This window comes from Pseudomonas sp. MF08817 (assembly GCF_059862705.1).
The window spans coordinates 1-57,671 of record NZ_JCBCUY010000027.1 but is presented as its reverse complement, the minus strand read 5'-3'; the positions used below and the strand labels follow the sequence as shown (position 1 = coordinate 57,671).

Annotated in this window: 50 protein-coding genes and 1 pseudogene (1 of these 51 running past the window's edge); 17 read left to right on the top strand and 34 right to left on the bottom strand. The window is 58.4% G+C overall.

Annotation, left to right across the window (positions count from 1 at the left end):
* The 5 genes in view from AC19YR_RS17460 to AC19YR_RS17440 are tightly spaced (at most 9 nt apart) and all read left to right on the top strand, a layout consistent with a single transcriptional unit that may run on beyond the window.
* Positions 1-140, top strand: partial view of a bifunctional alpha/beta hydrolase/class I SAM-dependent methyltransferase gene (locus tag AC19YR_RS17460; protein ID WP_500599425.1) — the 3' end only. 1,618 nt of this gene lie to the left of the window's left edge; only the last 140 of its 1,758 coding nucleotides appear in the window; its start codon lies beyond the left edge, outside the window; it ends in the stop codon at positions 138-140.
* Entirely contained in the window at positions 137-1,474 is a 1,338-nt protein-coding gene (locus AC19YR_RS17455) for a phosphatase PAP2/dual specificity phosphatase family protein (protein WP_500599424.1), read from the top strand. The genes AC19YR_RS17460 and AC19YR_RS17455 overlap by 4 nt, the downstream gene beginning before the upstream one ends.
* Positions 1,464-1,904: a hypothetical protein gene (locus AC19YR_RS17450; protein ID WP_500599422.1), complete on the top strand. Its 441-nt coding sequence runs from the start codon at positions 1,464-1,466 to the stop codon at positions 1,902-1,904. Before AC19YR_RS17455 ends, AC19YR_RS17450 begins: the two co-directional genes overlap by 11 nt.
* 9 nt (positions 1,905-1,913) lie before the next feature.
* A complete protein-coding gene (locus AC19YR_RS17445) occupies positions 1,914-2,534 on the top strand; it encodes a lysophospholipid acyltransferase family protein (RefSeq protein ID WP_095110119.1) in 621 nt (206 codons plus the stop codon).
* Entirely contained in the window at positions 2,535-3,467 is a 933-nt protein-coding gene (locus AC19YR_RS17440; protein ID WP_095110121.1) for a phosphatidate cytidylyltransferase, read from the top strand.
* Positions 3,468-3,543: 76 nt separating this feature from the next.
* On the opposite strand, the gene AC19YR_RS17435 is transcribed toward AC19YR_RS17440, so the two are convergent.
* From AC19YR_RS17435 to AC19YR_RS17410, 6 genes and pseudogenes are all read right to left on the bottom strand, one after another.
* Positions 3,544-5,679: a hypothetical protein gene (locus AC19YR_RS17435; protein WP_500599421.1), complete on the bottom strand. Its 2,136-nt coding sequence runs from the start codon at positions 5,677-5,679 to the stop codon at positions 3,544-3,546.
* A complete protein-coding gene (locus AC19YR_RS17430) occupies positions 5,666-6,868 on the bottom strand; it encodes a DUF3142 domain-containing protein (protein WP_500599420.1) in 1,203 nt (400 codons plus the stop codon). Before AC19YR_RS17430 ends, AC19YR_RS17435 begins: the two co-directional genes overlap by 14 nt.
* Positions 6,869-7,007: 139 nt before the next feature.
* A complete protein-coding gene (locus AC19YR_RS17425; RefSeq protein ID WP_500599418.1) occupies positions 7,008-8,174 on the bottom strand; it encodes an acyltransferase family protein in 1,167 nt (388 codons plus the stop codon).
* Positions 8,171-8,974, bottom strand: coding sequence for a class I SAM-dependent methyltransferase (locus tag AC19YR_RS17420; protein ID WP_095110361.1), 804 nt, complete (start codon positions 8,972-8,974; stop codon positions 8,171-8,173). The genes AC19YR_RS17425 and AC19YR_RS17420 overlap by 4 nt, the downstream gene beginning before the upstream one ends.
* Before the next feature lie 78 nt (positions 8,975-9,052).
* Positions 9,053-10,318 (bottom strand): annotated as a pseudogene (locus AC19YR_RS17415) (glycosyltransferase); the annotation flags it as partial.
* A complete protein-coding gene (locus AC19YR_RS17410) occupies positions 10,318-11,895 on the bottom strand; it encodes a glycosyltransferase family 1 protein (RefSeq protein ID WP_500599416.1) in 1,578 nt (525 codons plus the stop codon). The gene AC19YR_RS17410 and the pseudogene AC19YR_RS17415, both read right to left, overlap by 1 nt.
* 429 nt (positions 11,896-12,324) lie before the next feature.
* Between AC19YR_RS17410 and AC19YR_RS17405 the strand changes: the two genes are divergently transcribed.
* The 8 genes from AC19YR_RS17405 to AC19YR_RS17370 are packed head-to-tail and all read left to right on the top strand — an operon-like array spanning position 12,325 to position 21,335.
* Positions 12,325-13,239 carry a GDP-mannose 4,6-dehydratase gene (locus AC19YR_RS17405; RefSeq protein WP_500599413.1) on the top strand — a complete coding sequence of 305 codons (915 nt, stop codon included), beginning with the start codon at positions 12,325-12,327 and terminating at the stop codon, positions 13,237-13,239.
* Positions 13,236-14,207: a GDP-mannose 4,6-dehydratase gene (gene gmd / locus AC19YR_RS17400; RefSeq protein ID WP_500599412.1), complete on the top strand. Its 972-nt coding sequence runs from the start codon at positions 13,236-13,238 to the stop codon at positions 14,205-14,207. The genes AC19YR_RS17405 and gmd overlap by 4 nt, the downstream gene beginning before the upstream one ends.
* Positions 14,208-14,210: 3 nt before the next feature.
* Complete coding sequence (locus AC19YR_RS17395) at positions 14,211-15,653, top strand: mannose-1-phosphate guanylyltransferase/mannose-6-phosphate isomerase (protein ID WP_500599410.1); 1,443 nt, start codon at positions 14,211-14,213, stop codon at positions 15,651-15,653.
* Positions 15,654-16,451, top strand: a complete 798-nt coding sequence (locus AC19YR_RS17390; protein WP_095110131.1) for an ABC transporter permease — start codon at positions 15,654-15,656, stop codon at positions 16,449-16,451.
* Positions 16,451-17,722: an ABC transporter ATP-binding protein gene (locus AC19YR_RS17385; RefSeq protein WP_095110133.1), complete on the top strand. Its 1,272-nt coding sequence runs from the start codon at positions 16,451-16,453 to the stop codon at positions 17,720-17,722. Before AC19YR_RS17390 ends, AC19YR_RS17385 begins: the two co-directional genes overlap by 1 nt.
* Positions 17,719-19,092 (top strand): glycosyltransferase family 4 protein, encoded by a 1,374-nt coding sequence (locus AC19YR_RS17380; RefSeq protein ID WP_500599409.1) that lies wholly within the window; start codon positions 17,719-17,721, stop codon positions 19,090-19,092. The genes AC19YR_RS17385 and AC19YR_RS17380 overlap by 4 nt, the downstream gene beginning before the upstream one ends.
* Positions 19,076-20,203: a glycosyltransferase family 4 protein gene (locus AC19YR_RS17375; RefSeq protein WP_500599408.1), complete on the top strand. Its 1,128-nt coding sequence runs from the start codon at positions 19,076-19,078 to the stop codon at positions 20,201-20,203. Before AC19YR_RS17380 ends, AC19YR_RS17375 begins: the two co-directional genes overlap by 17 nt.
* 1 nt (position 20,204) lies before the next feature.
* Positions 20,205-21,335: a glycosyltransferase family 4 protein gene (locus AC19YR_RS17370; RefSeq protein ID WP_095110138.1), complete on the top strand. Its 1,131-nt coding sequence runs from the start codon at positions 20,205-20,207 to the stop codon at positions 21,333-21,335.
* A 52-nt stretch (positions 21,336-21,387) separates the two neighbouring features.
* On the opposite strand, the gene glmS is transcribed toward AC19YR_RS17370, so the two are convergent.
* The 21 genes from glmS to rpmH form a co-directional block, all read right to left on the bottom strand.
* Positions 21,388-23,220, bottom strand: coding sequence for a glutamine--fructose-6-phosphate transaminase (isomerizing) (gene glmS / locus AC19YR_RS17365; protein WP_095110140.1), 1,833 nt, complete (start codon positions 23,218-23,220; stop codon positions 21,388-21,390).
* A 1-nt stretch (position 23,221) separates the two neighbouring features.
* Positions 23,222-23,998 carry a DeoR/GlpR family DNA-binding transcription regulator gene (locus AC19YR_RS17360; RefSeq protein ID WP_500599406.1) on the bottom strand — a complete coding sequence of 259 codons (777 nt, stop codon included), beginning with the start codon at positions 23,996-23,998 and terminating at the stop codon, positions 23,222-23,224.
* A gap of 163 nt (positions 23,999-24,161) precedes the next feature.
* Positions 24,162-25,529 (bottom strand): bifunctional UDP-N-acetylglucosamine diphosphorylase/glucosamine-1-phosphate N-acetyltransferase GlmU, encoded by a 1,368-nt coding sequence (gene glmU / locus AC19YR_RS17355; protein WP_500599404.1) that lies wholly within the window; start codon positions 25,527-25,529, stop codon positions 24,162-24,164.
* A gap of 115 nt (positions 25,530-25,644) precedes the next feature.
* A complete protein-coding gene (locus tag AC19YR_RS17350; RefSeq protein ID WP_048381559.1) occupies positions 25,645-26,070 on the bottom strand; it encodes a F0F1 ATP synthase subunit epsilon in 426 nt (141 codons plus the stop codon).
* Positions 26,071-26,114: 44 nt separating this feature from the next.
* Complete coding sequence (gene atpD / locus AC19YR_RS17345; RefSeq protein WP_095110147.1) at positions 26,115-27,491, bottom strand: F0F1 ATP synthase subunit beta; 1,377 nt, start codon at positions 27,489-27,491, stop codon at positions 26,115-26,117.
* A gap of 27 nt (positions 27,492-27,518) precedes the next feature.
* Positions 27,519-28,379, bottom strand: a complete 861-nt coding sequence (atpG, locus tag AC19YR_RS17340; protein WP_095110149.1) for a F0F1 ATP synthase subunit gamma — start codon at positions 28,377-28,379, stop codon at positions 27,519-27,521.
* 50 nt (positions 28,380-28,429) lie between these two features.
* Positions 28,430-29,974 carry a F0F1 ATP synthase subunit alpha gene (gene atpA, locus AC19YR_RS17335; RefSeq protein ID WP_095110151.1) on the bottom strand — a complete coding sequence of 515 codons (1,545 nt, stop codon included), beginning with the start codon at positions 29,972-29,974 and terminating at the stop codon, positions 28,430-28,432.
* A 21-nt stretch (positions 29,975-29,995) separates the two neighbouring features.
* Positions 29,996-30,532 carry a F0F1 ATP synthase subunit delta gene (locus AC19YR_RS17330; protein ID WP_095110152.1) on the bottom strand — a complete coding sequence of 179 codons (537 nt, stop codon included), beginning with the start codon at positions 30,530-30,532 and terminating at the stop codon, positions 29,996-29,998.
* Positions 30,533-30,544: 12 nt separating this feature from the next.
* Entirely contained in the window at positions 30,545-31,015 is a 471-nt protein-coding gene (locus AC19YR_RS17325) for a F0F1 ATP synthase subunit B (RefSeq protein WP_095110154.1), read from the bottom strand.
* A gap of 57 nt (positions 31,016-31,072) precedes the next feature.
* A complete protein-coding gene (gene atpE, locus AC19YR_RS17320) occupies positions 31,073-31,330 on the bottom strand; it encodes a F0F1 ATP synthase subunit C (RefSeq protein WP_002555987.1) in 258 nt (85 codons plus the stop codon).
* Positions 31,331-31,463: 133 nt separating this feature from the next.
* The gene (gene atpB / locus AC19YR_RS17315; RefSeq protein ID WP_095110156.1) at positions 31,464-32,333 is read right to left on the bottom strand and encodes a F0F1 ATP synthase subunit A; all 870 of its coding nucleotides are present in this window, start codon (positions 32,331-32,333) and stop codon (positions 31,464-31,466) included.
* A 16-nt stretch (positions 32,334-32,349) separates the two neighbouring features.
* A complete protein-coding gene (locus AC19YR_RS17310; RefSeq protein WP_095110158.1) occupies positions 32,350-32,757 on the bottom strand; it encodes a F0F1 ATP synthase subunit I in 408 nt (135 codons plus the stop codon).
* A gap of 148 nt (positions 32,758-32,905) precedes the next feature.
* A complete protein-coding gene (locus AC19YR_RS17305; RefSeq protein ID WP_500599402.1) occupies positions 32,906-33,778 on the bottom strand; it encodes a ParB/RepB/Spo0J family partition protein in 873 nt (290 codons plus the stop codon).
* Between the two features lie 9 nt (positions 33,779-33,787).
* Entirely contained in the window at positions 33,788-34,585 is a 798-nt protein-coding gene (locus tag AC19YR_RS17300) for a ParA family protein (RefSeq protein WP_095110161.1), read from the bottom strand.
* 18 nt (positions 34,586-34,603) lie between these two features.
* Positions 34,604-35,248, bottom strand: a complete 645-nt coding sequence (gene rsmG, locus AC19YR_RS17295) for a 16S rRNA (guanine(527)-N(7))-methyltransferase RsmG (protein WP_095110163.1) — start codon at positions 35,246-35,248, stop codon at positions 34,604-34,606.
* Positions 35,245-37,143 (bottom strand): tRNA uridine-5-carboxymethylaminomethyl(34) synthesis enzyme MnmG, encoded by a 1,899-nt coding sequence (mnmG, locus tag AC19YR_RS17290; protein WP_500599400.1) that lies wholly within the window; start codon positions 37,141-37,143, stop codon positions 35,245-35,247. Before mnmG ends, rsmG begins: the two co-directional genes overlap by 4 nt.
* A 574-nt stretch (positions 37,144-37,717) precedes the next feature.
* The gene (gene mnmE / locus AC19YR_RS17285; RefSeq protein ID WP_500599398.1) at positions 37,718-39,088 is read right to left on the bottom strand and encodes a tRNA uridine-5-carboxymethylaminomethyl(34) synthesis GTPase MnmE; all 1,371 of its coding nucleotides are present in this window, start codon (positions 39,086-39,088) and stop codon (positions 37,718-37,720) included.
* A gap of 79 nt (positions 39,089-39,167) precedes the next feature.
* The gene (gene yidC, locus AC19YR_RS17280; protein WP_095110166.1) at positions 39,168-40,850 is read right to left on the bottom strand and encodes a membrane protein insertase YidC; all 1,683 of its coding nucleotides are present in this window, start codon (positions 40,848-40,850) and stop codon (positions 39,168-39,170) included.
* Positions 40,851-40,852: 2 nt separating this feature from the next.
* Positions 40,853-41,098: a membrane protein insertion efficiency factor YidD gene (gene yidD, locus AC19YR_RS17275; RefSeq protein WP_095110167.1), complete on the bottom strand. Its 246-nt coding sequence runs from the start codon at positions 41,096-41,098 to the stop codon at positions 40,853-40,855.
* Positions 41,091-41,492, bottom strand: a complete 402-nt coding sequence (rnpA, locus tag AC19YR_RS17270; protein ID WP_218192064.1) for a ribonuclease P protein component — start codon at positions 41,490-41,492, stop codon at positions 41,091-41,093. Before rnpA ends, yidD begins: the two co-directional genes overlap by 8 nt.
* Positions 41,493-41,508: 16 nt before the next feature.
* Positions 41,509-41,643: a 50S ribosomal protein L34 gene (gene rpmH / locus AC19YR_RS17265; RefSeq protein WP_003213577.1), complete on the bottom strand. Its 135-nt coding sequence runs from the start codon at positions 41,641-41,643 to the stop codon at positions 41,509-41,511.
* 564 nt (positions 41,644-42,207) lie between these two features.
* On the opposite strand from rpmH, the gene dnaA reads away from it, so the two are divergent.
* The 4 genes from dnaA to gyrB are packed head-to-tail and all read left to right on the top strand — an operon-like array spanning position 42,208 to position 48,413.
* Positions 42,208-43,725, top strand: coding sequence for a chromosomal replication initiator protein DnaA (gene dnaA / locus AC19YR_RS17260; protein ID WP_095110170.1), 1,518 nt, complete (start codon positions 42,208-42,210; stop codon positions 43,723-43,725).
* 38 nt (positions 43,726-43,763) lie between these two features.
* Positions 43,764-44,867, top strand: coding sequence for a DNA polymerase III subunit beta (dnaN, locus tag AC19YR_RS17255; RefSeq protein ID WP_500599395.1), 1,104 nt, complete (start codon positions 43,764-43,766; stop codon positions 44,865-44,867).
* 20 nt (positions 44,868-44,887) lie between these two features.
* The gene (recF, locus tag AC19YR_RS17250; RefSeq protein WP_095110173.1) at positions 44,888-45,991 is read left to right on the top strand and encodes a DNA replication/repair protein RecF; all 1,104 of its coding nucleotides are present in this window, start codon (positions 44,888-44,890) and stop codon (positions 45,989-45,991) included.
* A gap of 4 nt (positions 45,992-45,995) precedes the next feature.
* Positions 45,996-48,413 (top strand): DNA topoisomerase (ATP-hydrolyzing) subunit B, encoded by a 2,418-nt coding sequence (gene gyrB / locus AC19YR_RS17245; protein ID WP_095110174.1) that lies wholly within the window; start codon positions 45,996-45,998, stop codon positions 48,411-48,413.
* A gap of 629 nt (positions 48,414-49,042) precedes the next feature.
* Here the strand turns inward: gyrB and AC19YR_RS17240 are convergent.
* The 7 genes from AC19YR_RS17240 to AC19YR_RS17210 all read right to left on the bottom strand — a co-directional run bounded on the left by AC19YR_RS17240 (position 49,043) and on the right by AC19YR_RS17210 (position 57,523).
* Positions 49,043-50,497, bottom strand: a complete 1,455-nt coding sequence (locus tag AC19YR_RS17240; protein WP_095110175.1) for a flippase — start codon at positions 50,495-50,497, stop codon at positions 49,043-49,045.
* Positions 50,494-52,074, bottom strand: coding sequence for a hypothetical protein (locus tag AC19YR_RS17235; protein WP_500599392.1), 1,581 nt, complete (start codon positions 52,072-52,074; stop codon positions 50,494-50,496). The genes AC19YR_RS17240 and AC19YR_RS17235 overlap by 4 nt, the downstream gene beginning before the upstream one ends.
* A gap of 64 nt (positions 52,075-52,138) precedes the next feature.
* Positions 52,139-55,027: a hypothetical protein gene (locus AC19YR_RS17230; protein ID WP_500599390.1), complete on the bottom strand. Its 2,889-nt coding sequence runs from the start codon at positions 55,025-55,027 to the stop codon at positions 52,139-52,141.
* A gap of 75 nt (positions 55,028-55,102) precedes the next feature.
* On the bottom strand, positions 55,103-55,912 hold the full coding sequence (locus AC19YR_RS17225; protein ID WP_095110176.1) for a glycosyltransferase family 2 protein: 810 nt from the start codon (positions 55,910-55,912) through the stop codon (positions 55,103-55,105).
* Positions 55,913-55,923: 11 nt separating this feature from the next.
* Entirely contained in the window at positions 55,924-56,280 is a 357-nt protein-coding gene (locus AC19YR_RS17220) for a DMT family transporter (protein ID WP_095110178.1), read from the bottom strand.
* On the bottom strand, positions 56,277-57,113 hold the full coding sequence (locus AC19YR_RS17215) for a sugar phosphate isomerase/epimerase family protein (protein ID WP_500599389.1): 837 nt from the start codon (positions 57,111-57,113) through the stop codon (positions 56,277-56,279). Before AC19YR_RS17215 ends, AC19YR_RS17220 begins: the two co-directional genes overlap by 4 nt.
* Positions 57,110-57,523 (bottom strand): hypothetical protein, encoded by a 414-nt coding sequence (locus AC19YR_RS17210; protein WP_500599388.1) that lies wholly within the window; start codon positions 57,521-57,523, stop codon positions 57,110-57,112. Before AC19YR_RS17210 ends, AC19YR_RS17215 begins: the two co-directional genes overlap by 4 nt.
* Positions 57,524-57,671: the final 148 nt, after the last annotated feature.

Below are 57,671 nucleotides of genomic sequence, written 5' to 3'. Positions count from 1 at the left end.
AGGGCCAGGCCTGGGTAATGCGCCGCCGCAGCCAGGCGGAAATGGACCAATTGGTCGAAGCCGCAGGCTTTCGCAAACTCACCATGCGCGTCGATGAATGGGGGATTTTCAGCGTGTCCCTGGCACAGCGGGTGCAATGATGGGCGCCACTGCCCGCGAACCCGGGCTGTTCAAACCGGCGCTGCTGTGGCTGCTGCTGTTGGCGCCGCTGTTCTTCACCACCTACGGTTTCGCCACGTGGGTCACCGCCCAGCGCAGCGATGTGCCGAGCCTGGTGTTCGCCTGGGAAAGCCATATGCCGTTCTGGGCCTGGACCATCGTGCCCTACTGGTCCATCGACCTGCTTTACGGCTTTTCCCTGCTGCTGCCCAACAGCCGCGCCGAACTCAAGCGCCACGCCTTGCGCCTGCTCAGCGCGCAAGCCATCGCGGTGAGTTGCTTTTTGCTCTGGCCGCTGCGCTTCACCTTCCAGCGCCCGGAACTGGACGGCGTGTTCGGTTGGTTGTTCGACGTGCTCACGGGGTTCGACAAGCCGTTCAACCAGGCACCGTCCCTGCACATCGCCCTGCTGGTGGTGCTGTGGGTGTGCTTTGCGCGCCACACCCAAGGGCTGTGGCGGTGGCTGGTGCATGGCTGGTTCGCATTGATCGGCGTCTCGGTGCTGACCACTTACCAACACCACTTCGTCGACGTGCCCACCGGCGCCCTCGCCGGTTGGCTGTGCGTGTGGCTGTGGCCGCTGGACCGGCCCAGCCCACTGGCGCGCCTGCGCCTGAGCGCAGCCCCGCAGCGGCGCCGGTTGGCCGTGCGCTATGCCCTGGGCGCGGCGCTGTTCGGCGCGCTGGCGGGGTTGCTCGGCGGCTGGGGCCTGTGGCTGATCTGGCCCGCCGTGGCCTTGCTGCTGGTGGCGCTGAACTACGCCGCGCTCGGCGCCGAAGGCTTTCAGAAAGGCGCCGATGGCAACTTGAGCGCCGCCGTGCGCTGGCTGCTGGCGCCGTACCTGGCCGCGGTGTGGATCAATTCGCGGCTATGGACCCGCGCCCATCCGCAACCCGATGAAGTGGTCGATGGCGTGTGGCTGGGGCGCATTCCCACCCCAGCAGAGCTGGAGGCCAGCCCCTTCAGCGCGGTGCTGGACCTGTGCGCCGAGGCCTCGCTGCCGGCCCGTGGCGTAGCTTATTGCAGCGTGCCGGTGCTGGACCTGACGCCGCCCAGCGTCGAGCAGTGCCTGAGCGCCGCGCAAGCCATCGACCGCTTGCGCCAACAGGGCCCGCTGTTGGTGTGCTGCGCCCTGGGCTACTCGCGCAGTGCCACCGCGGTGGCGGCTTGGCTGCTATTCAGTGGCCGTGCCGTCAGCGTCGAAGCGGCGCTGATCCAGTTGCAACGCGCCCGCCCGCAGGTGGTGCTGCACGCCGCCCATCGCCAGGTGCTTGCGCAGTTTGCCGCGCAGTTGGAGAAACCCCATGGCCACTGACATGACCCTGTTCAGCGTCGCCGCCCTGCTGCGCCGAGGCCAAGCCCTGGATCGCCTGGCCACCGCGCTGACGGTACTGGCCGTGGCCGGCGCGTTGGCCCAGGCCTGGCTCGCGCCGCCCAACCCTTGGCTGCTGGCCTGGAGCGCGGCGCTGCTGGTGCTGGGCTTGCTGGAGAAGTACTGGGCCCTGCGCGTGGCCTTCGACGCCGAGTTGTTCCAGCGCCTGGCGGACGACCCGCAAGCGCTGGCGGAAAAAACCCGCGACCTCGATCAAGCCTTGGTCAGCCTCGGCCTGCTCGCCCCCACCCGCACCGCGCGGCCGTGGCCCGAACGCACGCGGGGCGCTCTGGCGCTGCTGCGGCGCCAGGCCCTGGCGGTCGGTGCGCAAGCCCTGCTCACACTGGGTTTGCTTGTGTCTTTTGCCGGATAAGGAATGCCCATGCTCGAACCTCTGGTCGCTACCCTCATCACCTCCGCTGCACGCACCGTCACGGGGGCGCGCAGCCTGTGGCTCGGTTGCGCGCCGACGCCGGTGCAACGCATCTACTTCGCCAACCACAGCAGCCACGGCGATTTCGTCCTGCTCTGGGCCTCGCTGCCGCCGGCCCTGCGCCGCGCCACGCGGCCAGTGGCAGGCAGCGATTACTGGCTCAAGAGCCCGTTGCGCCGCTACATCATCAACCGGGTGTTCCACGGTGTGCTGGTGGACCGCGACCGCAAGGACGCCACCAGCAGCCCGCTACAACCCATGCTCGATGCCCTGGAAAACGGCGATTCGCTGATTATCTTCCCCGAGGGCACCCGCAACCTGGAGGACGGCTTGCTGCCGTTCAAGAGTGGCCTCTACCACCTCACCCAGGCCTATCCCCAGGCCGAACTGGTGCCGGTGTGGATCGCCAACCTCAACCGCGTCATGCCCAAGGGCCGCGTGCTGCCCCTGCCACTGCTGTGCACCCTGAGTTTTGGCGCGCCGCTGGCCCTGGGCGAAGACGAAAGCAAAGAGCAGTTTCTGGCCCGCAGCCGCGATGCGCTGCTAGCCCTGGCCCCGGAGCAGGCGTAAATGGATAAGCAAACCCAACTGTTGTTCGCCGGCATCGGCGTGATTCTGCTGCTGGCCTCGTTGATCGGCGGCCTGCTGAAACTGCGCAACCGTGGCACGCCCAACCCGGTGATCGACAACCTCAACGCCCGCATCAACGCCTGGTGGGTGATGGTGCTGGTGATCGGCATCGCCTTCTGGCTGGGCACCAGTGCGGTGATCCTGTTGTTCTACGCGGTGTCGTTCTACGCCCTGCGCGAATTCATGACCCTCACCCCCACCCGGCGCAGCGATTACCCGGCGCTGGTGGCCGCGTTCTACCTCGCCCTACCGCTGCAATACCTGCTGATCTACTTCGACTGGTACGGCTTGTTTTCGATCTTCATTCCGGTCTACGTGTTCCTGCTACTGCCGATCCTCGCGTCCCTGGGCGGTGACAGCACGCACTTTCTGGAACGCGCGTCGAAGGTGCAGTGGGGGCTGATGATCGCCGTGTTCTGCGTGTCATTCGTGCCCGCGCTGTTGACCCTGGACATCGCCGGGTACGAGGGCCGCAACCTGCTGCTGATCGCCTACCTGGTGATCGTTGTGCAGCTCTCGGATGTGCTCCAGTACGTGTGCGGCAAACTGTTTGGCAAACGCAAGATCGCCCCGCGGTTGTCGCCGTCGAAAACCGTCGAAGGCTTTGTCGGCGGCGTGCTGCTGGCGTCGCTGATCGGCGCGGCGTTGTGGTGGATCACCCCGTTCAACCCGTGGCAATCGTTCCTCATCGCCCTGCTTATCAACCTGCTGGGGTTCGCCGGGGGCATTGTGATGTCCGCGATCAAACGCGACCGCGGGGTGAAGGACTGGGGCCACATGATCGAGGGCCACGGCGGTATGCTCGACCGCCTCGACTCGGTGTGCTTCGCCGCACCGATCTTCTTTCATCTGGTGCGCTATTGGTGGACTTGAGGGCGCTATCGCGAGCGGGCTCGCTCCCACAGCGGCCATACAACCCTGTGGGAGCGAGCCCGCTCGCGATGGGGCCTCAAGCCTTGCGCCGCCGGCTGATTAGCCACAGCCCCGCCGCGACGAACACCCCTACACCACCGTAGGTCACCCAGGTTTTGTACGGCCGCAGTTGCGCGCGCACCTCGCCGACGGCCTGGGTCACGTAGCGCTGGTTGATCCCGCTGAAATCCGGGGCCTGGCATTGGGAGCCGAAGTTCTCCGCCCACCACACGTAAGGCCCTTGGGCCACGTAGCGGCGGTAGTAGGTTTTCTCCTGTTCGCTGCCGCGGGTCCAGGTGGCTGCGTGGCATAGCACGGCGGCAAAGGCCTGGCTGGTGTGGGGCAGGAAGTCGGCGGCGCGGTTGGCCAGGTCGGCGGCGACCCAGCGGTAGTGGTAGCGCTCGTCCGGTTGGGCGGCGCTGGCCTGATGGCGCTGTACTTCGCCGGCACTGACAAAATCCCCGGCCACGAGCGCGTCGCCGCCCAGGCTGAAGCCGCCATCGAGCGAGGCGAAGTCCGGGGCCATTTCATAGCCCAAAAACTCCATCCCGTGGTCCCGCGCCAAAGTGCCCGCCCAGTAGTACGCCGGGGCGCGGCTGCCAGGCAGCCAACTGGACTCGGCCTCGCGCCGCAACTCGCCATAACCTTGGGCCGCACCGCGCACCTCAGGGTCGGCGAAGTAGGCCAGTGCCTCGTCGAAGCGCCCTTCGCGCATCATCCGCCGCCCCAATAAGTTACGCAGGCGCGCCGCCACCGGCAGCGGCACGTAGTTGGCGCGGTCCTCGTCACTCAATTGCGGCGGCGCCGGCACCTGGGCATCGACGTACTGCTTGAGTTCATCGAGGGTCAGCACCCGCTCGGCCACGGTGGCGGCGTCGAACCAATAGACATCCTGGCTGCGATAGAGCTGCTCGAAGGCTTGCAGGTAATCGCCGCGCTCCAGGGCCAGGATCGCGCTCTCGCCTTCCACCCGGCAGCGCGGTTGCAGCGATTCCAGGTCGCCATCCGGCCCGCGTTGCAGGCCCCACGACTCTTCCTGGGGGAAGGCCTTGGCCGCTTGCGCATAGGCGCTGGCGGCGGCGCTTTTATCGCCGGCGCGCAACGCCAGTTTGGCCCGCAGCCACCAGGCCAGGCCGCTGTCGCCAGCGTGTTCGAGGAAGGCCTGGGTTTGGGCGTAGTCGCCCTGCTGGTAGTTCAACGCCGCGAGGCGATCGGCGTTTTCCAGGCTGCCCTGGGTGCTGTTTTGCAGCAGCTTGATGAGGTTTTTTTCGCCGCTGGGTTGGTCGCCGAACGACCAGCCCAAGCGGCTGATAAGGGATGCCGTGAGCAGGGTCTGCACCGGTTTGCCCTGGAGTTGCTGGGCCAATTGCTCGGAGGGCAAGGCACGCAGTTCGCTCGCCACTTGCTTGAGGGAGCTGTAGCCCACCGCTGAGCCGTGCAGGTTTTGCGCGGCGTACAGGCCGATGGCGCCGTTCCAGTCGCCACTGGCCTTGGCCACGCGGGCCTGTTCACCGAGGCTGGCCACGCCCAGCTCCAGCGGGTCGCTCAGGCCTTCGATGCTCATCTGCCGGGCCTGTTCGAACGCCTGGATGGCTTGGCTGCGCAACTGGGCGCGGTGCAGGGGTTCGCTGTCATCGAGGCTCAAGGCATACAGCGCGCGGCCCAGGGAATAAGCGGCCCAGGTGCTGCGCAGCGGGCGCAACTCGCTGGGCAGCGCCAGCACTTTGCGCAGGTAGGTGGCGGCCAGTTCATGGTCGCCGGCGGCGAACGCCACGGCGCCGGCGGTGTAGAAGCTCAATTCATAGGGCAGGCCCGCGCCTTGCGCCTCGACTTCACGGGCATCGCTCAATTGCCGCAAGCGGCCCACCAATGCCTGCTGCGGCGGGGTCAGGCCCAATTGCTCGGCCTTGTCCCGCGCAGCCTGGTCGGTGGGCGCGGCGTAGTAGCTTTCGTCGGGGTTGTAGGTCAGGGCACTGGCGTCCTTCAACCCGGGGATGCGTTGGCCCAAACGGGTGATTTCATTGCCGAACTCGGTTTCGGGCAATTGCCCCAGCGTCGCGCCGCGGTTGTCCAGCAGGCGCATGGGGAAGTCCGGCCCGCAGGCCAGCGCCGTGCCCAGCGGTAGGCTGAGGCTCAGGCACAGCAGGTGACGCGGCCATTTAGAGACGAACATGTGAAGCTCCTTGATCGATTTTTGTACAGCGGGCCCAGCCGATAGCGCGCAAGGCGCCTGCTGGCAAACGGCCTTGTTGCAGACGGGTAAAGACAAGTTGTCCGGGGTTTCGTTGCACGGCGTAGCCGGCCAGGGCATCCACCGCCTCGCATTCGCCGACCGCCAGTTCCAGGCGTTCGGGCAAGGGGCTGTCGAGGTTGCCGTCGTTGCCCAGGCGAATGTCATAGAGCCCGGCGCGCTCGCTCAGGTGCAGTTGCAGCGGGCTGTGCAAGGCATCGCCCCGCGCCACGGCGCGCAGGGTCGCCAGGCTCCAGGCGCGGCGATCCCCGGCCAGCGGCAGGCGGAACCAGATCAGCCCCGCCAGATGAGCCGGCGGTGCCTGGCGCAGTTGCGCGGCGAGGGCGGCCAGTTGCACGGGGTCGGCCATTAATTCGCGGCGCTGGCCAGGACGCTCCAGAGGCACTTCGCTTTCCACCAGCGGGGCGCCGCTGCCGCTGGTCAGCAGGCCCACACCGTAGGCGGGCAAGGCCAGGTAGAAGGGTTTATCGGTCACGCGGCTCCAGCTTGCGGCCCAGGTTTTCGCCTGGGCCGGGTCGAACAGCCCCAGCTCTGGGCGGCTCACGGCGTGCACTTGCAGCACGCTGCTGTCCACGCTGTGCAGCAACGCCGGCAGGTCGGGGCTGGCCAGCCACGCGGGCAGCGCGGTGATGCTCAGCTTCAACCTGGGCGGCAGGCTGGCGCGCAGGCCCTGGAGAAACGCCCCGTAGCCCGCCAGCCGCGCATTGCCGGCGTCGTGGTCGATTTCCACGCCCGTCACGTTCAGGCCCAAGGCTTGCCAGTCGGCCAGCAGTTGCTGGATGTGCGCGGTGATGTCCTGAGAATCAAGCGCCGGCAACTGGCCGTCGAGGCGGATCACCGCAATCAGCGGGCGGCCATCGCGCTTGAGCAGCGCACCCTCGACCCGCGCCCGCCGCCAGCCGTCCCCGGGGAAGGCTTGCAGCGCCAGCACGCGCAGGGTGGAAAAGTCATCACGGGTGTGGGCCAGCGCCTCGTCGTGGGCAGCGGTCCATTGCCGTTGCCAGACGTAGAGCTGTTGGTCCAGGGGCGGTGCGTCTACAGGGCTGCACGCCCCGAGCAAGGCAAACAGCGCCGCCAGGGCGGGGCCGCGAAGGAAAAGGGAGGTGAACATAGGGGCCTTGAGCGAAAAGAAAAACACCCTCAGGGAGCGAGCCTGCTCGCGACAGCGATGCTCCAGTCACATCAGCATCAATGCACCGGGGCCATCGCGAGCAGGCTCGCTCCCACAACTGCTGGCGAGGCCCGCCAGCCTACTCAGGCATAGGCTGGCGAGCAATGGCGGCGGCGTTTTCTTCGCCCTGGCGGCGGCTTTCGAGGCGTTTGACCAACCGCGAGCCACGGTTGCGCATGGGCAGTTCGACGAGGCGGTAGCTCAGTTCGCTGAGCACCACGATCAACCCCAGCGCCAGGCCCAGCAGCAGCCACGGGTAGGCGTAAGGGTTGGGCCCGCCCGCCTCTTGCAGGCGAAAGCACACTTCGCGCAGGAAGAAGTACACCGGCACGTGGATCAGGTAGATGCCATAGGAGCGGCTGCCGACCCAGGTCAGCAGGTCTTTGAGTTTGCCCCGTGGGAACAGGTAGTCGCGGTTGTAGGACGCCACCCACACCAGCACCCCACAGATCACTGCAATCGCGCCAATCCGGTATTCCGGCAGCAAGCGCTTGGCCGCCAACAGGCCCAGCACGCCGCTGGCCAGCACCAGCAGCGCAAGCCCCAGCCAACCGCGGCGCAGGAAGGTCGGCTCCAGGCGTTGGTAACTCGGCTTGGCGCTCCAGATCGCCAGCAGCACGCCCAACGCCAAGGCATCGGTGCGCACGGCCATCAGCAGTGAGCCCCGTTCGATGAACAATTGCGCTAGCACCAAAACCGCCAAGGCCCAGGCCAGGCGCTGGCGAAACAGCAGGATCAGCAGCGGGAACAGCAGGTAGAACTGTTCCTCCAGCGCCAGGCTCCAGTAGACGAAACTGGCGCCGTACTCGTAATTGAGCTGCGCATCGGCAAAACGGAAGTTGGCGTAGTGCAGCAGCCCCGCCAGGGTCGCCTGCACGTTGGCATGCAGCGAGCCGAATGCGCCGGAGCGGTTGAACAGCAGCGCCGCCAGCAAGATAACCGCCAGCCACAGCCACGCCGCCGGCAGCAGGCGGAACACCCGGCGAATCCAGAAGCTGCGCGCCTGCTGCCAGAACGCCTGGCGCGTGGTGCAGCCCTGCAAGGTGGGGATCAGGCTGCGGGCGATGACGAACCCGGAGATGGCGAAAAACAGGTCCACGCCCCACCAGAATTGCGCGCGCGGATCGAGGGCTTCGAGCCAGGACGCGGTACCGAGGAACAGGTTGTCGCGCATGTGGTGCAGCACCACGCCCAGCACCGCGATGCCTCGCAGCACCTCGATGTCCATGATCCGCTTGAGGCTCATGACGCGGCCTCGGGCTTGCGGGCAATGATGACCTGGCTCTTGGGCATGAAGTCATCGAGCAACTGCTTGACCGCCAAGCCGTTGGGCTGGTCGAGCAAACCCTGCCAGGCCTGCGCCCAGCCTTCCATCAGCGGCGGGTAGGGCGCGTGGATGCGGTCGCGCACCGCGCCGCTCAAGTCCTTGCCGGCGGCCCGTTCGCTGGCCCAGAAGAAGATCATCCCCATGACCCAGAAGAACCCGCAGGATTGGCGATGTTCGATCACCAACCCGGCATCTTCGATCAACGCCGCAAAGCGCTCGCGGGAGAAGATCTGGATATGGTTCGGCGACTGGTAATAGCCCGGCGGCGCGATGCCTTTTTGCAGGTGCTCGCCCACCGGGTCCGGGACGCTGATTAAAAACTGCGCACCCGGGCGGCCCATGCGCACCAGTTCGGCCATAAAGGCTTCTGGCTCGTCGACATGCTCCAGCACCTCGGTGCACACCACTTTGCTCGCGCAGCCGTCGCTCAGGGGCAACGGCAAGCTGTTGCTGACCAGGCCCAGGCATGGCGCCCGGGCTTCGCTGGCCACCCGTTGCGCCAGCTCATGGACCTTGTCGAATTCGCTGTCGGTGAAAATCACCGACGCGCCCTGGCGCACCGCGAACAGCACCGAGCCGCCCTCCCCGCAGCCGACGTCGAGCAGGGTGTCGTCCGGGGTGATGGCAAAGCCCTTGAGCAACTCGCCAGTGTCGTTCTGATACCAGCCGTCGAGCACCGCGTCTTGCAGGCCCACGTCACGCGGCGAAGGGTCGTCCATGACGATCGGCCCGCCGCTGGCAAGGCGCAGGCGCTCGGCGGCGACCAGGTCAGGCGGGTGGCCGTGGGTCTTGTGGCGATCCAGCAACTGGGCGAAAAACGGCTCCAGCCGTTCGGCGGCGGTGGCCTGGCTACAAAAATGTTCGAGGCTGCGCACCGCGTGCTCGGACATCTGCCCATAGCGTTCGCCGTCGCCCGTGGCCACTTGGTAGCTGACACGAAACGCCCGGCAGATCGACTCCCAATTGGCGGTGTAGCGCAAGGTGCGATAGGCCGAGCGGGGGTCGTGGGGCCACGCGGTGAGTTCTTCGGTGGAGTCGATGATGAAAGCGTTGTCGGGGTCGATGTAGTCGATCATCGCCGTGTTACGCGGCGCCACGGCCGGTTTACCGCACGACATGAACTCCATCAGCGGCAGGCACTGGCCTTCGCCGTAGGAGGTGTTCACCACGTAGCTGGTGGCTTGTACCAGGCGCTCGTAGTCCGCGTCGGCGAGGTAGCCGTAGATCAGCACGATGCGGCAGCGGTACGGCTGGTTCCGGTAGAGGTGATGGAGGATGCCGGTCAGCGCCTGCTCGGCGTCGTGGTGGGTGAGCTTGAGCACCAGGGTGGCGTCTTCCACGTCTCGAAAACTGGTGCAGAAGGCGCTGAGCATGTCTTCCCAGTTTTTGCGCCCGTCGCAGGGGTTGAACACCGAGGTGTAGACCACGCCATCCAGCACCAACTCGCGCGTTTGCGCAGGTGCCGTGAAGTCGATGCCGGGGCCGCTGCGAATCGCGGCCGGGGCGAAGGCTTGCAGGTCGAGCTGGCGGCTGTCCACCAGCAGGCCCTTGAGGGTCAGGCGCACCTGGCGGGCCTGGGGCTGGCAGACGAGTTGCCGGCCACGGGCGGCGAAACGGTCCCAGACCGGCGCCGGGATCGCGCAGATCGGGTAGTCGGCGCCCATGGCGTCGCGCACAGCCTTGACCGTGTAGGTGGAGTGGGTGATCGCCGCGCCGGTGGAGCGCAGCACGATGCGCCAGTCATTGCGCGGGTCGGCGTACCAGCTCTCGTTGGGAATGGTGCTGAATTCCCAGGCGAACACCGGCAGGGTCGGGCACGCGTAGTGGGTCATGGTGCGGTGCGGCGGCGAAAACGACAGGAACACGCAGTCCTCGCCCCGGGCCTGGCACTCGGCGTAGAGGCGGTCGACTTCTTCGTCCGGGTCGGTGACTTCCACCACTGTGCCCAAGCGTTCGAGCACCGGGCGGTACTCCTTGAGCACGAAGTAGTAGCTGTATTCCGAACGCCCCAGGTTCTGGGCGATGGTGCGTTGGTTGGTTTCCGAATAAATGAGGATCAGCATCAGGCTTGCTCCGCCGCGTGGCGGGCCGCAGCCGTCGCCGGTTCGTCCGCCAGGGGCAGGTTGAAGAAGATCGCCGCGCGCTGCTGCAACACCGTCACCGCGCAGTACGCCTGCATCCGCGCCTGGGCGGCGGCGGCCATTTGCGCGTAGGCATCAGGCTGGGTACGGGCCAGGCGATAGCTGGCCTGGAAGGCGTTTTTCAGTGCGCCCCAGTCCGGGCGGTGGCGGCGTGTGCGGTTGAGCTGGCGGGTGTCGTGGGGCCACAACGCCGGCTCTTCGCTCGAGGGCACCACAAAGGCCACGCTGTCGTCGATGTAATCGCCCAAAGCGCTGTGGGCCGGCGCAATGGCCGGCACGCCGCCAGCCATAAACGCCATCAACGGTAGGCACACCGCCTCGGCGCGTGAGGCGTTCACGTAGAAACTGGCGGCGTTTTGAAGCTGGGCCTGTTGCGCCGCGTCCAGTTCGCCGTACATGACCATGACCCGGCAGGAAAATGGCGACAGCTGCGTCAGCACGGTGAGCAGCGGCGTGTAGCACGCCGCCAGCGGGCAGCCTTCGATACGCAGGATCAGCGTTGCATCCGCCGTATCGCGAAAAGCCCAGCAAAACGCGCTGATAAGTTGCGGCCAGTTGTTCTGGCCTTCCTGCGGGTTGAACGTGCTGACGTAGACCACGCCGCTGACGTCGGTTTGCACCCAGTGCTGGGTGTCGGGCAAATCCAGCACCGGCACTTGCGGCTCAGGCACCGGCAGCGGTGCGGCGACGCTGGGCAGGTGTTTTGCCAGGGCTTGGTGCAGGGTATCGGGCAGCAGGTCGCGCACGCCTTCCCAGTACCAGTGGCCCAGGTAACGGCGGTCGTCGCTGGGGCTCGGCGCCACCTCGCGGCCCAAGCGGTGCAACAGCCATAGGCGCAGGTAATGGCGGGCAATGACCACGCGCCGGCGCGGGGTCAGCGGCGGCGGCAGCAAGGCATCCAGGCGCGCCTGCTCTTGGGCGGTAATCTCCACCGGCAACTCGGGCAACAGGGAATCAACCGACAGCCCCAGCGTACGGGTGTCCAACAGGCAACCTTGGAGCTGGATCGGCGAATCGGTTTTGACCGGCGCGGGCAACGGTTGATCGGCCAGTTGCGGCCACTGCATGGCGGGCAGCACCAGGATCGGGAAGTCCTCGCCCATGGCCTTGCGCACGGTGCCGGCGGTGTGTTCCGACAGAGTGATGGCACGGCCATGACGGCCCAGGAGCTGCCGCCAGTCGTGGGCGGGGTCGTCGTCCCATGGCTCGTCAGGGATCGAATCGAACTCCCAGGCGACGACGCACAGCGTCGGGCAACGCAGGTCGGCGGCGGTTTCGTGCACGGGGGCGAAGGACAGGAACAGGCCATCCTGGCCTTGCTCCTGCAACTGCCGGTACAGCGGATCGACCTCGGCCGTCGACTGCACCACATGCACCCGCCCCAGGCGTTCGAGCACAGGTTGGCAAGCCTTGAGGACGAGGTCGTAAGGGTATTGCGTGTGGCCGGCAACCGATGGGTTGGCGCCGATCTGTGTGTGCGAGAAAAGAATGAAATTCATGGCATCCCACGATGAAACCGCGATCCGGCGGTTTCACTCAATGAGGGTAGAACCCACGAGCCGGCCCTGATGCTTCAATGCCCGGTCCGAAGTTTTTCTACCCGTCTACGTTCTTGTTTTATTGGTCAGCTTTCCGTTGCCGGAGGGCAGCCACGCCGATCGCTGGATAATGGCGATGAGGCGCATTCTAAACACATCCGTTCGGGGTACGCGAACCGCCACAGGGCATTTAGCGAACGACTCTGGGGAGAACCCGACGGTCACAAAGGGACTTGTTGAAATTGCTGGCCAATTGGCACAGATTGACGGGAAAACAAATACAACAATAACCTCACCTGCCGTATTTTCTGGGCAAAACCTCAGAATTTCGCGGTTTTTCCCAGCAAAGACTGGGTAAGGTCGAAGTTTGCTAATGGAGGGGATTGCCGTTTGAAAAAGCGTCTGTTCGTTACGGGTCTTAGCGGATTCGTAGGACGTCACATCCAATCTCGTCTGATTCGTCCTGATTCAGTGTGGGATCTTTTACCCGCCCCTTCTGACTATGATATTTCCGACGAAAGGACCCTGGAAAACCTGTGGCCGCACATGCCGGACGCCGTCATTCACCTGGCCGGCCAGACCTTCGTGCCCGAGGCCTTTCGTGACCCGGCCGCGACCCTCAAGGTCAACCTGCTCGGCACCCTGAACCTGCTACAAGCCCTCAAGGCCCGAGGCTTTACCGGCACCTTCCTGTACGTCAGTTCGGGCGATGTCTACGGCCAGGTCAGCGAAACCGCCCTGCCCATCGACGAACAGCAGCCGCCCTGCCCGCGCAACCCCTACGCGGTGAGCAAAGTGGCCGCCGAGTTCCTCTGCCTGCAATGGGGCATCAGCGAAGGCTGGCCAATGCTGGTGGCGCGCCCGTTCAACCATATCGGCAGCGGCCAGAGCGACAGTTTCGTGGTCGCCAGTGCGGCCCGCCAGATCGCGCGAATCCAGCAGGGCTTGCAGGCCCCGCGCCTGGAAGTGGGTGACATCGACGTCACCCGCGACTTTCTCGATGTCAGCGACGTGGTATCGGCCTACCTGGCGATGCTGCAAAGCGCCGCCCCGGGGCATATCTACAATGTCTGCTCCGGCCGCGAGCAGAGCATCAGGGACTTGATCGAACAACTCGCCGCCCTCGCCGACATCGAGATCGAACTGGTCCAAGACCCTGCGCGCCTGCGCCGCGCAGAACAACGTCGCGTCTGTGGCAACCCTGCCAGGCTGCAACAGGCCACAGACTGGACGCCGCTCATCACTACACAACAATCCCTGCGGGCGATCCTGTCCGACTGGGAGTCACGGGTACGACAAGAATGACAAAAAGTGCACTGATAACAGGGATTACCGGGCAAGACGGGGCCTATCTGGCCAAGCTTCTGCTCGACAAGGGATATAAGGTCCACGGTTTTGTCGCCCGTCGCAGCAGCGACTCACGCTGGCGCCTGCGGGAAATGGGCGTCGAGGAGCAGATCATCTACCTGGACGGCGACATGGCCGACGCCTGCTCCGTGCAGCGTGCCGTCATCAAGGCCGCGCCCGATGAGGTCTACAACCTGGCGGCGCAGAGTTTCGTCGCCGCGTCCTGGGACCAACCCGTGACTACCGGCATCGTCGATGGCCTGGGCGTGACCCACTTGCTGGAAGCGATCCGCCAGTTCAGCCCCCACAGCCGTTTCTACCAGGCTTCCACCAGCGAGATGTTTGGCCTGATCCAGGCCGAGCATCAGGACGAAAGCACACCGTTCTACCCGCGCAGCCCTTACGGCGTGGCCAAGCTGTATGGCCACTGGATCACCGTGAACTACCGCGAGAGCTTCAAGCTGCACGCCAGCAGCGGGATTCTGTTCAACCACGAATCGCCCCTGCGCGGCATCGAGTTCGTCACCCGCAAAGTCACCGACGCCGCCGCGCGGATCAAGCAAGGCAAGCAGCAGGAGTTGCGCCTGGGCAACATCGATGCGCGCCGCGACTGGGGCTTTGCCGGCGACTACGTCGAGGCCATGTGGCTGATGCTGCAACAGGAGCAACCCGACGACTTCGTCGTGGCCACGGGCGTCACCACCACGGTGCGCGACATGTGCCAACTGGCGTTCGATCACGTGGGCCTCAATTACCGCGATTACGTCAAGGTCGACCCGGCGCTGTTTCGCCCAGCCGAGGTGGATGTGCTGCTGGGTAACCCGGCCAAGGCCCAGCGGATACTGGGCTGGAAGCCCAAGACCGATCTTCAGACCCTGATCTGCATGATGATGGATGCAGACATGAAACGCGTCGCCAAGGAGTAAGGCATGCTGATTCCCGTGATTCTTTCCGGCGGCGCCGGAACCCGTTTGTGGCCGGTTTCCCGCGAGGGCCATCCCAAGCCGTTCATGGTGCTGCCCGACGGCCAGACCCTGCTGGGCAAAACCTACCGCCGCGCCGCCAAGCTGCTGACCGGCAGTGGCCATATCGTCACCGTGACCAACCGCGACTACTACTTCCAGAGCAAGGACCACTACCAAGCGGCCAAGCTGGAGCGCCATCGCGGCCACTTCCTGCTGGAACCGGCCGGGCGCAATACCGCGCCGGCCATCGCAGCGGCGGCGCTGGCGATCCAGGCGCTGCATGGCGACGACGCAATCATGGTGGTCATGCCCGCCGACCATTTGATCCAGAACGAGCACGCCTTCGCCCAAGCCGTGGAACACGCCACGCAATTGGCCCGGGCCGGGCACCTGGTGACCTTCGGCGTGGTGCCCACGGCCCCGGAAACCGGTTTTGGCTACATCCAGGCCGGCGCCAGCCTGGACGCCCAGGGCGCCACGAAAGTGCAGCGCTTCGTAGAAAAACCCGACCTGGCCACTGCCCGCGATTACCTGGAAAGCGGCGATTTTTTGTGGAACTCCGGGATGTTCTGCTTCAGCGTCGCGACCCTGCTCGACGAACTGCACACCCACGCCCCCGCATTGCTGGAGCAGGGCCGCGTCTGCCTGGCAGCAAGCGCCCCGGTGGATGCGGGTGGCTGCCTGCAGCAAGAGTTATCCACAGACGAATTCGCCCAGATGCCGGACATTTCCATCGACTACGCCTTGATGGAGCTGTCGGACAAAGTCGCCGTGGTGCCCGCCGCATTCGACTGGAGCGATATCGGCTCCTGGAACGCGGTCAGTGCCCTGGTGCCGGCCGATGCGCAGAACAACCGCAGCACCAGCGAGGCGCTGTTCATCGACAGCCATGGCAACTTCGTGCAAAGCGAAGGCCGGGTTGTGGCCGCGGTGGGTGTGGATAACTTGATCGTCGTCGATACGCCCGACGCCATACTCGTCGCCCACGCCGACCGCGCGCAGGATGTGCGCCGCGTGGCCAAGCAGCTCAAGGCGCAGAACCACGAAACCTATCGCCTGCACCGCACCGTTAGCCGCCCGTGGGGCAGCTACACCGTGCTGGAGGAAGGCCCGGGCTTCAAGATCAAGCGCATTGTGGTCAAACCCGGCGCGTCCCTGTCCCTGCAAATGCACCATCACCGCAACGAACACTGGGTGGTGGTCAAGGGCACGGCCAAGGTCACCAACAACGGCGACGGCGCCCACCTGGTCAACAGCAACGAGTCCACGTTCATCGCCGCCGGCCACAAGCACCGCCTCGCCAACCCGGGGGTGATCGACCTGGTCATCATCGAGGTGCAAAGCGGTGAGTACCTGGGCGAAGACGACATCGTGCGTTTTGAAGATCAATACGGCAGGACGGACTGAATGCTGCTTAACCTTTACCGCTCGCTGTGGAGCTACCGCGATTTCATCCTCGGCAGCGTCAAGCGCGAGTTCCAGTCGCGCTATCGCAACTCGCTGTTCGGCGCGCTGTGGACGGTGCTCAACCCGCTGTCGATGATCGTCGTCTACACGGTGATCTTCTCTCAGGTAATGCGCGCGCGCCTGCCCGGCGTGGACGACACCATGGCCTACAGCATCTACCTGTGCGCGGGGTTGCTGACCTGGGGCCTGTTCGGCGAAATCACCCAGCGCAGCCAGAACATGTTCCTGGAAAACGCCAACCTGCTGAAGAAGATCAGCTTCCCGCGCATCTGCCTGCCGGTAATCGTGCTGTGCAACGCGGCGGTCAACTTCGCCATCATCCTGGGCCTGTTCCTGGGTTTCCTGCTGATAACCGGGCGCTGGCCCGGCCTGCCGTTGCTGGCGCTGATCCCGCTGCTGGCGCTGCAAGTGATGTTCGCCGCGGGGCTGGGGATGATCCTGGGGGTGCTGAACGTGTTCTTTCGCGATGTCGGGCAACTGTTCGGCATTTGCCTGCAATTCTGGTTCTGGTTCACCCCCATCGTGTACCCGCTGGCGATCCTGCCGGAGTCTATCCAGCGCCTGCTGGCCCTCAACCCCCTGACCGCGCTGATGAACAGCTACCAGAACCTGTTCGTCTACGGCCAGTGGCCGGTGTGGAATTCGCTGCTGCCGACCCTGGTGATCGGTGTGCTGTTCTGCGTGATAGGCATGCGCCTGTTCCGCCAACGGGTGGGCGAAATGGTGGATGAACTCTGATGGCAGACGTCGCGATTCGCGTAACCGGCCTGGGCAAGGCCTATAAGCAATACCCCAACCGCTGGAGCCGTTTGCTGGAGTGGATCGTGCCCTTCAGCGCCCAGCGTCATCGCCAGCACTGGATCATGCAGGGCGTCGATTTCGAGATCGCCCGGGGCCAAGCCGTGGGCATCGTCGGCGCCAACGGCGCCGGCAAAAGCACCCTGCTCAAGATGATTACCGGCACCACCCAACCCACCTGCGGCAAGATCGAGGTCAAGGGCCGGGTAGCGGCCCTGCTGGAGCTGGGCATGGGTTTCCACCCCGATTTCACCGGCCGGCAGAATGCCTTTATGGCGGGCCAGTTACTGGGCATGCAGGTCGAAGAAATCGAAACCCTGATGCCCGGCATCGAAAGCTTTGCCGAGATCGGCGAGGCCATCGACCAACCGGTGCGCACCTATTCCAGCGGCATGCAGATGCGCCTGGCCTTCAGCGTGGCCACGGCCCGGCGCCCGGACATCCTGATCGTCGACGAAGCCCTGTCGGTGGGCGATGCCTACTTCCAGCACAAGAGCTTCGAGCGCATCCGCCAGTACCGCCAGGCCGGCTCCACGCTGCTGATCGTGTCCCACGACCGTGCGGCGATCCAGTCGATCTGCGACAGCGCGATCCTGCTCAAGGACGGGCACATGGTGCTGCACAGCCACCCGTTGGAAGTGCTGGACTACTACCACGCCATGATGGCCGAGCGCGAAGGCCAGATCGTCAAGCAGGAAGCCCTGGACACCGGCGAGGTGCGCACCATCTCCGGCACCGGCGAAGCGGGCATCCTCAATGTGCGCCTGCTCAATGCGGATGGTCGCGCGGTGGAAGTCACCGAAGTCGGCCAGCCTGTGGTGCTGCAAGTGGAGGTCGAAGTACGCCAGGACATCGAACGCATGGTCCTGGGCTTCATGATTAAGGACCGCCTCGGCCAGGCCATGTATGGCATCAACACCCATCGCCTCGACCAGCCGCTGACCGACCTGGCGGCGGGCGAAAAAATCACCTACCGCTTCGCCTTCGATATGCGCCTGGGCACTGGCAACTACTCCGTGAGCCTGAGCCTGTCGCGCCTGGACTCGCACCTGGACCGCAACTTCGAGTGGCGCGACTACGGCTTGGTGTTCCACGTTATCAACAACCGTCGCGAAGACTTCGTCGGCTGCTCCTGGCTCGATGCCCAGGCCAGCATCCAGCGAGGCGACGGCCAGCCCAACGCATCGATTACCTCGCAGGCCACGCCATGACGCGCCTGTTGATCGAATGTACCTACGTGTTCGAGCACCCCAAGGTCAACTCGGGCATCCAACGCGTGGTGCGCAACGTCATCCGGCAACTGCCGGCCAGCACCGACGCGGCGGAGTACATCCCCGTGGCGATGTTCAACGGCAAGTTGTACCGCGTGCTCAGCTTGACGCCACTCAACGCCCGCTACCTCGATGGCCTGACCGGGTTGGGCGTGCGCCTGGAGCATGGCGCGCAGCGCTTCCAGCAGCTGTATCGAGCCGCCGAGCGGCGCCTGGCCGGGCAATCGCGTTGGGTCAAGCGCGCCGCCTATGTGGCGTATCGGCTCAGCTCGATGGCCTGCTTCGGCGCGCCGCTGCGCCTGATCCGCAGGATCCACGCCCACGAACTGCCCAAGCGCTGCGTGCCCTTGCCGCACCGGCCGGGGGATCAACTGGTGTTGCTCGATTCCTCCTGGCACGCGGACTTCTTCCCCCTGGCCGAACAGCTCAAGCGCGACGGCGTGGGGATCGTCTCGGTGATCTACGACCTGATCCCCGTCACCCACCCGCAGTTCTACGACGCAGGGCTGGTGAACATGTTCAACCACTGGTTCGACTGGATCACCCGCACCGCCGACGGCTACATCGCCATCTCCAAAACCGTGCGTGACCAATTGCGCGCAGAACTGGCCACGCGTCTGGGCCCGGAACAGGCCGCGCAGCGTTGGTTCGACTACTTCCACCTAGGCTCTGAACTGGACCTCAGTGGCGACGGCAGCACCGTCGAGCCGCGCTTGCTGGCGCTGTTCACCGACCCGGCGCCGGTGTTCCTGATGGTCAGCACCATCGAGCCACGCAAAAACCACGATTACCTGCTCGACGCCTTCGACCGCGCCTGGGCCCAGGGCTCCAATGCACGCCTGTGCATCGCCGGGCGCGTCGGCTGGAAATGCGACGCGCTGCTGGAACGGGTGCGCCGTCACCCTCAACTCAACCGTCGTTTGTTCATGTTCAACGACCTCTCGGACACCAGCCTGGAACACGCCTACTCCCACGCCACGGCGCTGGTATTCCCCTCCCACATCGAAGGCTTCGGCCTGCCGTTGGTGGAAGCCATGCAACGCGGCCTACCGGCCATGGGCAGCGACATCCCGGTGTTCCGCGAGATTGGTGGCGATTTCATGGCCTATTTCGACCTCGCCCAACCACAAAGCCTGGCCGACCTCGTCACGCAAATGGAAACCAGCGGCCAATTCCCCGCCCCCCGCGCCGTGGGCGACTGGCAGTGGCTGGGCTGGCGCGAGGCCAGTGCGCAGTTCGTCGAGCACATTCAGCGCAATCTGGAAAAGGCCCCGGCGCCGCCGCAGAGGCAACATGCAGATTGCCCTTAACGCCCGCATTCTTCAGGCCCCGCGCACGGGTATCGGCCACTACGTGGCCGAACTGACCAGCGCCCTGCGTGCCGACCCGCAGATTTCGCTTTCGCTGTTCGATGGCTGGGGCTGGAGCCCAAACCTGCCTGCTGCTGCGCTGCCCGGTTACTCGCGCCTCAGCCCGCTGCTGCGTCGGTTGCCAGGGGCGTACCAGGCGCGGCGCTGGTTGGAGCAACAGCGCTTCGACCGCCAGCCGCAACCCATCGACCTCTACCATGAACCCAGCCTGTGGCCTTTTGAATTCAAGGGCCCGACCATCATCACCCTGCACGACCTGACCCACCTGCACTACCCCGCGACCCAACCGGCGGCGCGCCTGCGGGAAATCGAGCGGCGCCTGGGCCGGGGCGTGGAGCAAGCACGGCTGGTGCTCACTGACTCGCAGTTTGTCGCGCACGAAGCGCAACGCCACTTTGGCTTGCCCGCGCAGCGCTTCATCGTGGCGCCGCTGGGGGTGGCGGCGCGCTTTCACCCCCGCAGCGCTCAGGCGCTCGAACCGCTGCTGCAAGGCTTGGGCGTCGAGCCGGGTGGCTACTTTTTGTGCGTCGGCACCCTGGAGCCGCGCAAAAACCTGGTCCAGGCATTGCGGGCCCACACCCTGTTGCCTGAAGCCCTGCGCCAGCGGTTTCCGTTGTTGATCGTCGGCATGGCCGGCTGGAAGAACCGCGACCTCACCCATGAGCTGCAAAAGGCCCTGGCCAGCGGCCATGTGCGCCTGATGGGCTACTTACCCGACGAACAGGTCGCGCACCTGGTGGCCGGCGCCCGCGCCCTGGTTTTCCCCTCGCTGTACGAGGGCTTCGGCCTGCCGGTGGTGGAAGCCATGGCCAGCGGCACACCGGTAATCCTGACCCCACGCTCGGCCATGCCGGAAGTCGCCGGCAACGCCGGCACCTATATCGAACCCGATGATGTGCAGAGCCTGCGCGATGCGCTGCGGCTCTTGATCGACGACTGCGCCTACTGGCAACACTGCCGGGAAGCGGGGTTGCAGCAGGCGAAGCTTTTTTCCTGGGAACGTTGTGCGCAGATCACCGCGCGCGCGTATCGCCAGGCTTTAGGAGGTTGAAATGCGCGTACTCCATTTTTTCAAAACCTATTTGCCCGACTCTGTGGGCGGCATCGAACAGGTCATTTATCAACTCTGTGAAAGCGGCGCACGCGAGGGTATTCAAGGCCAGGTGCTGACCTTGAGCACCGACCCGCACCCGGCGGTGATAAAGATCGGCCACCACGAAGTCCATCGCGCACGCCTGGATTGGCAACTGGCCTCTACCGGGTTCTCCACCAGCGTGTTCAAGCAGTTCCGCGAGATGGCTGCCGAAGCGGACGTGGTCAATTACCACTTCCCGTGGCCGTTCATGGACCTGGTGCATTTTGCCAGCGGCCTGAAGAAACCCACCGTGGTGACCTATCACTCAGACATCGTGCGCCAGCGTCATCTGCTGCGCCTGTATCGGCCACTGATGAACCGCTTCCTGGCCAGCGCCGACCGCATCGTCACCGCTTCGCCCAACTACCTGCACACCAGCGAGGTGCTGCAAAACTTCCGGGACAAAACCCGGGTCATTCCCTATGGCTTGGATAAGTCAGGTTATCCACAGCCCGAGCCCGAACGCCTGGCGCGGTGGCGGCAGTTGCTGGGGGAGCGGTTTTTCCTCTTTGTCGGAGTGATGCGTTACTACAAAGGCCTGCACATCCTGCTCGATGCCCTCAAGGACGTGGACTACCCGGTGGTGATCGTCGGCGCCGGGCCACTGGAAGCCGAGCTGCACGCCCAGGCCAAAACCCTGGGGTTGCGCAACCTGCACTTCCTCGGGCGGCTGGGGGATGAAGACAAAGTAGCGCTGCTGCAACTGAGCTACGCCATCGTGTTCCCTTCGCACCTGCGCTCCGAAGCCTTCGGCATTTCGTTGCTGGAAGGGGCGATGTACGGCAAGCCAATGATTTCCAGCGAAATCGGTACCGGCACCAGCTACATCAACATCGACGGCGAAACCGGCCTGGTGGTGCCGCCCAGTCATCCACAGGCCTTTCGCGAAGCGATGCGCACCCTGTGGACAAACCCGCAATTGGCCGCCGAAATGGGCCAACGCGCCGAAGCCCGCTATCGCCAGCTATTTACCGCTGACGACATGGGCCGCAAGTGGACGGCGTTATACGAAGAATTACTGGCAGAAAAGGCGTTGTCTTACGCCTGACGGCACCACAGGTCGGTGATCGGCGTTGCACCGCCACCGCCCTGTGGATAAGTCACTCCACAGTGACCGATTTCGCCAGGTTGCGCGGTTGGTCAACGTCTGTGCCCTTGAGCACCGCCACGTAGTACGAGAGCAATTGCAGCGGGATGGTGAACAGGATCGGCGACAGCACGTCGTGGATGTGCGGCATGTTCACCACATGGGTGCCTTCGCCGTTGCTCATGCCGGCGTGTTCATCGGCGAACACGATCAGTTGGCCGCCGCGGGCGCGTACTTCCTGCAAGTTGGACTTGAGCTTCTCCAGCAGCTCGTTGTTCGGCGCCACGGTAACCACCGGCATGTCGTTATCCACAAGGGCCAAGGGGCCGTGCTTGAGCTCACCGGCCGGGTACGCTTCGGCGTGGATATAGGAGATTTCCTTGAGTTTGAGCGCCCCCTCCATGGCCACCGGGAATTGCGCGCCACGGCCCAGGAACAGGGTGTGATTCTTCTCGGCGAACAGCTCGGCGATTTTTTCCACGGTGGCGTCCATGGCCAGGGCTTCGCCCAGGCGTGCCGGTAAGCGACGCAATTCTTCCACCAATTCGGCTTCCACTCCCGCCGCCAAGGTACCGCGCACCTGGCCCAAGGACAGGGTCAGCAGCAACAGGCCCACCAGTTGAGTGGTGAAGGCTTTGGTCGAGGCCACGCCTATTTCGCGGCCGGCCTGAGTCAGCAGCGTCAGGTCGGATTCGCGCACCAATGAGCTGATGCCCACGTTGCAGATCGCCAGGCTGGCGAGAAAACCCAGCTCCTTGGCGTTACGCAGCGCCGCCAAGGTGTCGGCGGTTTCGCCCGACTGGGAAATGGTCACGAACAAGGTGTCGGGCTGCACCACCACTTTGCGGTAGCGGAACTCGCTGGCGACTTCGACTTGGCACGGGATACCCGCCAGTTCTTCGAGCCAATAACGGGCGACCATCCCCGCGTGATAGCTGGTGCCGCACGCGACGATCTGCACATTGCGGACCTTGGCGAACAACTCGGCCGCTTGCGGGCCAAAGGCCTGGACCAGCACCTGGTTCTGGCTCAGGCGACCTTCCAGGGTGCGCTGCACCACAGCCGGTTGCTCGTGGATTTCCTTGAGCATGAAGTGGCGGAACTCGCCCTTGTCGGCCGCTTCGGCACCGTCGCGGTACTGCACCGTCTCGCGCTCGACCGCTACACCGTTAACGTCCCAGATCTGCACGCTTTCGCGGCGAATGTCGGCGATGTCGCCCTCTTCCAGGTACATGAAGCGGTCAGTGACCTGGCGCAGGGCCAGTTGGTCGGAGGCGAGGAAGTTCTCGCCCATGCCCAGGCCAATCACCAGAGGGCTGCCGCTGCGGGCCGCCACGACGCGATCGGGTTGCTGTGCACTGATAACCGCCAGGCCATACGCGCCATGGAGTTCCTTGACCGTGGCTTTAAGTGCGACGGTCAGGTCGCCGAGGTCCTTGAGCTTGTGGTTGAGCAGGTGGGCGATGACTTCGGTGTCGGTGTCCGAAGTAAACACGTAGCCCTGGGCCTTGAGTTGCTCGCGCAGGGCTTCGTGGTTTTCGATGATGCCGTTGTGCACCACCGCCAGGTCGCCGGAAAAATGCGGGTGGGCATTGCGTTCGCACGGTGCGCCGTGGGTTGCCCAACGGGTGTGGGCGATGCCGAGGCGGCCAACCAGCGGCGCTTCGGCCAGGGCTTGCTCCAGTTCGCTGACCTTGCCCGGCCGGCGGGCGCGTTCGAGGCTGCCGTCCTGGGTGATGACTGCCACGCCAGCGCTGTCATAGCCGCGGTATTCCAGGCGCTTGAGGCCTTCGACAAGAATGGCGGTGACGTTTCGTTCAGCGACCGCGCCGACAATTCCACACATGTTATTTCTCCTGGCTGGTAGCCGCGCAGATCACGTTGATGCCGCGGGCCTGAATCTGATCGCGAACCTGGGGGGCCAGGCGATCATCAGTAATAAGGGTATGGACGCTGCTCCAGGGCAGTTCCAGGTTAGGAATCTTGCGCCCGATCTTGTCGGACTCGACCATCACGATCACTTCCCGGGCCACCTCGGCCATTACCCGGCTAAGGCCGAGCAATTCATTGAAGGTGGTAGTGCCGCGTACCAGGTCGATGCCGTCGGCGCCGATGAACAACTGATCGAAGTCATAGGAGCGCAAAACCTGCTCCGCCACCTGGCCCTGGAACGACTCGGAATGAGGGTCCCAAGTACCGCCGGTCATCAACAGCACGGGCTCGTGCTCGAGCTCGCTCAAGGCATTGGCCACATGCAGGGAGTTGGTCATCACCACCAGGCCAGGTTGCTGGCCCAGCTCGGGGATCATGGCCGCCGTGGTGCTGCCGCTGTCGATGATGATCCGCGCATGCTCGCGGATCCGCGTCACGGCGGCCCGGGCGATGGCTTGCTTGATCGGAGAAACGGGTTGGGCCAGGTCACTGACCAGTTCCGAAGGCAGGGTGATGGCACCGCCATAGCGGCGCAGCAACAGGCCATTGCTGTCAAGGGCGGCGAGATCCTTACGGATCGTCACTTCGGACGTTTCGAAACGCTTGGCTAATTCGTCCACACTGACTTCGCCTTGCTCATTAAGCAAGGCGAGGATGTTGTGACGACGCTGGGGTGTATTTCGTTTCGACATGGCGCAGATATGTTTCGTTTCGAAAGATAACGAAGGCAATCAAAACCTATCGAGTCGGAATCGTCAAGCGGGCGATGGAAGTTTTCTGAGGGGCGGAAACTAACGTGGGAGCAGCTCCTCTGCTCCCACATTAGTGGTATTGCATACTAGGGCTGTGGATAACTCAGTCTTTCTTGATCTTGACCGGGCGTTTCCAGCCATCGATATTGCGCTGGCGGGAACGGGCAACCGCCAGTTGAGACTTATCCACATTCTGGTTGATGGTGGAACCGGCCGCCGTGCTGGCGCCATCGCCGAGGGTGACGGGTGCTACCAACGAGTTGTTGGAACCGATGAAGACGTCTTCACCGATAACGGTTTTCCACTTGTTTACGCCGTCGTAGTTGCAAGTGATGGTGCCTGCGCCGACGTTGGTACGCGCGCCGATCTGGGCGTCGCCCAGGTAGGTCAGGTGACCGGCCTTGGCGCCCTCGCCCAAATAGGCATTCTTCAACTCGACAAAGTTACCCACATGGGCCCGCGCTTCGAGTACGGTGCCGGGGCGCAAACGGGCGAACGGGCCGGCGTCGCTGCCCTCGCCCATCACCGCACCATCAAGGTGGCTGTTGGCCTTGATGACGACACCTTTGCGCAGGGTGCTGTCTTTGATAACGCAGTTAGGGCCGATGACCACGTCATCTTCGATCACCACACGGCCTTCGAGGATGACGTTGATATCAATCAGCACATCGCGCCCGACACTGACCTCGCCGCGCACATCAAAGCGAGCCGGGTCGCGCAGGGTTACGCCTTGTGCCATCAGGCGAAGGGCTTGGCGCAATTGATAGTGGCGCTCAAGCTCTGCCAATTGCTTGCGATCATTGGCGCCCTGGACTTCCATCGCGTCGTGGGGTTGTTCGGTGGCCACCTGCAAGCCGTCGTTGACCGCCATTTCGATCACGTCGGTAAGGTAGTACTCGCCCTGGACGTTGTTGTTCGACAAGCGGCTCATCCAGTCGCTCAGGTGAGCGGCTGGCACAGCGAGAATACCGGTGTTTCCCTCGGTAATAGCACGCTGGGCCTGCGTGGCATCTTTGTGCTCGACAATCGCGGTGACCTTGCCCTCGCCGTCACGCACGATGCGCCCGTAACCGGTAGGGTCGCCCAACTCGACGGTCAGCAGGCCGATTTGCCCCGGTACGACGTGTTTTAGCAGGCGTTGCAAGGTCTCGGCCTCGATCAACGGAACGTCGCCATAGAGGATCAGCACGGTGTCGGAGGTGATGAACGGCACAGCCTGGGCAGTCGCGTGGCCGGTGCCCAATTGTTTGTCCTGGAGAACGAAATTCAGGTCATCGGCAGCCAAACGCTCGCGAACCTGCTCGGCGCCGTGGCCGATCACCACATGAATGCGCTGTGGATCGAGTTGCCGTGCGCTGTGGATAACATGCCCCAGCATGGAGTTTCCCGCGATCGGGTGCAGCACCTTGGGCAATGCCGAACGCATGCGTGTGCCCTGGCCGGCGGCGAGAATAACGATTTCAAGAGACATGACTGGCTACCAATCCTGGGTGGTCAGCGGCTGCGACCAAATAGTGAAAGTCAGAAAAGAAAAAAGGGTAGCCGAGGCTACCCTTTTTAATCAATCACACAACAAGCCTGACGATTTAGCCGCCGAACTTCTTGCGGATCTGCTGGACGGTACGCAGCTGAGCTGCGGCCTCGGCCAGACGTGCAGCAGCAGAACCGTAGTCGAAATCTGCGCCTTTTTCGTTCAGGGCCTTCTCGGCAGCCTTGACGGCTTCCTGAGCGGAGGCTTCATCCAGGTCGGCAGCACGTTGCACGGTGTCGGCAAGAACCTTGACCATGTTCGGCTGAACCTCGAGGTAACCGCCGGAGATGTAAAACACCTCGGCTTCCCCACCCTGTTTAATCAGGCGGATCGGACCTGGTTTGAGTTCAGTGATTAGCGGAGCGTGGCCCAGGGCGATACCAAGATCACCCAGGCTGCCGTGCGCAATCACCATCTCGACCAGACCGGAAAAGATTTCTCCTTCCGCGCTGACGATATCGCAATGGACTGTCATAGCCATCTGCTTGCCTCAACCTGATTAGCGCCCGTTGCCGGGCGCCGGGATTACAGTTTCTTGGCTTTCTCGATCGCTTCTTCGATGCCGCCGACCATGTAGAACGCTTGTTCTGGCAGGTGGTCGTAGTCACCGTTGAGGATGCCTTTGAAGCCAGCAATGGTGTCCTTCAGGGAAACGTATTTACCCGAAGCACCGGTGAAGACTTCAGCCACGAAGAACGGCTGCGACAAGAAGCGCTGGATCTTACGAGCGCGGGATACCAACTGCTTGTCGGTTTCCGACAGTTCGTCCATACCCAGGATCGCAATGATGTCCTTCAGTTCTTTGTAGCGCTGCAGAACGTACTGGACGCCGCGAGCGGTGTCGTAGTGGTCCTGGCCGATCACGTTCGGGTCCAACTGGCGCGAAGTCGAGTCCAGTGGATCGACCGCTGGGTAGATACCCAGGGAAGCGATGTCACGGGACAGTACGACGGTGGCGTCCAAGTGGGCGAAGGTGGTCGCAGGCGACGGGTCGGTCAAGTCATCCGCAGGTACGTATACCGCTTGGATCGAAGTGATCGAGCCTTCCTTGGTCGAAGTGATACGTTCTTGCAGAACGCCCATCTCTTCAGCCAGGGTCGGCTGGTAGCCTACTGCCGAAGGCATACGGCCCAGCAGTGCGGATACTTCAGTACCGGCCAGGGTGTAACGGTAGATGTTGTCGACGAACAGCAGAACGTCGTTACCTTCGTCACGGAACTTCTCGGCCATGGTCAGGCCGGTCAGTGCTACGCGCAGACGGTTACCCGGCGGCTCGTTCATCTGACCGTAAACCAGTGCCACTTTGTCCAGAACGTTGGAGTCCTTCATCTCGTGGTAGAAGTCGTTACCCTCACGAGTACGCTCGCCCACACCGGCGAACACGGAATAACCGCTGTGCTCGATGGCGATGTTACGGATCAGCTCCATCATGTTCACGGTCTTGCCTACACCGGCACCACCGAACAGACCGACTTTACCGCCCTTGGCGAACGGGCAAACCAGGTCGATAACCTTGATGCCGGTTTCCAGCAGGTCGTTGCCGCCCGCTTGTTCAGCGAAGGATGGCGCAGGACGGTGAATGCCCCAGCGCTCTTCGGTGGCAATCGGACCGGCTTCGTCGATCGGGTTGCCCAGAACGTCCATGATCCGGCCCAGGGTCGCTTTACCGACCGGTACGGAGATGGCAGCGCCAGTGTCGACAACGTCCAGACCGCGCTTCAAGCCTTCGGTGGAACCCATCGCAATGGTACGAACCACGCCGTCGCCCAGCTGCTGCTGAACTTCCAGAGTGGTTTCCGCGCCTTGAACTTTCAGCGCGTTGTAGATGCTCGGTACGCTGTCGCGTGGAAATTCCACGTCGATAACGGCGCCGATGATTTGAACGATACGTCCGCTACTCATAGCTGGATCCTCTGAATATTTGAACCGTTAAACCGCGGCAGCGCCGCCGACGATTTCCGAGATCTCTTGGGTGATCGCAGCCTGACGCGCCTTGTTGTAGATCAGCTGCAAATCGCTGATCAAATCACCGGCGTTGTCGGTAGCGTTCTTCATTGCGATCATCCGCGCCGCTTGTTCAGCTGCGTTGTTCTCGACCACCGCCTGGTACACCTGCGACTCCACGTAACGCACCATCAAGCCGTCAAGCAGCTCTTTGGCGTCTGGTTCGTAGAGGTAGTCCCAGTGGTGCTTGAGTTCTTTTTCCGGGGTCGCCACCAATGGAATCAACTGCTCCACGGTAGGCTGTTGCGTCATGGTGTTGATGAACTTGTTGGATACCACGGACAGGCGGTCAATCCGGCCTTCCAGGTATGCATCCAGCATCACCTTGACGCTACCGATCAAGTCATTGATCGACGGTTCTTCACCCAGATGGCTGATAGCTGCTACGACGTTACCGCCGAAGTTACGGAAAAAGGCCGCACCCTTGCTACCGACCACGCACAGATCGATCTCGACGCCGTTTTCGCGGTTTACCGCCATGTCCTTGACCAGGGCCTTGAACAGGTTGGTATTCAGACCACCACACAAACCACGGTCACTGCTCACGACGACATAACCGACACGCTTAACTTCGCGATCAATCATGAACGGGTGGCGATATTCCGGGTTGGCGTTGGCCAGATGCCCAATTACCTGGCGGATACGCTCCGCATAAGGACGGCTAGCAGCCATGCGCATTTGTGCCTTGCGCATTTTGCTGACCGCCACTTTTTCCATGGCGCTGGTAATTTTTTGCGTGCTTTTGATGCTCGCAATCTTACTGCGAATCTCTTTTGCGCCTGCCATGTAACACCTATCAGGTTAGCAAGCGGGAGCCTTGCGGCTCCCGCTGCGGCTTACCAGGTTTGGGTGGCCTTGAACTTCTCGATACCAGCCTTGAGGCCAGCGTCGATTTCGTCATTGAAGTCACCCTTCACGTTGATCTTGGCCATCAAATCGGCGTGATCGCGGTTGAAGTAAGCAATCAGCGCTTGTTCAAAGCTGCCGACCTTGGTGATTTCGACGTCAGTCAGGAACCCACGCTCAGCGGCATACAGCGACAGCGACATGTCGGCAATCGACATTGGCGCATATTGCTTCTGCTTCATCAGCTCGGTAACGCGCTGACCATGCTCAAGTTGCTTACGGGTCGCTTCGTCCAGGTCAGAAGCGAACTGGGCGAATGCCGCCAGTTCACGGTACTGAGCCAGAGCGGTACGGATACCACCGGACAGCTTCTTGATGATCTTGGTCTGAGCGGCACCACCCACACGGGATACCGAAACACCGGCGTTCACAGCCGGACGGATGCCGGAGTTGAACATGGCCGATTCCAGGAAGATCTGACCGTCGGTGATGGAAATCACGTTGGTCGGAACGAACGCGGAAACGTCGCCAGCCTGGGTTTCGATGATCGGCAGTGCGGTCAGGGAACCGGTTTTGCCGGTCACTGCGCCGTTGGTGAACTTCTCTACGTACTCTTCCGAAACGCGGGATGCGCGCTCCAGCAGGCGGGAGTGGAGATAGAACACGTCGCCTGGGTAAGCTTCACGGCCTGGTGGACGGCGCAGCAGCAGGGAAATCTGGCGATAAGCCACTGCTTGCTTGGACAGATCGTCATAAACGATCAGCGCGTCTTCACCGCGGTCACGGAAGAATTCACCCATGGTGCAACCGGAGTACGGTGCCAGGAATTGCAGTGCAGGAGATTCCGAAGCACTGGCAGCCACGATAATCGTGTTGGCCAGGGCGCCGTTTTCTTCCAGCTTGCGCACCACGTTGGCGATGGTCGATTGTTTCTGACCAATGGCAACGTAGACGCAGAAGATACCGCTGTTCTTCTGGTTGATGATCGCGTCGATCGCCAGAGCGGTTTTACCGATCTGACGGTCACCGATAATCAGCTCACGCTGACCACGGCCGACTGGGATCATGGCATCGACAGCCTTGTAGCCAGTCTGTACAGGCTGGTCTACCGACTTACGCCAGATCACGCCTGGAGCAACTTTCTCGACCGCGTCGGTCTCGGTGTTGTTCAGCGGACCTTTGCCGTCAACTGGGTTACCCAGTGCGTCGACTACGCGACCCAGCAGTTCCTTACCCACCGGAACTTCGAGGATGCGGCCGGTGCACTTGGCGCTCATGCCTTCAGCCAGACTGGTGTATGCGCCCAATACAACGGCACCTACGGAGTCTTGCTCCAGGTTGAGGGCCATACCGTAGACGCCGCCCGGAAACTCGATCATCTCGCCGTACATTACGTCGGCCAGACCGTGAATCCGCACGATGCCGTCAGATACGCTGACGACAGTGCCTTCGTTACGGGCTTGGGAGGTCACATCGAGTTTGTCGATGCGGCCCTTGATGATTTCACTTATTTCGGAAGGATTGAGTTGCTGCATTGCTCTGCTGCCCCTTCAAACTCAAGATTTCAATGCTTCGGCAAGTTTCGCGATTTTGCCGCGAATCGAGCCATCGATAACCAGGTCGCCGGCGCGGATCACGACACCACCAATCAAGGCAGCGTCCTCCGCAACTTGCAGGCGCACTTCCCGGTCGAGTCGTGCACTGAGAACCTTGGCGAGTTTGTCTTGCTGTTCTTGGCTCAATGCAAAAGCACTGGTCACTTCAACGTCTACCGACTTCTCACGCTCGGCCTTGTACAGGTCGAACAGAGCGGCAATCTCCGGCAAAAGCGGGAGACGGTCGTTTTCGGCAACGACGTGGATGAAGTTCTGCACTTTTACATCAAACTTGTCGCCGCACACGTCAATGAACGTGGCGGCCTTATCTGCGCTCGTCAGTCGCGGGGCCTTGAGCACGCGCCGCATCGTGTCGTCTTGCGACACTGCTGCAGCCAGGCCGAGCATGGCTGACCAAGAGGCCAGCTGCTGGTGGGCCTGGGCGTGCTCGAAGGCTGCCTTAGCGTAAGGTCGGGCCAACGTGGTCAATTCTGCCATGATCGCCCTCGCTTAAATTTCAGCAGCCAGTTTATTAACCAGCTCCGCGTGCGCGTTTTGATCGATTGTGGCACCCAGGATCTTCTCTGCGCCGTTGACTGCCAGGCTACCCAATTGGGCGCGCAGGGCGTCTTTGACACCGTTCAGTTCCTGTTCGATCTCGGCCTGAGCCTGTGCCTTCACACGTTCAGCTTCGACGCGAGCCTGATCTCGGGCTTCGTCGACGATCTGAGTACCGCGTTTCTTGGCTTGCTCAATGATTTCAGCTGCCTGAGCTTTCGCTTCGCGCAGTTGCTGACCCGCTTTATCTTGGGCCAACTCCAGGTCACGAGCTGCTCGGCTGGCAGCGTCCAGTCCATCCGCGATCTTCTTCTGACGTTCGTGCAAAGCCGCAATGACCGGAGGCCAAACGAACTTCATGCAAAAAAGTACAAAGATTAAGAACGCAACGGACTGGCCAATCAGGGTTGCATTAATGTTCACGCCAACACCTCGCTCGTTCGTTGCACATCACTCTAATCAACTCGAAGATTCGAGTGATTAGCCAGCGAGTTGACCAACGAAGGGGTTCGCGAAGGTGAAGAACAGAGCGATACCAACACCGATCATGGTCACGGCGTCGAGCAAGCCAGCCACGATGAACATTTTAACTTGCAGCATTGGAACCATTTCTGGCTGACGCGCTGCGCCTTCCAGGAACTTGCCGCCCAACAGGCCGAAACCAATTGCGGTACCCAGTGCGCCCAGGCCGATCAACAGTGCAACAGCGATAGCGGTTAGACCAACTACAGTTTCCATCTTTCCTCCCGACTTTTACGTCGTATGGTTTAGGTTTTTTAGATTAAAGCGGTAAAACAAATCGTTTCATCGAGCCCGTGACGGGCCCCCTCCCGTTTGACCGGGAGGGACATCAGACTAGCCTAGGCTGGCCTTAATGGTTCTCTTCGTGCGCCATCGACAGGTAGACGATGGTCAGCATCATGAAGATAAACGCCTGCAGGGTGATAATCAGGATGTGGAACACTGCCCACGCCCACTGCAGAACTACACCCAGGCCGCTAAGCCAGAGCAGACCGCTGCCGAACATCACAGCAATCAGAATGAAGACCAGCTCGCCGGCGTACATGTTGCCGAACAGACGCAGTGCCAGGGAGATCGGCTTGGCGATCAGGGTGACGAATTCCAGCAGGAAGTTCACCGGGATCAGCAGGGCTTGAACGAAGACGTTCTTGCTGCCGAAGGGGTGCAGGGTCAGTTCGCCAATGAAGCCGCCGATGCCCTTTACCTTGATGCTGTAGAAAATAATCAGCGCGAACACCGACAGAGCCATGCCCAGGGTAGCGTTCGGGTCAGTGGTCGATACGGCGCGGAATGGAATGTGCGGATCACCGGAGATCCACATAGCCACCTGAGGAATCCAATCTACCGGGATCAGGTCAACGGCGTTCATCAGGAACACCCAGACGAAGATGGTCAGTGCCAATGGTGCAATCACCGGGCTACGGCCATGGAAGCTGTCTTTCACGCTGCCATCGACGAATTCGACCAATACTTCAACGAAGTTCTGCAAAGCACCAGGTTGACCGGAAGTCGCTTTCTTTGCCGCCATGCGGAAAAGAAGAACGAAGACCAGGCCCAATGCGACCGACCAGCCGAGGGTATCGACGTGGAAAGCCCAGAAGCCCATTTCCTTGGCTTCTGCTGCGGTGTGAGCAAAGCCCCAGCCGCCATTGGGTAGCTGCCCGAAGGTCAGGTTCTGCAAGTGGTGCTGGATATAGCCCGAAGCGGTTGTCTCTGCCATGGTTGCCTCAAACGCCCTAAGGTCTCGAAAGTCTTGTTCTCATCAGCAGGGGAGCGAACCAGCTGACCAGTTGGGTCAGCACGAAGACGCCGAATACAGCTAGCGGCGCCAATGGCTTCACACCTGCGAACGTCAATGCAAAGAGCACTGCCGTCAAAATCAGTTTGCCCGCTTCACCGGCATAAAAAGACCGGACGATAGCTTGGGCTGCTCGGGCGCCGGAAAACCGAAATGCCCTGTGAGCGAAATACACATTAGGTAACAAGGCTATCAGGCCTCCGCAGAGTCCTGAGTATCCGGCAACGACTCCGCGCCATTGCCAGAGCGCCAGTGCAGCGATCAGCAAAACGACAAATTGGGCCATTAACACCGGAAAAACCGCCAGACGATGGAAGGGCAAGCGGTTTGGCGTGCGGGTTTCCATCACTCTTGCTCCCCAGAGGTCGGCTGCCGGAAATCAATAACTTGGCATAATTTGTGCCGACAAAATGCGCGCAGAGTATAGGGGCGGTTCTGCCCCTATTCAACTGTCAGGTAGTGATTTCCGACTGCGCGCTACATACGCAATTGTTTCAGCGGATGTGAGCGAGGACGCCCTGCAACTCGTCGAGGGAGTTGTAGCCTATGACCAGTTGCCCTTTTCCCTTCTTACCGTGGCGGATCTGCACCGCAGAGCCCAGCCGCTCGGCCAGGCGCTGTTCCAGGCGCGCGATATCCGGGTCGGGTTTGACCGGTTCGGCAGCCTCCTGTTTGCCACTCAACCACTGGCGAACGAGGGCTTCGGTCTGGCGCACGGTCAGACCTCGTGCGACAACGTGTCGCGCCCCTTCAACCTGTTGATTTTCCGGCAATCCGAGCAATGCGCGGGCATGACCCATTTCCAGGTCGCCGTGGGACAGCATGGTTTTAATCACTTCCGGCAACGCAATCAGGCGCAACAAGTTGGCCACCGTCACCCGAGACTTGCCCACCGCCTCGGCGACCTGTTGCTGGGTCAGCTGAAATTCCTGCTGTAAGCGCTGCAGGGCAATCGCTTCTTCGATCGGATTGAGGTCTTCACGCTGGATGTTCTCGATCAGCGCCATGGCGATGGCGGTCTCATCCGGAACATCGCGCACCATCGCCGGGATAGTTTCCTGACCGGCCTGCTGGCTCGCCCGCCAGCGGCGTTCGCCGGCGATGATTTCAAACCGACCGGCACCGATAGGGCGCACCACGATCGGCTGCATGACGCCTTGGGCCTTGATCGAATTGGCCAGTTCTTCCAGCGCCTGCGGGTCCATATCGCGACGTGGCTGGTACTTGCCACGCTGGATCAGGTCCAACGGCAGGTGTTGTAGCTCACGTTTATCGGCCTGTACCGCTTGCTCCTCCAGGGAGCTCACGGTCGGACCGCTGAGCAGTGCATCCAGTCCTCGTCCGAGACCTCGTTTCTTGACGGCCATGGGGATTCCTTAAGTTGCCTGAGCAGCGGCAGTACGTGAATTTTTACGTTGGCGACGAACCATCTCGCCCGCCAGGGCCAGATAGGCCAGTGCGCCGCGGGAGGATTTGTCGTACGCCAGGGCCGGCATGCCGTAGCTAGGGGCTTCGGCGAGGCGGATGTTGCGCGGAATGACGGTGTCGTACAGCTGATCGCCGAAATGTTCCTTGAGCTGCGCTGAAACGTCGTTCATCAAACTCAAACGTGGGTCGTACATGGTGCGCAGCAACCCCTCGATCTTGAGGTTTGGGTTAAGCAATTCAGCGATGCGCTTGATGTTATCCACAAGGTCGCTAAGCCCTTCGAGGGCAAAGTATTCACACTGCATGGGGATAATCACCCCATCAGCGGCAACCAAGGCGTTGAGCGTCAGCATCGACAACGACGGCGGGCAGTCGATCAGGATGTAGTCGTAGTTCTCTCGAATCGGCGCCAAGGCGCTGCGCAGACGGCTTTCTTTCATCTGCATTTCCAGCAGAACGACTTCGGCTGCGGTCAGGTCGCGGTTGGCAGGTAGCAACTGGTAACCGCCGTGTTCGGAAAAGTGCATGGCCTGGGCCAGGTCACATTCGCCGATCAACAGGTCGTAAACCGAGTTCTCCAGGCCATGTTTATCCACACCGCTACCCATGGTGGCGTTGCCCTGTGGATCAAGGTCGATCAACAGCACCCGGCGCTTGGTTGCGACCAGGGATGCTGCGAGGTTGATGCAGGTGGTGGTCTTGCCCACACCACCCTTTTGGTTCGCTATCGCGAATACCTTAGCCATTCTTGCTTGTGTTCCCAATCATGCCGTGCGGCGCAGTATCAGCAGATGGCGTTGGCCTTGGCAACCAGGTACGGCCAAGGCGTGTTCGCTATCGAGGTGGAAGTCTGCCGGCAATGCTACCAGCTCATCGGCGGGATGAACGCCCTTCATTGCCAGCCAACGGGTGTCGCGGTTGCCCAGGTGGCGAGTCCAGTTGCTGAAATTCTCCATGCTGCTGAACGCCCGGGAGACGATCCCGTTGAATGGCAGCTCAGGCTGGTAGCTTTCGACGCGGCTGTGGATAACTTGCAGGTTATCCAGTTTCAGCTCGAGTTTGACCTGGGTGAGGAAGCGGGTTTTCTTGCCGTTGCTGTCCAGGCAAGTCACTTGCGAGTCGGGAAACAGGATCGCCAACGGGATTCCCGGCATGCCGCCGCCACTGCCCACGTCCAGCCAACGGCCGTTTTCGATGAAGGGCATCACGCTCAAACTGTCGAGCAGATGCCGTGAGACCATTTCGTCGGGATCGCGCACGGCCGTGAGGTTGTAGGCCTTGTTCCACTTAATCAACAGCGCCAGATAACCGAGCAGCAATTCGTGCTGATTCGGCGTCAGATCAACGCCAAGGGTACGAGCGCCTGTGGATAACTCTTCGGCATGTTGCGAGGTGACCAATGAACTCAAGCGCTTTGCTCCAACTGACGGCCCGCGCCGCGTTTTTTCAAATGAATCATCAACAGTGAGATGGCCGCCGGGGTAACGCCGGGAATACGCGAGGCCTGGCCCAGGGTTTCTGGCCGCGTGGCGCCGAGCTTGCTCTGGATCTCTTTGGATAGACCGGAAATGCCGGTGTAGTCGATATCCACAGGCAACTTGGTGTTCTCACTGGCGCGCAGGCGAGCGATTTCATCCTGTTGACGATCGATGTAGCCGGCGTACTTGGTCTTGATTTCGACCTGCTCGGCGACCTGGGGGTCTTCTGCACCTTGGCCGGTCACCTCGACCAAACCCGCGTAGTCGATTTCCGGCCGGCTTAGGAGATTGAGCAGGTTGTATTCATGGGTCAGCGGCGTGCCGAATTTTTCGGCAATGGCATCGCCCTGCTCGGTGCCCGGGCGCACCCAGGTGCTTTTCAGGCGCTGCTCTTCGAGTTCGATGCTTTCGCGCTTTTTGCAGAAAGCCGCCCAACGCACATCGTCCACCAAGCCCAGTTCGCGACCTTTTTCGGTCAAGCGTAAGTCGGCATTGTCCTCACGCAGGATCAAACGGTACTCGGCCCGGGACGTGAACATCCGATACGGTTCCTGGGTACCCAGGGTAATCAGGTCGTCGACCAATACGCCGATGTAGGCTTCGTCACGGCGCGGGCACCAACTGTCCTTGCCCTGGGCACGCAGTGCCGCGTTCGCCCCGGCGAGCAAACCTTGGGCGCCGGCCTCTTCGTAGCCAGTGGTGCCGTTGATTTGCCCAGCGAAGAACAAACCGCCAATAGCTTTGGTTTCCAGGCTGTACTTCAGGTCCCGCGGGTCGAAGTAGTCGTACTCGATGGCGTAGCCAGGACGGACGATATGGGCGTTTTCCATGCCGCGGATCGATTGCACGATCTGCAATTGCACATCGAACGGCAGGGATGTGGATATCCCGTTCGGGTACAACTCATGGGTGGTCAGGCCTTCGGGTTCGATAAAGACCTGATGGCTTTCCTTGTCGGCAAAGCGGTGGATCTTGTCTTCGATCGACGGGCAGTAACGCGGGCCGATGCCTTCGATCTCGCCTGCGGCGGAATACATCGGTGAACGATCGAGGTTCGCGGCGATGATTTCGTGGGTGCGTGCGTTGGTGTGGGTGATCCAGCAACTGACCTGTTTGGGATGCTGTTCCTTGGAACCCATGAACGACATCACCGGGATTGGCGTATCACCCGGTTGTTCGGTCATCACCGAGAAATCCACGGAGCGCCCGTCTATTCGCGGCGGCGTCCCGGTTTTCAGGCGCCCGACCCGCAGCGGCAGTTCACGCAGGCGACGAGCCAGGGCAATGGAGGGCGGATCACCTGCACGGCCGCCCGAGTAATTCTGCAAACCGATGTGGATAAGTCCACCCAGGAAGGTGCCAGTGGTCAGTACCACGGCGTCGGCAAAGAAGCGCAGGCCCATTTGGGTCACAACGCCACGCACTTGATCCTGCTCGACGATCAAGTCATCGGCGGCTTGTTGAAATATCCACAGGTTGGGCTGGTTTTCCAGGGTTTCACGCACCGCAGCCTTGTAGAGCACACGGTCAGCTTGGGCGCGGGTAGCCCGCACGGCTGGGCCTTTGCGGCTGTTCAACACGCGGAACTGGATACCACCTTTATCGGTGGCCATGGCCATCGCGCCGCCGAGGGCGTCGATCTCCTTGACCAGGTGGCTTTTGCCAATGCCACCAATGGCAGGGTTGCAACTCATCGCACCGAGGGTTTCCACGTTGTGCGTCAGCAACAGGGTTTTTGCCCCCATGCGTGCTGATGCCAGTGCTGCCTCGGTACCGGCATGACCGCCGCCGATGACGATCACTTCAAAACGGGAAGGGAAATCCACCACGCACCTCGTGCCTGCTTCAGTTAGGTAATCAGGAATAGTTTAGAGCTTGGTATCTGGACCAAGGCGGCAAGTATAGGGACTTCCCCCCTCCTAAAGAACCCTTTGCACAAAATTTAACCAGCTGTGGAAAACTCGAGGTTATAGAAATTAAAAAGAAAGAAATTTATTAAATCTTTGTTTTTATGTTTATTTATACTGAGGCGTGTTTCTGTGGATAGATCGCTGTAAGCCTTTATATTCGTAATGTACAGAGATTCAAAACCCTGTGGTCATGTGACCAAGAGCCCCTTGGATAACCGGTGTAAGCCTGTGGATTAAAGAGGTGATTATCCACAGGGCAGGTTATCTCCACATTTTAGGCCCTGTTATCAACTGGCCTTAACGGCAGTTATTCACAGGGCTTAATCCGCAGAAAAGCTGCAAACGGGTACAAATCGCAGGCACGCAAACGCTGCCTCAGGCGCGGCAGGCTGTAAAAAAATGGAGGAGGGGGTGGCACGGTGCCCTGCAATTGCAGCAATACCGCGGCTCAGTTACGCCACATTGCTGGAATTTGCAGGGTAGATGAGGGCTATTTACCGATACAGAAGCTGGAAAAGATCCTTCCCAGCAAGTCGTCCGAGCTAAAAGCGCCGGTGATTTCACCCAAGGACTGCTGAGCCTGACGCAGATCCTCTGCCAGCAACTCCCCTGCTCCCGCCAGGGTCAGTTGCGCCCGGCCGTGCTCAAGGGATGCGCTGGCGTGGCGCAGGGCCTCCAGGTGGCGCCGACGGGCGCTAAAGCTACTTTCCGAGGTCTGCTCGTAGCCCATGCAGGCCTTGAGGTGCTCGCGCAGCAGCTCCAGGCCCATACCTGCGGACTTGGCACTCAGGCTAAGGGTGACGTGGCCATCGTGGCTAACTTCCATGGCGATGACCTCGCCGGTCAGGTCGGCCTTGTTGCGAATCAAGGTGACTTTCGCAGGGTCGGGGCGGGTTTCCAGGAATTCCGGCCACAGCGCAAACGGATCTGCGGCTTCAGGTGCGGTGGCATCGACCACCAACAACACCCGATCGGCCTCGCCAATGGCCTTCAAGGCCCGTTCCACGCCAATTTTTTCGACCTGGTCATCGGTGTCGCGCAGCCCGGCGGTATCAACCACATGCAGGGGCATGCCATCGATGTGGATATGTTCGCGCAGGATATCGCGGGTGGTGCCAGCAATCTCAGTCACGATGGCGGCTTCGCGCCCGGCCAGGGCGTTGAGCAGGCTGGATTTGCCGGCGTTGGGCCGGCCAGCGATGACCACTGTCATGCCATCACGCAGCAACGCGCCCTGCCCGGCTTCGCGCAGGACGGTGGATAACTCGTCGCGCACGGCGTCCAGCATGCTTAGCACGTGGCCATCGGCGAGGAAGTCGATCTCTTCTTCCGGGAAATCGATGGCGGCTTCGACGTAGATCCGTAGCGCAATCAACTGCTCGGTCAAGCTATGGACCCGTTGGGAAAACGCGCCTTGTAGAGAACGAAGGGCATTGCGTGCAGCCTGGGCGGAGCTGGCTTCAATCAGGTCCGCGATGGCTTCGGCCTGGGCCAGGTCCAGTTTGTCGTTGAGAAAGGCTCGCTCACTGAACTCCCCGGGCCGGGCCAGGCGACAGCCCAGTTCCAGGCAACGGCGCAGCAGCATGTCCAGAACCACGGGGCCGCCATGACCTTGCAGTTCCAGCACATCTTCGCCGGTAAATGAGTTCGGCCCCGGGAAGTACAGCGCGATGCCCTCGTCCAACACATCGCCCTCGGCATTGAGGAAAGGGCCGTAGTGGGCAAAGCGCGGCTTCAGTTCGCGCCCGCTGATGGCTTGGGCCGCTAGGCCTGCCAGTGGCCCAGAAATACGCACGATACCGACTCCGCCACGGCCCTGGGCGGTGGCGACGGCGGCGATGGTTTCACGAGGAGCGCTCATAAACCGATGTCCCGATAGAAATGGCAGATAGCAAAACGCCCCACTAGGGGGCGTTTTGAGTGGTTATCCACAGCGTAAGTTATGCGTCGGCTTTTTTGGTAGCCGCCTCGACTTTACGGGTGATGTACCACTGTTGGGCGATGGACAGGCAGTTGTTCACAACCCAGTACAGCACCAGACCTGCCGGGAACCACAGGAAGAAGAAGGTGAAGATGATTGGCATCATTTTCATCACCTTGGCCTGCATCGGATCCGGCGGTGTCGGGTTCAACTGCTGCTGGATGAACATGGTGGCGCCCATGATGATCGGCAGGATGAAGAACGGATCCTTGATCGACAGGTCGGTAATCCACAGCATGAACGGCGCTTGACGCATTTCCACGCTTTCCAGGAGAACCCAGTACAGCGAGAGGAAAACCGGCATTTGCACAAGAATCGGCAAGCATCCACCCAGCGGGTTGATCTTCTCTTTCTTGTACAACTCCATCATGGCTTGGGACATTTTCTGCCGGTCATCGCCATGTTGTTCTTTCAGGGCGGCCAGTTTTGGCGCCACTGCACGCATACGCGCCATGGATTTGTAGCTGGCGGCCGACAGCGGGAAGAAGATCCCTTTAATCAGCATGGTCAGGAAAATGATCGACCAACCCCAGTTACCCACCAGGCTGTGGATATGTTGCAGCAGCCAGAAAATCGGTTGGGCGATGAACCACAGGATGCCGTAGTCGACGGTCAGTTCCAGGCCAGGGGACAACTCTTTGAGAATCGCCTGGCTTTTCGGACCGGCATACAGCGTCGCGCTGGTTTCAGCCTTGGCACCCGGCGCCACGCTCAAAGCAGGGCCGGTGAAACCGATGATGTAGTTACCTTGGCTGTCTTTGCGAGTCTGCACCACGTTGTTGTCGTTCTTGGCCGGAATCCAGGCCGTCACGAAGTAGTGCTGCAACCAGGCAACCCAACCACCCTGGACCGATTCTTTGAGGGTGGCCTTGTCGATATCTTTCATCGACACTTTTTTGTACGGCTCGGCACTTGTCCACAGGGCGGCGCCCAGGTAGGTCGCGGTGCCGGTAGCTGTGGTCGAAGAAGGATCGGAGCTGGCGTCACGCTTGAGTTGGGCAAACAGGTTGCCGGTCCAGGCCTTTTCGCTGCTGTTGTCGATCAGATAGGTCACTTTCAGGTCGTACAGACCGCGAGTGAAGGTGAAACGTTTGATGTAGTTGACCCCAGCATCGCTGAACTTCAGGTCAACATTCAGCTGGTTCTGGCCATCAGCCAGTTGATAAGTCTTTTGTTCGGTCGAATAAACCGGACGGCCGGTCGGACGAGCGTCCGGGCCATCGACACCGGTCAGGCCGCTTTGGGCCAGGTAAGTGCGTTCGCCACCGTTATCGAACAATTGAAACGGGATCTCCGGGTGATCCTGGCGACGTGGGTACAGCGGCAGCATCAGCTGGGCTATATCACCACCTTGAGGGTCGATTGCAAGTTCCAGGACGTCCGTTTTAACGCGGATAAGGTCTTTGCTGGTGGCAACCGGCATTTCTGCGGGGGCGCTGGTATCGGCATTCGCGCTGGGTACATCGGCACTGGCCGCTGCATTGTTGCCCACAGGTGCGTCTGGCAGACCTGAAGTCTGGGTGTTGGCAGCAACATTCTGAGTCGGCAGGGCAGCCTGGCCATAGTCCTGGTTCCAGTTAAGGACCATAACGTAGGACACGATTGCCAGGGCGACGATCAGGATCGTGCGTTTAATATCCATGATTACTCGGCCATCGAAGAAGAACGGGAGGTAGGGATAGATGGAACCGGGTCGTAACCACCGGGATTCCACGGATGACAGCGGCCTAAACGACGAACGGCCAGCCAGCCACCACGCAGAAGGCCATGATTTTCTATGGCTTCTTGCGCGTAGCAGGAACAACTGGGGTAGAAACGACAGTGGTTGGCCATCAGAGGACTAATGGCATAGCGATAGAACTGGATCGGAACGAGTGCCAGTTTACGCATCGGGACCGCCTACCCCTACAGTTTCGGTGTTGACCGCTGGTACTGGCTTGTTACGAGCCAGACGTTTCCAGAGCTTGCCGAAATGCTGAATCAATTCGGGGTTTTCTACGTCACCCAAACCTTTGCGCGCGACGATAACGATGTCCCAACCCACCAGAGAATCCTGGTGAAGGCGAAACGATTCGCGCATCAGACGTTTGAGGCGATTGCGCTCAACGGAGAGCTTGACGCTCTTCTTGCCAATCACCAGGCCGAGGCGTGGGTGGTCAAGATCGTTGTTGCGTGCAAGGAGCAAGAGATTTTTCCCCGGAACCTTGCCGGTGGGGGAGTCAAAGACTGCCTTGAAATGCCGGGGGGTAAGCAGACGCTTTTCCCGACTGAAGTCCTGACTCACCACCAGTACCGGATTATCAAACTGCCAGACGCGCACGACCTTTGGCGCGACGGCGCGACAGAACAGCACGGCCGTTCTTGGTAGCCATGCGAGCACGGAAACCGTGGGTACGAGCGCGTTTGATGGTGCTTGGTTGGAAAGTACGTTTCATGTCGTGTTACCTGGTTCGTCCACAACGGGCCGGAATGGCCCCCGTTTTAAGAGACCGGCGATTCTAGAGAAAGCACGCCCCTAGGTCAATTTCCAACCAACGTTTCCTTTAATTAGATCTCTACAGCCTCGTGAGGGAGAGTTGGCGGTGTGTAGATATAGAAATAAGAAAGGAATTATTTAAAGCTTTTCTGTAAAGCTTATTAAAGCTAGGGATGCTATCTCCTGTGGATAACAGCATTTAAGCCTTCTAATTCGGGCTGTACAGAGGATGACAACTAGGCGTGAAAGCGGTGCCCTACCTGTGCCGTACTGTCGGATAACCTGTGGGCGAAAGCGATGGTTATCCACAGGCCGGTTATCCACTGGCTTTACCCCCTACTTTTGCAACGGGCTTAGCCATGGTTATCCACAGAGCTTATGCACATACCGTTGGTCATCTTTTTTATGGGTAAAGCATTGATTCTTCGTGCGGTGCGGCCAACCTACATGTGGATAAGTGTGCGTCTGGCCGCTACAATGGCCGCTGTTTTTGCCTCACCGGCTTTCGACTTAGGGGATATCCGTGTCAGTGGAACTTTGGCAGCAGTGCGTAGAACTTCTGCGTGATGAGCTGCCTGCCCAGCAATTCAACACTTGGATCCGTCCACTACAGGTCGAAGCCGATGGCGACGAGCTGCGTGTCTACGCACCGAACCGCTTTGTTCTCGATTGGGTCAACGAAAAGTACTTGAGCCGTGTGCTCGAGCTGCTGGACGAGCACGGCAACGGTATGGCCCCGGCGCTTTCCTTATTAATAGGCAGCAAACGCAGCTCAGCACCTCGTGCGGCGCCCAACGCCCCGCTGGCCGCTGCGGCATCCCAAGCTCAAGCCTCGGTCGCCCCACCACCTGTCAATGCACCTACCCCCGCTGCGCCAGCCAAACGCGCCACCCATAAGGTAGCCGAGGCCAGCGAAGAGCCCTCGCGCGACAGCTTCGACCCGATGGCCGGTGCCAGTTCGCAACAGGCTCCGGTTCGTGCCGAGCAGCGCACCGTGCAGGTCGAAGGTGCCCTCAAGCACACCAGTTACTTGAATCGCACGTTCACCTTCGAGAACTTCGTCGAAGGTAAGTCGAACCAATTGGCCCGTGCGGCTGCCTGGCAAGTGGCGGATAACCCCAAGCACGGTTACAACCCGCTGTTCCTGTATGGCGGCGTGGGCCTGGGTAAGACTCACTTGATGCACGCTGTGGGTAACCATCTATTAAAGAAGAACCCGAATGCCAAGGTCGTGTACCTGCACTCGGAGCGCTTCGTCGCGGACATGGTCAAGGCGTTGCAGCTCAACGCAATCAACGAGTTCAAGCGTTTCTACCGCTCCGTCGATGCCCTGTTGATCGATGACATTCAATTCTTCGCTCGCAAGGAACGGTCCCAGGAAGAGTTTTTCCACACGTTCAACGCACTGCTTGAAGGTGGCCAGCAGGTCATCCTGACCAGCGATCGTTACCCGAAGGAAATCGAAGGGCTTGAAGAACGCCTCAAATCGCGCTTCGGTTGGGGCCTGACAGTTGCCGTCGAACCTCCAGAGCTGGAAACCCGTGTCGCGATTCTGATGAAGAAGGCCGACCAGGCCAAGGTCGACCTCCCCCACGACGCGGCGTTCTTCATTGCCCAACGCATTCGCTCCAACGTGCGTGAGCTTGAGGGCGCGCTCAAGCGCGTCATCGCTCACTCCCACTTCATGGGCCGCGACATCACGATCGAGCTGATCCGCGAATCCCTGAAGGACCTGCTGGCACTCCAAGACAAACTGGTGTCTGTGGATAACATTCAGCGCACCGTCGCCGAGTACTACAAGATCAAGATTTCCGACCTGCTGTCCAAGCGTCGTTCCCGTTCTGTCGCCCGCCCGCGTCAAGTGGCCATGGCGCTGTCCAAGGAACTGACCAACCACAGCCTGCCGGAAATCGGCGATGTGTTCGGCGGCCGCGATCACACCACGGTCTTGCACGCGTGCCGCAAGATCAACGAACTCAAGGAATCCGACGCGGACATCCGCGAGGACTACAAGAACCTGCTGCGTACACTGACTACTTGATGGCACCAGCGCAGCTTATTAAGGCAAGGGACTAGACCATGCATTTCACCATTCAACGCGAAGCCCTGTTGAAACCCCTGCAACTGGTCGCAGGCGTCGTTGAGCGCCGCCAGACCTTGCCGGTGCTCTCTAACGTGCTGTTGGTCGTCGAAGGCCAGCAGCTGTCGCTGACCGGTACCGACCTGGAAGTCGAACTGGTTGGCCGTGTGGAGTTGGAAGAGCCGGCAGAACCCGGCGAAATCACCGTCCCGGCGCGTAAGCTGATGGACATCTGCAAAAGCCTGCCAAACGATGCGCTGATCGACATCAAGGTCGATGAGCAGAAACTGGTGGTCAAGGCTGGCCGGAGCCGCTTCACCCTGTCCACCCTGCCGGCTAACGATTTCCCCACTGTTGAAGAAGGCCCGGGCTCGCTGACGTGCAGCCTGGAGCAAAGCAGGCTGCGTCGCTTGATCGAACGCACCAGCTTCGCCATGGCCCAGCAGGATGTACGTTATTACCTCAACGGCATGCTGCTGGAGGTTTCCGAAGGGATCATCCGCGCTGTGGCCACCGACGGCCATCGGTTGGCCATGTGCTCGATGAAAGCCGATATTGGCCAACCGGATCGCCACCAGGTGATCGTGCCGCGCAAAGGCATTCTGGAATTGGCGCGCCTGCTCACTGAGCCGGACGGCCAGGTCAGCATCGTGCTTGGTCAGCACCATATTCGTGCGACCACGGGCGAGTTCACCTTCACCTCCAAACTGGTGGACGGCAAGTTCCCGGACTACGAGCGCGTTCTGCCTAAAGGTGGCGACAAGTTGGTACTGGGCGACCGCCAGGCATTGCGCGAAGCGTTCAGCCGTACCGCGATCCTGTCCAACGAAAAATATCGCGGCATCCGCCTGCAACTGGCCAACGGTCAGTTGAAAATCCAGGCCAATAACCCGGAACAGGAAGAAGCGGAAGAAGAAGTGGGCGTCGACTACAACGGTGGCTCGCTGGAAATCGGCTTCAACGTCAGCTATTTGCTGGACGTGCTGGGCGTCATGACCACTGAGCAGGTTCGCCTGATCCTGTCCGACTCCAACAGCAGTGCGCTGGTGCAGGAATCCGACAACGATGATTCGGCATACGTCGTCATGCCGATGCGCCTGTAAACATGTTCAGCAGAAGCTAGATGTCCCTCAGTCGCGTCACGGTCACCGCGGTGCGCAATCTGCACCCGGTGACCTTCTCCCCTTCCCCACGCATCAACATCCTCTCTGGCTCTAATGGCAGTGGCAAAACCAGTGTTCTGGAAGCCATTCATTTGCTTGGGCTTGCCCGCTCGTTCCGCAGCACTCGGTTGCTGCCGGTCATCCAGTACGAGCAGCCGGCCTGCACGGTGTTTGGTCAGGTTGAGCTGGCAGAAGGTGGGCACAGCGCATTGGGTATTTCTCGGGATCGCCAAGGCGAGTTCCAGATCCGCATCGATGGGCAGAACGCCCGCAGCGCCGCTCAGTTGGCCGAGATCCTGCCGCTGCAACTCATCAACCCTGACAGTTTTCGCTTGCTGGAGGGCGCACCGAAAATTCGTCGGCAGTTTCTCGACTGGGGTGTGTTCCACGTGGAACCACGTTTCATGTCCACCTGGCAGCGGCTGCAGAAGGCCCTGCGCCAGAGAAACTCTTGGCTGCGGCATGGTACACTTGACGCCGTTTCGCAAGCGGTTTGGGACAGAGAACTGTGCCAGGCCAGCGCTGAGATTGATGAATACCGCCGCGCTTACATCAAAGCCTTGAAACCAGTCTTTGAGCAAACCTTGAGCGAACTCGTTGAGCTTGAGGGTTTGACGTTGAGCTATTACCGGGGGTGGGACAAAGAGCGAGAGCTAAGTGCAGTGCTCACCGCTTCCGTTCACCGGGACCAGCAAATGGGGCATACCCAGGCCGGGCCACAACGCGCTGATTTGCGTCTTCGATTGGGCGCACATAACGCTGCGGATATCTTGTCCCGCGGCCAGCAGAAGTTAGTGGTCTGTGCCCTACGCATCGCCCAGGGGCACTTGGTCAGCCAGGCCCGGCGCGGCCAATGTATTTATCTGGTGGATGATTTGCCGTCAGAACTGGACGAGCAGCACCGCCGCGCGCTTTGCCGTTTGCTGGAAGACTTACGCTGCCAGGTGTTCATTACTTGTGTAGACCACGAATTATTGAGGGACGGCTGGCAGACGGAAACGCCAGTCGCTCTGTTCCACGTGGAACAGGGCCGTATCACCCAGACCCACGACCATCGGGAGTGAAGGCATGAGCGAAGAAAACACGTACGACTCGACGAGCATTAAAGTGCTCAAAGGCCTGGATGCCGTACGCAAACGTCCCGGTATGTACATTGGGGACACCGATGATGGTAGCGGTCTGCACCACATGGTGTTCGAGGTGGTCGATAACTCGATCGACGAAGCTCTGGCTGGCCATTGCGACGACATCAGTATCATCATCCACCCGGATGAATCGATCACCGTACGCGACAACGGTCGCGGCATTCCGGTAGACGTGCATAAAGAAGAAGGCGTTTCCGCAGCCGAAGTCATCATGACGGTGCTGCACGCCGGCGGTAAGTTCGACGATAACTCCTACAAAGTATCCGGCGGGTTGCACGGTGTGGGTGTTTCGGTGGTAAACGCCCTGTCCGAAGAGCTGATCCTCACCGTCCGCCGCAGCGGCAAAATCTGGGAACAGACCTATATCCACGGTGTGCCAAAAGAGCCGATGCGCATCGTCGGTGAAAGCGAAACCACCGGGACCCAGATCCACTTCAAGCCCTCGCCTGAAACCTTCAAGAACATCCACTTCAGCTGGGACATCCTGGCCAAGCGGATTCGTGAACTGTCCTTCCTCAACTCCGGTGTCGGCATCGTCCTCAAGGATGAGCGCAGCGGCAAGGAAGAACTGTTCAAGTATGAAGGTGGCCTGCGCGCATTCGTTGAATACCTGAATACGAACCGCACCCCGGTCAACCAGGTGTTCCACTTCAATATCCAGCGCGAAGACGGCATCGGCGTTGAAATCGCTCTGCAGTGGAACGACAGCTTCAACGAAAACCTGCTGTGCTTCACCAACAACATTCCGCAGCGCGATGGCGGTACTCACCTGGTGGGCTTCCGTTCGGCGCTGACGCGTAACCTGAACACCTACATCGAAGCCGAAGGCCTGGCGAAGAAGCACAAAGTCGCCACCACCGGTGACGACGCCCGCGAAGGCCTGACCGCCATTATCTCGGTCAAGGTGCCGGACCCTAAGTTCAGTTCCCAGACCAAGGACAAACTGGTGTCCTCCGAAGTGAAGACCGCGGTCGAACAAGAGATGGGCAAGTATTTCTCCGACTTCCTGCTGGAAAACCCCAACGAAGCGAAATTGGTTGTCGGCAAGATGATCGATGCGGCACGGGCCCGTGAAGCGGCGCGTAAAGCCCGTGAGATGACCCGTCGCAAAGGTGCGCTGGATATCGCCGGCCTGCCGGGCAAACTGGCGGACTGCCAGGAAAAAGACCCTGCCCTCTCCGAACTGTACCTGGTGGAAGGTGACTCTGCTGGCGGCTCCGCCAAGCAGGGACGCAACCGCAAGACCCAGGCGATCCTGCCCCTCAAAGGCAAGATCCTCAACGTCGAGAAGGCCCGTTTCGACAAGATGATCTCTTCCCAGGAAGTCGGCACGCTGATTACCGCCCTGGGCTGTGGCATCGGCCGCGAAGAGTACAACATCGAGAAACTGCGCTATCACAACATCATCATCATGACCGATGCTGACGTCGACGGTTCGCACATCCGTACCCTGCTACTCACTTTCTTCTTCCGCCAATTGCCGGAACTGATCGAGCGTGGCTATATCTACATCGCCCAGCCGCCGCTGTACAAAGTGAAGAAAGGCAAGCAAGAGCAATACATCAAAGACGACGACGCCATGGAAGAGTACATGACGCAGTCGGCCCTGGAAGACGCGAGCCTGCACCTGAACGACGAAGCGCCCGGTATTTCCGGCGAGGCGCTGGAGCGCCTGGTCAACGACTTCCGCATGGTGATGAAGACCCTCAAGCGTCTGTCGCGCCTGTACCCGCAGGAGTTGACCGAACACTTCATCTACCTGCCGGCCGTCAGCCTGGAGCAACTGTCCGATCACGCGGCCATGCAGGATTGGCTGGCCCAGTACGAAGTGCGCCTGCGCACGGTAGAGAAATCCGGCCTGGTCTACAAAGCCAGCCTGCGTGAGGACCGTGAACGTAACGTCTGGCTGCCTGAGGTCGAACTGATCTCCCACGGCCTGTCGAACTACATCACGTTCAACCGCGACTTCTTCGGCAGCAACGACTACAAAACCGTCGTGACCCTGGGCGCCCAACTCAGCACCTTGCTCGACGAAGGCGCGTACATCCAGCGCGGCGAACGCAAGAAAGCCGTGACCGAGTTCAAGGAAGCCCTCGACTGGCTGATGGCCGAAAGCACCAAGCGCCACACCATCCAGCGATACAAAGGTCTGGGTGAAATGAACCCGGATCAGCTGTGGGAAACCACCATGGACCCAAGCGTGCGCCGCATGCTCAAAGTCACCATCGAAGACGCCATTGGCGCGGACCAGATCTTCAACACCCTCATGGGTGATGCGGTCGAACCCCGCCGTGACTTCATCGAGGCCAATGCCTTGGCGGTGTCTAACCTGGATTTCTGATCGGGTTGTCGCCATAACGAAAAAGGCCAACGCATGCGTTGGCCTTTTTTGTGGGGGAGGTTTCACGGCAGAGTTGACGCAGCAAATCCCCGCCGTGTTCACAGCTGTGTAACGACCATGCTTGCTCCCCGGTGCCCGGGATTTGTTGCGGTGTCCTACCTGGCGAGATGCCGCCACAGTTACTGCGTGACCGTCTGATCCTGGTGGCCGCCTGCTGGGAGTGCGCTGGGGTTGTTGTTGGGTTACCTGATCTGGAACTGGCGACGTTTAAGCGTCGTAAGGCCTACTTCGGCTGAGAGTTGGCGCGTCTGGATGCCGAACTCGCTGCTTCATCACCGATGCCGACTAATCACTGCTTACCCGCCCTCTTCAACCTGCGGGAAAAATCCATCAAATATAGCCCTCAAGTTCCCGTGTCAGCGTTCAGGTTCGATGCCACCACGGCTGGCTAAACTGCGAAATCACCGACTAGGACCAAGACATCAACTCAGAAAAACTGTCCCGGCTCTTCAGCCAGTACCAATGCTTAGCCTCAGCCCATGGCAGCGACGGTTTGGGCTTGGGGTATGGTGGATCATCTTTGGGGGTGGATTTTTTGTGAGAGTTGGGTGGGGGAGCCAAAGCTGCTGTTAATTGAGCTTTGAGATTGAAATGTTCGAGGAATGATCTGTGCGCGCAACTGACATCAACTGACGAATAAACCACAAACCTGCCACTGTGCAAACAGCAACCAGACATATAAGTATCAGTAGTTTTCCATAAGTCCCAATTGCAGAGCTTACATAGACCGCCATCGCTGCAGTAATACTCAATAGCAGTGATACCCAATGATTACCTGCTGGAACTTTTAGGACACTTAACATGAATGCCATCGCAACGGAGTCTACGATAATACGGGCAGTCCAAGCCCAGGCGGCCCCTTCAATCCCGGCATAACGTATGGATAGGTAAAGCATAGGCAAGAAAAACAGAAGTTCTATTATGTGCAGACGAGCTATCAGAGAGGCCTTTCCTCTGCCCAAAAGATAGGTCTGATAGATTTGTGCTAAACAATTCACCAGTACTCCAATAGATAAAATCTTCAAGGCTCCTGCCGCATTACTTCCGAATTCTGTGGAGATCCACCAACCTAACATTTGCGGAGCGAAAAGTATGAGGACAGTTATGATAGGTAACACAAGCGCAAGCACCATGCTTGCACTTAAGGCTAAGAGTTTGTGATTGTTATCAGTCAATTTTGTTCCTCTGGCCATGAGTGGAAAAAGTACACCGCTAAGAGCAGATGGCAATATGAATAGCTTCGTCACAAACTCATAAGGCGTTGTGTAATACGCCACTGAGGGCGCAGAGATACTAGAAGCAAGAAAAAATCTATCCATATAAAGCATCAATGCACTGGCCAGATTAGAAACCGTAATCCATCCACCAAAGGTAAGCAGATTCTTCAACTCCACGAGCCTCCGATGCCGGCTTAAACTGCTTTTTGACAGGTAACTCCTGCAACTCCAAGCCATCGTAAGGCCGCCCACGATACGAGCAACCAACATGATCGCAATGATGACATCAACTCTAGGGTAGGAGGCTATCGCAAATATCGGTGCAGTGAAGGTAACCAGCCCGAACCCGAGGCGTACTAGAGATACAATACCAAACCTACTAAAACCTTCTAAAACTCCCCTGAACCCACCACTGACAATAACGAATGGAATATTTAAAGCTAACAGCAATGCGCTATTGTTAAATTCATCATGGTTGAGACCAAAATTTTGATAATCGAAGTAGCGTGTCACGATCCAAGTCAGTGCCCCCATGAGCAAACCTAAAGCACTCAAGACGTAGATACCTGAACGCACTAATGAACAAAGTCGGTCGGGCCAGGCCTGTAGTTCAGCAACACGCTTCGTTAGCGCACGAGAGATACCTAAGTCAAAAAGACTGGCATAACCAATCACGGCCCAAATGAGTGTTAAAACCCCAAAGCGTTGCAGCCCTAAACTATTAATTATGCTTGGTACCGTAAGCAATCCAACAAATAGTGGGATTGCCAATGAAGCAAAGCTTAGAGTGCTATTACGTAAAATCATCGGATACCCGCTTGAAGGTCTATTCCTCGATTACGTGAGTACGCAGTGTATATCAATACCACAGCTAGACCTATTGTCGTCCAGCCCAATGTGGGAAATGTCAGAGCTTCCAGACGGTGATGCAAAAATGGAACGTCTAGTATGCAGGCAAGGTCGTTGAGAGAGTAAATACGGCTCTCTGATGTTTTAAAAGAACAACCTGCAAAAAGTGTGAGCTGTAGCCAAGTAACACTAATACAGAAGAGCGCCATATATCCAAGCCAAAATCTCCAGAGCAACGACGCGAAAGCTATTTTCGTTCTAATTAGGTTCCAGCCAGCAGCAAGCATTAAGCTAAGGGGAGCTATTAGTGTGTGGAAATACCATCCAGGAGCTCCTGCCCCAACACCCGTTACTGCAATGCGAATGAGTAAGTAGTAAATTAGACCGCTACCGACCGCTCCAATGATTAGTAAAGCTAAAACAGCTGACTCATTATTTTTGTGCTTGAGTAAGTGTAGCGAAGCACCCAAAATTCCGAACAGTAAAAAAACTAATGGAAGTACAAATATCACTGGGGGGTATGCACTGGATGCCGTACTTCCCCAGATAAATGTCATACCGATGCCTAGCACCCCCTTTATTATCTCGATAGGGTAATGAAACGCACCTACCCAAAATAGGCCAGTCGGCACATCAGTTGAAGAAAGCTCGACAAGGCCTGTCACTGAGCCATGCTCCGTGAGATTAGAGAAATAGCGTTTAGCCGAGAAACAAAAGAATAATCCTAAAACCAGTAAAGATCGAGCTGAGGCATAAAAACGATCAACCAAGTTACCTCGCGCTTCCAGCCAAGTTAGCCATATCACAACTGCTATTGTTATTGGAAGGAACGTGATTTTTGTGAGTCCTCCTAGACCAAGAATAACTCCTAGCGCAACGTACCAGTACCAACGTTGAGAGGACTCGATGCGTTTAATTAATAAAAACCAAACCAGCGACAAGATCAGAACGACCAACGAGTCATTACCCAGTCGCGCAAATTCGGGTATTAGGCCAGGAAAAATCAACGGCCAGCTCATTGACAGCTTTGAATAATCTTTGCTCATCTCGGGGAACTTTAGTTTCACCATTCTGGCTGTTGCCGATATGGAAATCATCAACCCCAGAAATGCTAGCGTCCAAGATACCCATCTCAGGAGGAATAGCTGTGAAGACCAAGACAGATCGGATGTAAGCCAAGTAATTGGAGCCAGCAGCCTGTAATAAAACTCCGGATGTTGCCCTTGCCAGTTACTTGTTTCTCCAGGGGAGTATTGACGAGGATGAGATGGTTTGCTGTGTGGTAGATTTTTTGCCAAATCATCGTTGGCAAACCACTCCCTATAGGTCACTCCACCATTTTTATCGAATGGCGCAGTAGTGCTATATGGGGTTGGCGCTACCCGCCTATAGGCTTCCACCTCAGCCGAAAGCTTGCCCTGCTCTACGGAAGGAGGCTGTCCGGTGTCTGCCATTTGCTGGAGATAAGAATAGTGAGCTACCTCATCGTACCCTTCCCATGGGGGAAGGAAACAGATGAAAGCGATGCCAAACAAGTATATCGATATCCATATAATCGTGGTTGTATAACCACGACGATTAAATTTAAATATGTGGTCTCTACTGGTCAAGTATGGCAGCCTTATAAGCATCAACGTTTTTTGTGATTTTTCTGTACCTGATAGAGCTGATTGAGAATTCCGCATTGCCAAATATCGAACTGGTTTCAAGTTTTAATGCTGGAATTTCACCGGGTTTAATTATTAACGGAAAGATAATTTTTGTTTCATATGGCGGCAATGAAACTGGTAGCGGAGTAGATGTACCAATAGGACTTATGAAGTAACGCGCCACTTTGCCAAAAACAGGAATTTTGGATAGTTTGTTATCTATTACATAGTCTACCTCTAGTACGTAGACTTGACTTTTATCATATTTGTTAACTGTCAAAGAGTCTAGATTTATAAGTTTAGAGTTTTTGGCTATCTTCATCTCTCCATCCCAGGAACTACTTGGATATACCCAATTATGAAATTTTGGTTGGCAGAGGCTGTCTGGATTATCAACCCAATTACCTAAGGCAGATAAGTTGCTTTTTCGGCGCCAAATTAAACTGTAGTCTGTTTTTCTGACGAGATCATAATTTGCTAAAATAGCCTCATAAAATGGCCATGAGGCGGTTTGAATCCAGCGTTCATAAGCGGTATAAGTTGGTCTTATAGTATGCACAAAAGCTGGTTTTGAAGATTCGAAAATTTCGATGTAATTGGCTCTTCTTTTTTTACCAAGAGCGTGAATTATATAGTCGATCCCACTTTGATTTACAGTGCCGGACTCTAGTTCGAAGAAGCCTGTATATGTAGACCAAATAGTCGGACGCTTATCATACTCACAGGATGCAGGTGTCCAAGTTTCAAAGTATATTCCTGATCCTGAGGCAGGACTTTCAGTTTTTTTTGTTCGAGCTGAGGTTGTGCTGCTGACCTTTGTACCAAAAGCCTGTTCGTTGGTCTGTCGATATTCTTGATTTTTGTTATTCTGCTCCGCATGATATAGCCACTCTGCATTGATCGGAAACTTGGTGCTTAAGTTGGAGTTTGTGGTTAGTTGAAAGTCTTTCGACGTAAATTCGATAGCAGACTTAATAACGAGTTGTTGGGGGAAACCATGGACATAGGGTTCTAGCGGGGGGCCATCAACACAAATAATAGAGTTATAAGTAGATATAATATGTCGCTCGAAAGACTCATTAAGGAATTGTGCAATTCGATATCTAGTTATATTGGATAGCAGTTTTGGATCACCTATCATTAGGCAGCTTTGGCCTTTCGTCGACACGCTTGAAATTCCATTGATCCAGATGCCAGTTTTCTTTGAATAAAACGGGGTAGAGGACATGCGTTGTGAGTCTAGTTTTGGATTGTCATACCGAAACGTAAAGATTTTATCTCGGCCAGAATAGGTTAATAGTAAATGCGAGCTTGTAACTTGTTCAACCTGTTCAGTGTGGTTGTTAATAGTAATATCTGTTCCTTTGCTGATTAGGGTTACTAAGTCAACAGGGGGGTTGTGAAATATAAGAAAATTTGATGGTTCTTGAACATCAAGGTTAACGTCATTGGCTTGGGCAGCAAGTAACGACTTTGGTGGTATAACAGTCGAGGCAATATAGGATAAATTTTTATACTCCTCCCCAGTGGGGATCACTCCGGAGTACCGTTTCTCTAGTATTGAGGCGCTATAGTCTCTGTTGAAAGCCACTGCGGAGGGAATGAGTCCACGTAAACCCGCAGGGGAAAGTAAAACAAAAATAGCCATGCCTAAAAGTGATAAAATTCTAAATCGAACGATACTACGTTCTGTAAGCCGGTTTTCTATGCGAGTCCAAGAAAAAGAGATTATAACTGCACATGCTATCCGGGTTGCCGCTTCTGAATAATGACTCGAAATCATTCCTAGATTTGAAATAAGTGCTGCACACCCATAGGCCAAGCCAAGCATCCAAATTCTATACTCATTTTTTTCTATTTCATTTTTTGATTTGAAAAGTGAAAGCACTGCTGTAAATATTGCAATAGTTATGATTATGTAATTGACGAAGGGTCTTCTAGTTCCAGGAACAAAAAACAGTGATGAAAAATCTTTGGGGAATATATTAGGATATGCTCCAAAATACCAAAATTGATCTGCTGGGAGATCAGATAAATAGAAGCTAATAGCTTGGCTCGGCTTTCCACCGGTAATGACGTATATTGCAGCCAGATACAGAAGAGGTGTTAGTAAGCAGAACAGAACTGCATCACGGATTCGGATGTACCACTTAGGCTGTCCAGGATGTATTAGAATCAAGGCACTAGCAGTTGCCAAAAAAAGCGCTATTCCCTGCTCCGTAGCGATAATCATCGCTGAGGAACAAAATATAGTTAACGGAATAACTATCTGAGAAAAAGTAGAGTTCTTACGTATCCTTTGTTTTCTATTTATATAAAAAAGATAGCCAAGGCAAAGTGCCGGAACTAATGTTCTAACTGCTAATGAAGAGTAGGCATCCCCAAAAGGGTCGGTCAGCCAAAATAGACTGAGAAGTTCTGTGGATATAATAAAAAAGGCAGAAAGTCCGAGAGCTATGACTGGACGTCGTAGGCCTCCAAAAATAGCTAAGATGGCAAAAAATGCACATAAACCGTTGATAAAATATCGCGACACTTCAGAGGCAAATAAAGTTTTCCCAAATAAAAAATAAATAGGATAATGAAGGTATGAGATAACTAGGCCGTGGAAAACTTGAAAGTCTCTTCCTGGTATTTCTCCAGCAGCAATACGGCGTAATGGATTTATATGTTGAAAGGCCCCATCAATTGGAATGCTTGTAAAAAAAATAGATTTTTTTAGTGTGTAGATAATCAAGGTAAATAATAATGATATAAAAATAAAAAAGCACAGTGCTTTTTCTACGTTTTTAAAATTGTCGGTTTTTAGTCTGCTGAATAATGATTTTATGAGTTGCACAAATAGATATCTCGATAATTATTGTACAATTTACGGTTGAGCCCTAATTCATGACCCATATTTCGCCATGATTTTTTAAGGGTTATAGGCGCCGGCACATGCTTTCACAAGTGTTTTCAGTACCTCAAAATTCCCTCGAAAAGCACTGATTTTTGTCGGAACCTCACCTTTGGGGTAGCGTCGTACTGTAGGCAGTTCAATGCATTTGTATCCCAAGCGTGGGGCACGATATGAGAGGTAGGCCAACAACTCATACTTGGAGAAAACATCTCTGAATATTGATATTTTTGGGTCTACCAGCATTTTTCGGCTGTAGGCGCGAAAACCTTGAGTAGTATCTGTCCAGTGAAACCCAGAAGCGACACTTAACATGGGGGCATGGATAAAGCGGATAGCAAAATCCCTTGATTTGGGGGTGTTTTCTGCGGTTCCCCCTTCTACGAACCGGGAAGCCTGAACGAAATCCGCACCTTGTTTAAGTGCGTTAATGAAATCGAGAATTGCATCTGGGTCGTCTTTGTCGTTTCCATCAATCGTTACGACCCCCTCGTATCCTTGATCGAGAACAAATGCGTAAGCACATCGAAGTTGTGCACTCAATTTCCCGGGTGCGGTTTTGAGTACGAGGCCACGAACTCCAATCTGTTGCAGTGACTCCAACTCCAGCGATCCGTCAGTACTACCACCATCAACAATAATGATATCCGCAATACTGGACACATTAACTGCGGCCATACGAGTTAACAGGCTCTTAATCCGCTCACCTTCGTTAATGACAGGAATCACCACACACCAAGCGTGCTCCCGCCCTAGCCATAGTGGGATCTCGAATGACGGAACTTGCCAGGTTTCGCGAATAGCTGGAGTAATTTCTATAGATGTCATTGGGTGTACCTTTAAGCGACGCGAGCTGTAATCAAGGCTACGCCGGCAATTACCAGTAAGATCCCTGCACCTGTTGTCCAGTGAAAGGGTTCACGAAAAATCAATATAGAAGACATTGCGACGGCAGCAACTGCACCAGCTGTGAGGACAGGATGTGCCACATTTAATGGTAGCCTTGCCAAGGCTGCAGCATAGAGAAGAAATGCTGCACCATAGAGACCAAGGCCTAGCCAAAATGGCCAGTTATTTAGAGCAGCCATTGGGTCACTGAGGGATGGAAATTTACGCGGCTCCATCATCGCCATCTTTATCAGTACGCTTGCGGAGGCATTGGAAAGAATGCCAATTATCAAAATGAACCACTTCATTTGTCTACTCCAGCACCTAGGGATCTATAGTGCTTCTCGGCAAATTGGAGTGCTCGCTCAATTGAGAGCACATGTGATTCACCCTGAGTACCTAGCATTTCAATAGAGACAATAGGGTTCGTCAGGTGTTGCCTGATGGCTTCTGCCATTCTTTGGTGATCTGTACCACCATCGCCCAAGGTCACTAGATTCGGTTCACTGGCGTGGATATGTCCGATGAACGGAGCCGTATTCTGAAGAACTTGATAAGGATCTTCACCATTGATCGCTAGTGCGCCCGTGTCTAGTTGCATCTTGATCGACGGATGCGCAATTAACTTTACGATGTATGCAGTTTCAGCGCTGGTGGTCATGAAGTTAGCACCATAACACGTGGGGTTTGGCTCTAAGCACACAGTAACATTGGTCGTCTGGGCGATATCGCCTAATTCTCTAAAAAACGAAATAGCAACTTCCTGGGTTTCAGCTTCACTCAACCCAGTACGGTCCCTGTTTTTCGGAGAACCGAATACCAGGCGGGTCGCGCCGAGGCCTGCCCCAATTCGGCATATTGCTTTCAAGTGACTTAACATAGCTTTTTGGGAGGTTGGAGCGCCGAAAACATTAAGGCCCGATGTACCAAAAAGTAGTGCCTGCATGCCGGTAATTTCTATACCTCTTGTATTCCACCATGCTTTAACGTGTGCAATTTCTGAGTCTGAAGCGTTGGCCGGCTGAGCGAAGTATTTTCCTGGCGCAATATCTATTGCATCAACACTGTAGCGTTGGAGAAGCTGAACAACTGCCTCATCCTCTGTTACGTCCCATGCAATATTAGAAACCGCTAGCCTCATGCCGTTTTCTCCGAGATGGGTTTGGGTGTAGGGCTTTCTGATTGCGCATAACTTCTGACAGCCAGAATGGTCTCTCTGGAAGAGTACTGGTAGCGACCAGAGGCTCCGAATATGTGAGCGTATTTTGTTTGCATATCGTAGGTAGCAGCAGTACTGGCTAAAGAGTGATTGAACACATTACCGAAACCTTTCTCTGAGATCTCACCGACACTGATTGGCTCAGAGGTCAGATGAATAAGTTTAAGGCCATTGTCGATCGCGGTTTGAATATCTGCCCATAGGTTGACCATAGGGTAAAATTGAAATACCCCACGGCTATCGATGGCTTCAAGATTGTTATTGTTCAGAAAATCATAAATCACATTCTTGCGCAGGCCCGGCCCGACTAAGCCGGGGAGACGTACGATCAAGTGATTGGGAAAATTACGTTCGGCGGTTGCAGGAGCTGAGTGCAACACGGTTATTGAATTGAAGCCGGAGCATCATGCCGCATAGCCATGGCTGCTTGCATCACCTCGCCTATGACCTCGATAGGACATTTGAAGTCGAAACGCTTAC

Excerpts from the sequence above, each read along its gene's own strand:
- glmS (WP_095110140.1), bottom strand. The coding sequence starts at position 23,220 with ATGTGTGGAATTGTCGGCGCGGTCGCTGAACGAAACGTCACCGCCATT.
- AC19YR_RS17435 (WP_500599421.1), bottom strand. The coding sequence starts at position 5,679 with ATGTTCGTCTCTAAATGGCCGCGTCACCTGCTGTGCCTGAGCCTCAGC.
- AC19YR_RS17440 (WP_095110121.1), top strand. The coding sequence starts at position 2,535 with ATGGATAAGCAAACCCAACTGTTGTTCGCCGGCATCGGCGTGATTCTG.
- gmd (WP_500599412.1), top strand. The coding sequence starts at position 13,236 with ATGACAAAAAGTGCACTGATAACAGGGATTACCGGGCAAGACGGGGCC.
- rpmH (WP_003213577.1), bottom strand. The coding sequence starts at position 41,643 with ATGAAACGTACTTTCCAACCAAGCACCATCAAACGCGCTCGTACCCAC.
- AC19YR_RS17385 (WP_095110133.1), top strand. The coding sequence starts at position 16,451 with ATGGCAGACGTCGCGATTCGCGTAACCGGCCTGGGCAAGGCCTATAAG.
- AC19YR_RS17445 (WP_095110119.1), top strand. The coding sequence starts at position 1,914 with ATGCTCGAACCTCTGGTCGCTACCCTCATCACCTCCGCTGCACGCACC.
- AC19YR_RS17380 (WP_500599409.1), top strand. The coding sequence starts at position 17,719 with ATGACGCGCCTGTTGATCGAATGTACCTACGTGTTCGAGCACCCCAAG.
- yidC (WP_095110166.1), bottom strand. The coding sequence starts at position 40,850 with ATGGATATTAAACGCACGATCCTGATCGTCGCCCTGGCAATCGTGTCC.
- AC19YR_RS17330 (WP_095110152.1), bottom strand. The coding sequence starts at position 30,532 with ATGGCAGAATTGACCACGTTGGCCCGACCTTACGCTAAGGCAGCCTTC.
- AC19YR_RS17455 (WP_500599424.1), top strand. The coding sequence starts at position 137 with ATGATGGGCGCCACTGCCCGCGAACCCGGGCTGTTCAAACCGGCGCTG.
- AC19YR_RS17220 (WP_095110178.1), bottom strand. The coding sequence starts at position 56,280 with ATGAAGTGGTTCATTTTGATAATTGGCATTCTTTCCAATGCCTCCGCA.
- AC19YR_RS17215 (WP_500599389.1), bottom strand. The coding sequence starts at position 57,113 with ATGAGGCTAGCGGTTTCTAATATTGCATGGGACGTAACAGAGGATGAG.
- dnaN (WP_500599395.1), top strand. The coding sequence starts at position 43,764 with ATGCATTTCACCATTCAACGCGAAGCCCTGTTGAAACCCCTGCAACTG.
- AC19YR_RS17360 (WP_500599406.1), bottom strand. The coding sequence starts at position 23,998 with ATGTCGAAACGAAATACACCCCAGCGTCGTCACAACATCCTCGCCTTG.
- AC19YR_RS17420 (WP_095110361.1), bottom strand. The coding sequence starts at position 8,974 with ATGGACGACCCTTCGCCGCGTGACGTGGGCCTGCAAGACGCGGTGCTC.
- atpB (WP_095110156.1), bottom strand. The coding sequence starts at position 32,333 with ATGGCAGAGACAACCGCTTCGGGCTATATCCAGCACCACTTGCAGAAC.
- AC19YR_RS17310 (WP_095110158.1), bottom strand. The coding sequence starts at position 32,757 with ATGGAAACCCGCACGCCAAACCGCTTGCCCTTCCATCGTCTGGCGGTT.
- AC19YR_RS17240 (WP_095110175.1), bottom strand. The coding sequence starts at position 50,497 with ATGATTTTACGTAATAGCACTCTAAGCTTTGCTTCATTGGCAATCCCA.
- AC19YR_RS17425 (WP_500599418.1), bottom strand. The coding sequence starts at position 8,174 with ATGAGCCTCAAGCGGATCATGGACATCGAGGTGCTGCGAGGCATCGCG.
- AC19YR_RS17370 (WP_095110138.1), top strand. The coding sequence starts at position 20,205 with ATGCGCGTACTCCATTTTTTCAAAACCTATTTGCCCGACTCTGTGGGC.
- AC19YR_RS17225 (WP_095110176.1), bottom strand. The coding sequence starts at position 55,912 with ATGACATCTATAGAAATTACTCCAGCTATTCGCGAAACCTGGCAAGTT.
- gyrB (WP_095110174.1), top strand. The coding sequence starts at position 45,996 with ATGAGCGAAGAAAACACGTACGACTCGACGAGCATTAAAGTGCTCAAA.
- glmU (WP_500599404.1), bottom strand. The coding sequence starts at position 25,529 with ATGTCTCTTGAAATCGTTATTCTCGCCGCCGGCCAGGGCACACGCATG.
- AC19YR_RS17305 (WP_500599402.1), bottom strand. The coding sequence starts at position 33,778 with ATGGCCGTCAAGAAACGAGGTCTCGGACGAGGACTGGATGCACTGCTC.
- atpG (WP_095110149.1), bottom strand. The coding sequence starts at position 28,379 with ATGGCAGGCGCAAAAGAGATTCGCAGTAAGATTGCGAGCATCAAAAGC.
- atpD (WP_095110147.1), bottom strand. The coding sequence starts at position 27,491 with ATGAGTAGCGGACGTATCGTTCAAATCATCGGCGCCGTTATCGACGTG.
- atpA (WP_095110151.1), bottom strand. The coding sequence starts at position 29,974 with ATGCAGCAACTCAATCCTTCCGAAATAAGTGAAATCATCAAGGGCCGC.
- AC19YR_RS17430 (WP_500599420.1), bottom strand. The coding sequence starts at position 6,868 with ATGTTCACCTCCCTTTTCCTTCGCGGCCCCGCCCTGGCGGCGCTGTTT.
- yidD (WP_095110167.1), bottom strand. The coding sequence starts at position 41,098 with ATGCGTAAACTGGCACTCGTTCCGATCCAGTTCTATCGCTATGCCATT.
- mnmE (WP_500599398.1), bottom strand. The coding sequence starts at position 39,088 with ATGAGCGCTCCTCGTGAAACCATCGCCGCCGTCGCCACCGCCCAGGGC.
- AC19YR_RS17395 (WP_500599410.1), top strand. The coding sequence starts at position 14,211 with ATGCTGATTCCCGTGATTCTTTCCGGCGGCGCCGGAACCCGTTTGTGG.
- AC19YR_RS17300 (WP_095110161.1), bottom strand. The coding sequence starts at position 34,585 with ATGGCTAAGGTATTCGCGATAGCGAACCAAAAGGGTGGTGTGGGCAAG.
- AC19YR_RS17410 (WP_500599416.1), bottom strand. The coding sequence starts at position 11,895 with ATGAATTTCATTCTTTTCTCGCACACACAGATCGGCGCCAACCCATCG.
- AC19YR_RS17350 (WP_048381559.1), bottom strand. The coding sequence starts at position 26,070 with ATGGCTATGACAGTCCATTGCGATATCGTCAGCGCGGAAGGAGAAATC.
- atpE (WP_002555987.1), bottom strand. The coding sequence starts at position 31,330 with ATGGAAACTGTAGTTGGTCTAACCGCTATCGCTGTTGCACTGTTGATC.
- AC19YR_RS17375 (WP_500599408.1), top strand. The coding sequence starts at position 19,076 with ATGCAGATTGCCCTTAACGCCCGCATTCTTCAGGCCCCGCGCACGGGT.
- recF (WP_095110173.1), top strand. The coding sequence starts at position 44,888 with ATGTCCCTCAGTCGCGTCACGGTCACCGCGGTGCGCAATCTGCACCCG.
- AC19YR_RS17390 (WP_095110131.1), top strand. The coding sequence starts at position 15,654 with ATGCTGCTTAACCTTTACCGCTCGCTGTGGAGCTACCGCGATTTCATC.
- AC19YR_RS17450 (WP_500599422.1), top strand. The coding sequence starts at position 1,464 with ATGGCCACTGACATGACCCTGTTCAGCGTCGCCGCCCTGCTGCGCCGA.